The sequence below is a fragment of the Embleya sp. NPDC059237 genome, from assembly GCF_042754105.1.
Taxonomy (GTDB): domain Bacteria; phylum Actinomycetota; class Actinomycetes; order Streptomycetales; family Streptomycetaceae; genus Embleya.
Window position 1 is genome coordinate 1 of the sequence record NZ_JBHZAE010000011.1, and the last position, 57671, is coordinate 57671.

The following is a 57671-nucleotide window of genomic DNA, read 5'->3' on the forward strand; positions in this document are numbered from 1 at the left end:
CCGTCGTCGGGACCTGACCGGCAACCATGACGTCCTGCTCGGTCCGTCCGAGCTGTATGTGGACGAGACCAAGGAGGCACTGGTCTTTCGGCATGAGAACCAGGGGGCCGCTTCCTGGGGGGTCCTCCTCGACACGCTTATGGACGACGACCCCGCCGTCTCCATCAGGTCCGACCTGGCCGACAAGGCTGCCGAACGCTGGGAGCCCTGGTTGGAACGGCTGTCCCTGTGCTTCATCGAAATCGTACTGTCGGAATCCGTCCAGGCCGATGGCGAACTCTGCGACTTCCTGTGCGACTTCGACGACCACGGCGTCGAGGTGCTGGAAGAGAACTGCACTCGACTGCCCTTCCCGGCCTATCCGATGGGCGAGGAAGAGCACGGCACCCGCTGGTTCCTCGGGCGTGACGTGCTCCTGCGTGACGACGACGGCACGGATCTCCTGGTCCGCGGCCGCACCGAAGCAGCCCTCGACGCAATACGCGACCTGCTCCCGGGCGATTGGCTGAACGACTCCCGGTAGATCACGTTCCGACCTGCTGCCGGCCACCCGCGCCGGCTGAGAGGAATCCGCAGCCGTCCGGCCTTGTGGGCGCCCGGCGGGTCCTGGCAGGTTGGGGGCGTGATCCTGTCGTTCGAGCGCGAGGGGCGTGCTGGTTCGGTGGAGGCGACCGTCGAGCGGGTCGAGGATCCCGCCGCGGTCGGACAGACCGCCGAGGCCAGGGGCTTCCCGTGCCTGACCGCCCGCATCGCCTACCCCGGTCGGGGCTACGACGGCATGTTCGGCTGGGTCCAACTCGTGCGCTCTACCGACGACGCGTCGGGCGGCGCGGCGTTCGGGATGGACCCGTTCGTACTCTTCCCCGATTCCCGGTCGCCCTACTGCTACTTCGGCCTGGCCCCGACCCTGTTCGACTCCCCCGCCAGATTCGACCGTGCGCCGATGTCCTGGCTCGCCCACACCTTCCTGGCCTGGACCCCGATCGCAGAGACCATCCAACGCCACGCCGTCCCCCTCGTCGGCTTCGCCTGGGGCTTCGACATCGACACCAGCGGGAACATCACGATCCATGGGCCCACGCCGCTGCCCGACACCGCCTGGACCGGCCACCTCCCCCTCCTGCGCACACAACACCCCGCGTGGACCTTCGCCCCACAACCCACCGCGCGAGACCGGAACACATAGCGCGCGACAGCGTCCTGCTCCGGGTAGGGCCGGCACTCGGATTCCTCGGGCCACCGGACCGTCCCCACCGCAGCCAAGGACCGGGGCGGCACTTTCGTTGCCGCGCAGCCGGATTGTTCAGTTCAGGACCGCACACAGGTTCATGGGCGCCGCAGCAACCAAGCTCGCCCGTCACGACGATGGTCGCCGGCCGAAGGCGGTCTCCGTATCCGGTCGTGCCGTGGGCGTGCCGTAGCGTGCCCGGTGTGGCGAGGACTTTGAGGATCGCGGTGGCGCAGAGCACGGTGCCGCAGGACCCCACCGACCGGGACTCGCTGCGGGCGGCCGGCCGGGAGATCCGGGCCCTGATGGGCGAGGCCGCCGGGGCGGGTGCGCGGCTGGTGCAGTTCACCGAGGGGGCGCTCACCTACCCGGGCGCCACGACGACCGCCGGGCCGGACGGTCGCCGGGTGCCGGCGGACTGGAGCCGCGCCGCGTGGGGGGTGCTGCGCGAGGAGGCGGAAGCGATCGCCGGGTGCGCCGGCGCGCTCGGGCTGTGGACGGTGTTCGGGTCGATCCATCCGCTCACCGAGCCGAACCGGCCGCACAACAGCCTGTACGTCGTCTCGGACCACGGGTGCTTGGTCGCCAGGTACGACAAGCGGTTCCTGTCGCACACCGAGGTGTCCTTCCTGTACTCCCCGGGCCGTGATCCGCTGGTCGTCGACGTGGACGGCCTGCGATTCGGCTTCGCCCTGTGCATCGAGGCCAGGTTCCCGGAGCTGTTCGCCGAGTACGAGCGCCTGGACGTGGACTGCGTCCTGCTGTCGGTGATGGCCGACGACGCCTCGATGGCGCACCTGGCCCGGTCGTACGGGACGCTCTACAACTACTGGGTGGGCTACTGCCCTCCGGCACAGTTCGGCGCGACGGCTCCGGCCGGGATCGTGGCTCCGGGCGGACGGTGGTTGGCCCGCGCAGCCGACCACGGCCGCCCCGGCTTAGCGGTCGCGGACATCGACCTCGACGCGCGCGAGCCCGACATCGACGCGGCCCTGCGATACGCGCGCCCATGGCGCCGCTCGGCCCGATCAGGGCTCTACGAGGGCCGAATACCGGTGGGCGATCTCCGTAGCGATACCCGCACAACATTCTGAAACGATCGCCGTCAACCAACCACCGCCACGACATCGACCAAATACACGCACCGGCAACCGGCCTGGACACCCTCGATCGGCCCTCGCGGCCCGGTCCCGCCACAGCCCCCACCAAGGCCAGACCACCCGACACCGACAACCCCGGTGTACCGAAGCACGCTGCTTGTCACCAGCGGCCGGCAAGGCAGACGTGTTGTCACCGGCGGACCATCCGACCGCACCCTGACCAGCAAGTGCCGTGACATCTAAACCGAACCGGGCTTCTGAAGCCTGTCGTTAGAGCGTGTATATGGGCACTCCTGCTCCTGACCGCCGTCACCGTTACAGCGTTCACTGGTCTGTGGTGCGAGCCCACCACACGGTGACCCCTTCCCAACGCCCGAGCCTTCGAGCTCCCGCATAGACCGGGGCCCGCGCGGTGCGCTGGAGTCACGAACCGCTGATGAGGTGGCGGACCGGTCTGTTGACCGAGTCCGTGAATTGGGTCGCTGCGTGACCCCGCACGCGCTCGCAACCAGCGCGAACACACCCACACCCCCGGGGATGAAGACGTGATCTACTGCGGAATCGATTGGGCCGAACACACCCACGACGTCGCCCTGGTCGACAACACCGGCAAACTGCCGGCCGAGCGCCACACCACCGACTACACCGCGTGCTACACCGTTGTGCTGGACCTTCTCGCCGACCACGGCGACACCGCAGACCAGCCCATACCGGTCACCATCGAGACCTCCTGCGGACTGCTGGTCGCCGTCCTCCGGCAGGGCAAACGGCAGGTGTTCGCGATCAACCCGATGACCGCCAGCCGCTGCCGCGATCGCATTCGGTCTCCCGGAAGAAGTCCGACTCCGGCGACGCCCTGGTTCGGGCCAACATCCTGCGCACCGATATGCATGCCCAGCGGCCCCTGCCCGACGACAGCGAGCTGGCCGGCGCCATCGCGGTTCTGGCCCGCGCCCCGGTCGGCAGAACGGCCTCTGCCGCCCCGAGGCCCGCGAGCTCGTGCGTACGGCCACCACTGGGCTCCAACGCCGAGGCGAATGGCGCCCACGTGGTCCTGGGTCTGCGCGTCGAAGTCCTCGACCGGACGACCTCGTCCGTGGGTGCACTCAGCGGACGCACGAACATCGCAACCGGGGGGCACTTCTACGCGTACGGGACGGCCGTACAAGTCGGCCCGCGAAAGTAGCCGGTGGTCGGCCGACCGCGCCCGAGACCGGACGGTCGATAGGCTCGCGGTTCCGGGACGTCGACGTCCTGCCGCCTGATGCCGTGCGTGCGGGGCGCCTGCGAGGGATTCGGCTCAGACCCGCGAACGGAATGGCGCCCACAGGGGAGGTCGACCGTGCCCCGGTGTTCGACGCCCGGGCGGAGTCGACGAGATCGGGGATCGCCCTGTCCATCCCCGCCGTACGGGGCCGGAACGCTGTCCCGAACACGGCTCGGACGAGCCGCTGACCAGGCACGACGGCGTCTGCGGTGTTCGGAACGGCACAGCGGTGTTGACCTTCGTGTCGGCAGCGGAAAGCCTTGTTCCTCGTCGACCGTGTCACCCGTCGGGTGCCCGCTCGACAAGGCCCGAGTGGCGAAAGCCGCTTGGTGGCCGGTTCTTTTCATCGAACGCTTCGAACATCGACGGGGGTTCACATGCGAATTCGTCACGTGCTCGCCGCTGCCGTCATCGGCACCTCACTGGTGACCGGTGCCATGGCCGTGCCTGCGCAAGCCACACCCGACGGCAGGGTCGGCGCATCCGCCAACCCTGCGGAATACGACTGCCCTCGGATCCACACGACCGGCCAGTACGCGTACACCTGGTGCCGCGTGTACAAGGGCAAGGTCCGTCTGATCGCCGACTGCTACGGCCCCGACAAGTACTCGGGCTGGATCACCCCGAAGCCGGGTAACCCGACCCAGCGGCTGCAGGCGGGACCGTGCATCCTCGGCCCCAACAGTGGTGTGCAGGGGGCATCCTGATGGCCGGCGGCCGAGGCAGGAGCCGCGTCGCACGATCCGCAGCCGTCGCCACGGCGGCGTTGCTGTTCGGGTTCGGCCCCGTCGCGGCGGCAAACGCCGCAGGCGACAGCGCCGGGTCCGGCTCGTCGACCGTCGTCGTCGCGCGGTGGACCGTGAACGTGAAATGCCCGGTCGAGCGCATCTCCGACCTGCACATCGTGGACGTGGTCTACGGGACGGGCACGGGATCCACCCACGCCAGTGCCAAGTCGAACGCTCTGAGGGACGCCAACAACCAGATCCCGAGGGGGCACCGCGCCCACCATTGCCGGGAAATCTGAACCGGGTCCCGAGGGGTCCTCACTGCCGCAGGGGTTGCCTGCCGGATGCCGTCCGGCAGACGACCCCTGCCGCGTCCCTGCTCGCAGCCCGAGCAATCGCGCCGCCGCACAGACCAGTTGCTCCCGGTACGAGATGCCGCTCCCCTGTTCGTACCGGCACCGATGTCGCCGTGGCGGCCGAGTTGTTCCAGCAGCAGCGTCCGCAGTTGCCGGGCGTAAGCGATCAGTGCGCCGCCTGCCCGGGCGGCGACGACGGGCCCGTGACGGGTGACGGCTGTGGTGATCGCGGTCGGCTTGGTGATGTGCCGCCCACCATGAAGCATCGTCGTCGCGTCCGCGCGGACCACTTCCGCCGCGCAAGATCCGAATACCAGCCCCCGGAATCGACCAACGGCGCGGCAGTTTGCGGGACTTCGCGTACGACGACGTCGTGGGAACGGCCCCTCTCCGTCGCGGGCGAGGCCGTGCACCAGATCAAGGTGACGCTGCAGGATGTCGACCCGACCGTCTCCGTTCGGTTCCTCGGGGTCGTCGCCCGCCGGCGTGGTGACCGCACGATGATCTGGATGCCGACCGAGGCGAGCCGGTCGTTCATTCTCTTTGGTCACCCTCCTCTCGTGTCTCCCACACGGCGGGGCGGGCAATCATGGTGGTTCCTTTGGGGGGGAGAGTGATTTCGGCCGCGGGGCGTACCCGGGTCCCGGGCGGAAGGGTGAGCCGCCAGTGACCGGCGATCATCGCGAGGGCGATGGTGGCCTCGATGGTGGCGTAGTGGTCGCCGATGCATTTGCGGGCACCGCTGCCGAAGGGAATGAGGGCCGCCGGTGCACGTGATGTGTTCGACCCGTCCTTCCACCGGTCGGGATCGAAGCGTTCGGGGTCGGGATACAGGTCCGTGCGGCGGTGGAGGAGGCCCGGACTGTAGGCGACCGTGCTTCCCGGCGGTAGGCGATAGCCCCCGAGTTCGGTCTCGCGCGTGGTGGTGCGGGTGAGGAGGAAGACCGGCGGGAACAGCCGGAAAGTCTCGGTGAGCACGCGTCCGGTCAGGTCCAGACGAGGCAGGTCGTCGAGGGTGGGGGGGTCGGCCCGCGAGGACGCGGTCGCACTCGTGCTGTACGGCGTCGTTCACGTCCGGATGCCGGGCAGTCCCCGGCTCCGTCGGCCGTGGCGGAATGTCAGCCCCGGCACCTGTTCGGCGAACGTGGCCTTCGGGCACGCCTGTTCGCGACAGCGGAACCGGCGGACCCGTAACTCCAGCACCATGCGTCGGCCTGCGGCGGCTTCGTCGAGCCGACGCACGTATCGGCTGTGGAGCCGGGCCGAGACCGTGCCGCACGACGGACACGCGGCATAGCCGCTGGTCGTGGTGGCGTGGAGGGTCACGCGGCGGGGCTGGATGGTGACGGTGTCGAGCACGCCATGGTCGGCGTGATGGAACCAGGGATCCTGAAGGAGAGTGTCAGCCACGAGAGTTCATCATCGCGGTCCGGGTGACGCTCCGTGGCTCCAGCACCAAAAGTGATCCAGAACAAGCTCCCCGGAACATTGACACCGGGACCGAAGACACCGGCGGTGGAGACGACTTCACGCTCATCCCCGCAAGCACACCCCACCCTCGAGCCGGCCGACGCAGGAATGTGCATCCCCACGACAGCCAGGCCACGCATGGGCCGGCGCCCCTTGGGCAGGCCACGACAGCGGTTCGGTCTTCCCGTGACAACCAACAATCCCGCGAGCAGCCGGACGACAACACCCAACTCGACAAAGAAGAAGCCCGGAACCGGAAGCGCTGTCACCAACCCGCCGACACCACACCGCACATTGCCCCGGACTCCCGGTCTCGCTGCCGCGGACGGTCCTCAGTGGGCGGCCGTGGTCCGAGACGGCGTCGTGAAGCGGTCGGTGTGTTCGGCCACCCACGCGGCGAACGTGCGCGCGGGGCGGCCGGTCACGCGCTCGACGGTGTCGACCACGGTCCTGGAGCCGTCGCTCGACGTGGCGTACCAGTCGACGACGTATTCGGCGTCCGGGCGGGAGACGCCGTCGGCGATCAGCCGGTCGACGGCCTGTTCGTGGGTGATCGGGAGAAAGGTCACGTCGCGACCGATCGCCCGGGACAGGACGGCGAGCCGTTCGCGAGAGGTCAGGGATTGGGGTCCGGTGAGGTTGTACGCGCGTCCCGCGTGCCCGTCGTCGAGCAGCGCGGCCGCGGCCACCGCTCCGATGTCGGCCTCGTGGACGAGCGCGCTGGGAAAGTCGTAGGGTTCCCGTACCACGCCCTCGGTCCGGATCGACTCGATCCAGGTCAACGTGTTGGACATGAATTCCTGCGGTTCCAGGCGGGTCCACTCCACACCCGAATCGGCCACGGCCTGCTCGACCGGTCCCATCCAGCCGCCCCACACCACGGTAATGCGTCGTACGCCCGCGTCGACCGCTTGGCGGACCAACTCGGGCCCGACCTCGGCGAGTCCCGCCGTCACGGTGATGTGCAGCCGGCTTACGCCTTCGAGGGCGTCGGCCAACTCCTGTGGGGCCGTGTGGGTGCCGGTCACCACCTCGGTGCCGGGCGGAAACATCCCCTCGGCGGCGGCCGGGTTCCGGGTGAGTGCCCGAACGTGCTCGCCGCGTCGGGCCAGCTCTGTCACCACGTGGCGTCCGGTGTTCCCGGTGGCGCCTGTAACCAGTGTCGTCATGGTGGATCTCCTGATCCTGGAGGGTTGTCAGGTGCTCGACAGCGCGTTGTCGGAGGGTGTGACGTCGCGACTCTTGCGCAGCATGGCCAGGGCCAGGGCCGCGCTGGTCGCGGTGATGACCGCGCACGCGACGCCGATGGCGTTCAGGCCGTTCGTGTAGGCCTCCGCGGCGGCGGCCAGCAGGTTCTCGGCGTCGTCGGCGGGCAGGTCCCGGGCCGCGGTGACGGCGTCTTCCATGCTTGCCGTGGCAGTGGCGGCGGCGCCGGGCGGGGTGTCGGCGGGGAGGTCGAGCGAGTCGCGGAAGACGGCGGCGCCGAGGCTGCCGAGGGTGGCGACACCGAGCGCGTTGCCCAGGTCGCCGCAGATGGAGGACAGAGCCGCCGCGGAGCCGCCGCGCTCCGGCGGCACGGACCCGACGACCAGGCTGGTGCCCAGTGCCCCCAGGGTACCGACGCCGATGAAGATGATCACGAATGCGGCCATCAGCAGTGGCAGTCCGCCGACCGGATCGACGAGGACGAGCATCAGGTAGCCGATCGTGCCGACGAGCAGACCCACCCCGATGACGGTGCCGGGCGCATGCCGCTTGGCAAGGATCGGCGCCAACTGCGCGGCGAGGATCGACGCGACGGCCGACGGCACCATCCACAGCCCCGCCCGCATGGGCGAAAGTCGCTCGACCATCTGGAGGAAGCCGGAGATGAAGAGGTAACCGCCGCCGGTGGCCAACATCGAGACCATCAGGATCGACAGCGCCGCGGTAAACGCGCCGACCTTGAAGAGCCTCAGGTCGAGGAGCGGGTCGGCCAACGTGCGCTGCCGCGACACGAACAGGGCACCGACGGCGACGCCGACACCGACAGCGGCGAGCGGCGTCGTCGCGAAGCCGTAGCGCGCGAGTTCCTTCAGGCCGTAGATGATCGACAGGATCGATGCGAGCGACAGAACGACGCTGAGGGGGTCGATTCTGCCGGCGTCGGCGTTCTTGTACTCGGGCAGGACGAGGGGCGCGACGATCAGCAGCACCACCATGACGGGTACACCCAGCAGGAACACCGAGCCCCACCAGAAGAACTCGAGCATCACGCCGCCGAGCGCCGGGCCCAGGGCCGTGCCCCCCATGAAGCAACCGGCCCATACGGCGATGGCGCGGCCGCGCTCGTACGGGTCGTGGAACATGTTGCCGATGAGGGCGAGCGTCGAGGGCATCAGCGTCGCGGCGGCGATGCCGAGCAGCGCGCGGGTGACGATCAGTGCTTCCGCGCTGGTGGACCAGGCGGCCGCGACGGAGGTGACGCCCACGGCTGTGGCACCGATCATCAGCAGCTTGCGGCGGCCGATCCGGTCGCCCAGCGCGCCCATCGTAATGAGGAAGCCGGCGATCAGAAAGCCGTAGATGTCCATGATCCACAGCGTCTGGGTACCGGTCGGCCGGATGTCCGCGGCCAGATGCGGCAGGGCCAGGTACAGCACGCTCTGGTCGAGGGAGATCAGCAGTGTGGGCAGGGCCAGTACCGCGAGCCCGAGCCATTCCCGGGATCCGGCCTTCCGAGGCGGGGTTTCCGGGGTGGTGGTGGACATCGATGACCTTCCTTGCTGCTTGGTACCGCTTGGCGCTTGGTCGTTCGTGCTTGGTGCGTGCCGCGTTCGATCCGTCGTGATCGCCACACTGCGCGGCCGCGCTCTCGGTGATCTCTCGGTGATCTCTCGGTCCGCTCCCGACCCCGCCGGCGTCGCGGCGGAGGAGTCGGCGCTGTGGGTTAGCCTGGCCGCATGCGTTTCGGGGTGCTGGGCCCACTGGAGGTTTGGGCCGCTGACGGGTCGAAGGTCAGGGTTCCCGAGCAGAAGGTGCGTGTCCTGCTTGCGTGTCTGTTGGCGCACAGGGGGCGACCGGTCTCCGTTGACCGGCTCGTGGAGGATCTTTGGGGTTCCAAGCCCCCGAACAATCCCCCGGGTCTGCTCCAGACGAAGGTGTGGCAGTTGCGGCGGGCCCTGGAGGGTGCCGAGCCGGGTGGGCGGTCTCTGGTGGTGTCGCGCCCGCCGGGGTACGAGTTGCGCGTCGGCCCCGACGCGGTGGACGCCGACCGATTCCGGGAGGCTCTCGATCGTGTCCGGGGGGTTGCCGATCCCCATGCCCGGGCGGCCTTGTTGGCGGATGCGTTGGTGCTCTGGCGCGGTCCCGCGTTCGCCGATTTCGTCGACGAGGAGTTCGCGCACGGCGCGACGGCCCTGCTGGAAGGGTTGCGGTTGACCGCGATCGAGGAGCAGGCCCAGGCACTCCTGGAGCTCGGTGGATACGCCCAAGTCGCCGACGAGCTGGAACACTTGGTGGAGGTCCACCCGCTGCGGGAGCGGATGCGCGCCGCGCACATGCGGGCGCTGTATCTCGTCGGCCGCCAAGACGCGGCGCTCCGCAGCTACGCGGATCTGCGTACCCGGCTGGCCGAGGAGCTGGGCGTGGACCCGGGGCCCGAGCTGACGGCCCTGCACCAGGCGATCCTCACGCAGGACCCGGCGCTGGCCGCCCCGCGGATCCCCGCCCCGCCACCTTCCGCCCCCGTTGCCCCGGCCCGTGCGCCGGGCGGTCTCCCGGCCGCACTGACCGAGCTGATCGGCCGTGACGAAGCGGTGGCGAGACTGCGCCCGCTGTTGGGCGCGCACCGACTGGTGACCCTCACCGGGCCCGGTGGTGTCGGGAAGACGCAGCTCGCGCTGGCAACCGCCGCGCGGCTCCGTGCGGAGTTCCCCGGGGGCATCCACCTCGCGGAATTCTCCGCGCTCGACCCGGTGTCGGCTGCCCAGGGGGGTGGGCACCCCGAGGTGACCGAGGTCGTCGGCGCCGTACTCGGGGTGCGGGACGACACCGCGCGCCCGGGAGACGGGCCGCTGTCGCCGGTCACGCGGGTCGCGCACGCGCTGGGCGAGGAACCGGTCCTGCTGATCCTCGACAACTGCGAGCATCTCGTCGCGCCGGTGGCGGAGTTGGCCGAGCAGTTGCTGAAGCAGACCCCCGCGCTCCACATCCTGGCCACCAGCCGGGTACCGCTCGGTGTCACCGGCGAGTGGCTGGAGGAGGTCTCCCCGCTGCGGCGGCCGACATCGATCGCGGGACTCGGTACCGCGGACGTGCGGGGGTTCAGCGCGATCGAGTTGTTCGTGGCGCGTGCCACCGCTGCCGCACCGGGTTTCGTTCTCGACGACGACACCCTGGACGCGGTGGTGTCGATCTGTCGGCGCCTGGACGGCCTTCCCCTGGCCTTGGAGATGGCCGCGCGGCGCGTGCGCGCGTTGGGCGTGCACGAACTGGCCGCCCGGCTGGACGACCGTTTCCACGTGTTGGCGGTCGGATCACGGGGCGCTCCGGCACGGCAGCGCACGCTCAGGGCCGTCATCGACTGGAGTTGGGAACTGCTCGGAAACCGGGAACAGGCGGTACTGCGCCGCCTGTCCGTACACGCCGACGGCTGCACGCTCGCCGCGGCCGAAGAGCTCTGCGCGGGCAACGGCGTGGCCCGCGCGGACGTTCTCGACCTCGTGTCCCGGCTCGTGGACTGCTCGCTGCTGGTCGTGACCGACGGCGCGGGCGTCTCGGCGGGCCCCCGCTACCGCACGACGGAGTCGGTGGCCGCGTACGCCGCGGAACGGCTGGCGGAATCCGGTGAGTCGGCCGAGTTCCGGCGCCGGTTCCGCGCCTACTACATGTCATTGGCCGAACAGGCCGAGTCCTTCCTGCGAGGTGACGGGCAGCGCGAGTGGCTGCGGCGGTTGGACGTCGAACACGCGAACCTGCGCTCCGCGTTGGACGGCGCCGTACGGGTCGGGGATGCCGAGTGCGCGCTTCGCCTGGTGAACGCCCTGGCGTGGTACTGGTGCCTGCGGGGGCGCAATGGCGAGGCCCGGCGCTCCCTGGCCTCGGCCCTGTCCGTCGCCGCGGGCTCCCCCGCGGTGCTGGTCGCGCCGGCGACGGCCTGGCTGGGGGGCGTCGAGTTGCGGCTCGGGGGCAGCGCGGACCCGGTCGGCGCGTATCGGGCGGCATTGCGACCGTACGACGGGATCGACGACCCGCTGGGGAAGGCGCGGTCGCAGTGGTTCGTGGCGTCCAACATGTACGGCATCGGTGATCCGGCGCCGAGCCGGAGCCTGGTCGAATCCGCACTCGTGGCGTTCCGGTCACTCGGCGACCGTTGGGGTACGGCGGCAGCGCTGGCCGGCCAGGCGTTCCACGCGAAACTGCACGGCGACTTCGATACGGTGCGCCTTCGCGGCGAGGAGAGCCTGCGGCTGTTTCGGGAACTGGGCGACCGGTGGGGGCAGTTGCAGGCCATGGTGCCATTGCAGACGTTTGCCGAGATCATGGGCGACTACGAACGCGCCGGGCGGCTGCACCGCGAGGGGTTGCGGATGGCCGAGGAATTGGAACTGTGGCCCGAGGTGTCCTTCCAGCTCTCCGGCTTGGGACGCATCGCCCTGCTCACGCGGGACTATCCGCGTGCCCGGGAGTTCCACGAGCGGGCCCGCCGAGTGGCGATCGCACAGTCCGACAGGTTCGGCGAACAGTACGCCGAGATCGGCCTCGGCATGGGCGCACGCCGCGAGGGAGACCTGGACGCCGCCGAAGCCCACTTGGAGAACGTGCTGGAACTGCACCGAAGGATGGGGTACGAGCCGGGCATGCCCGCGCTGATTCTGGCCGAGCTCGGCTTCATCGCCGAGTTGCGGGGCGACCCGAAGACCGCACTCGCAACGCAGGTCGACGGTCTGACCGCCGCCCGCGCCGTCGGGGACGTGCGATCGGTGGCGCTCGCGTTGGAGGGCCTGGCCGGTGCTCGGGTCCTGGCGGGCCACGCCGATCACGCAGCGCGCCTGCTGGCCTCCGCCGCGGCGGCCCGTCGCTCGGTCGGTACACCGCTGCCGGAGGGCGAACGGGACGACGTCGCCCGCATCGAGGCGCGGGCTCGCAACATCCTGGGCGATGCGCGGTTCGATGACGCGTACGGCGCGGAGGTGTCCTGGGACGACGCGCCGAGCGTGGAGGCTCTTTTCACGGACCCGTCGCCGACGCGCGGACCCCGGCCCGGCCCCGGCGCAGCCTAGCTGTATGGACCCGTGAGGTTGGTGACGCGGCCGGCGGGTGGGTGTCCCTTGCGCGCGGTGTGTCCGCGGTGGTGATTGTAGGAGTGCAGCCGGAGCCCGGGAACGCCTCGCGCCGCTCGGTCTCGGTGCGGTAGGGCTTCGCGTAGGCCCGTTCGTCGAGCAGGGTGCGGTTGAACCGCTCGACCCTGCCGTTGGTCGGCGGCCGATACGGACGAGTCCGCTTGTGCGATATCCCCTGCCCCACAAGGGGGTTGCGCCGGCCGTACGACTTTTAACCGGATCCGTTGTCGGTCAGGACCCGTTGGACGACGATGCCGCACGAGGCGAAGTAGGCGTGCGCGATTCCGGAACGCGACGGCGGCCTCCTTCTTCTCGTCTGTGAGGATTTCGCCGTAGGCGAGGCGGGAGTGGTCGTCGACGGCGTTGTGGCAGGCCGCCGGGCGCGGTGTACCCGACCATCGCCGCGGCGTGACCAGTCCGTGCCACAGCAGGCGTCCGGGGTCCCGCCAGGCCGGGAAACCCGGCCGGCCGTGTTGGAGCCGGTGGACCACCTCCAAGCGGTGGCCCAGGTTGAGCAGCCATCCGACAACCGGTACCAACAGCCATGCCGCGCCGATCAACACGTCGGTCCGCGCGGCGCGATCCGCGATCGGGAACCGAAACGAGGTACGCGGCCGCAGCGGCGCGTTCAGGCTGACCGGGTTGTTCGGCATCAGGGCCGTAGGCTACCTGCCGGCCGGGTGGTTCAGGCGGAAATGTCGGTTGGTACGCCGTCACGCCGGACGCACCATGACGTCGACGACGGCCACCCCGCCCGGGCGATCCCCCGCCGCACCGCGGGCCCGACTCGGCCGGTTGCTCGCGGTGGCGGCACCGGCGCGATCAGCCGAGCAGTCGTGCCGTACGGGCGGCGGCGAGCCAGTGGGGGAACTCGCCGAGCAGGCGGTCGTACAGGTCGTCGTCGGTGACCGAGTCGAAGTCGTCGAGGGCGAAGAAGTTGCAGTTGTCGACGATGCGCCCGGGCAGGGTGTCGAGGCGTTCGAGGACGCCGTACCGGCTGTTCCCCAGTCCGATGAACTGCCAGAACACCGGGTGTTCGGCGGCGGAGGTGAGGATGCGGGCCATCTCGTCGTCGGCCCACACGTCGCCGTCGGACACGAACAGGACGAGGGTGAGCAGTCCGTCGGCGGAGCGGCGATAGGCGGACACCAACTCGCGCATCACCACGGGTTCGTCGTTGCCGACGCCGACGTTGTCCGGCCACTTGCGGAACTGTTTCGTCCAGCGCCCGAGTTCGGGTATGCGCAAGGGGTCGCGTAGCCGGCGGGCGCGGTCGGCGTACAACCACACGTCCAGGGTGCCGTCGTCGTCGAGGCGGGCCGCGACCGGCGCCAGGCGCTCCAGCATGCGCGCGACGGTGCCGCTTCCGTACACGTCGTACATGGACCCGGAGGCGTCCAGGACGAGCACCACGTGTGCCTGGGTGCCGGCGAGTCCCTTCTTCTCCAGACACCCCGCGACCCGTTCCTTGCGCAGGTCGATCCGCCGGGCGAGGTCGGCGGGCAGGGTCGCGGTGTCCCGGGTGGGATTCGCGCCCGTCGCGGCGGGTGGTGACACGGGCGTCGGCGCGGGACGGCCCGCGGTCGGCGTCGCGGTACGGCCCACCGTGTGGGCGGTTGCCGGCCGCGCCGATTCGTCGGCGACGTCCACTCCGTAGTCGGTGGCCAGTCCCGCCAGGCCGGTGGCGTAGCCCTGACCGACGGACCGTAGCTTCCAGCCGCCTTGACGGCGGTAGAACTCGACCACGACCAGAAGCGTCTCCGTGCCGCCGCCGGAGCCCGGGCAGTGCGCCGCGAACGCGCCCGAACCACGTGGGTCCTGGGCATCGACCCGCGCGACGTGCGTGGCCAGGTCGGTGACATCGGCGAAACGTCCGCCGTCGACCGACGCCGCGACCAGCACACGTTCGACGTCGGGCGGTAGGTCGCCGAGCGAAACCCGGACCGCCACCCGTGTACCGCCCTCTCCCGAGACGTCGACGCAGCGCACCGCGCCGCCGGCGCCCGATGGCTGGTTGTAGAAGACGAAGTCGGCATCCGAGCGCACGCGTCCGTCGGTACCGAGCAGCAGCGCGCACAGGTCCGGGGCGGGCGTACCCGGTCGGGGCGCAAACGCCAAGGTGACGTCCAGAACTCCGGTGGACACCGCCGTATCGGCACCCGCCGGCAGCGCCTGCGGCTGGTTGGGCATCGAACGCATCGGCCTCTTCTGGCTCACCCGTCCCCGCGCGCCGCACACGGGTGCGGTTGTCACATCGCGGCCCGTGAACGGTTCCCGACGCGGATGCGGATGCGCGGTGGCGTGGCACGAGACGAGGTGTGACATGGCCCGAGTTGGAGGAGAGCGCGACCGGCTTCCGGGTCGCTCACCCGCGCCGGGCGTCCGCGCCCTGCCCGGCGTGCGTGGCCAGGCCCAGGAGCGTGGTGCCCACGGCCATGGTGACGACCGCCGCGAGCAGGAGCATCCAGGTTGAGCCCAACGACCGGAGTTTGGTCCACTCGGCGGCCACGGCTCCCGGCAGACCGCCGCCCCGAACCCGGCGAAGGGCGCGACGGCACGCTCGCCGCCGGCGAGCGTGCCGTCGCGCGTGGGCGCTGTCATGATGCGGCCACCTCGTGCCGCTCGCCGGATCCGCCGCGCCGGCCCGAGAACTCGACCCTGCCGCCGACGAGTTCCACGTACGCCTCCTCCAGTGATGTCTCGACCGCGCGCAGTTCGTGCAGTGCGACACGCAACTCGTGGGAGACGTCGCCGACACGCTCGGCGGTGTGGCCGGTGACGACCATCGCCGTCGGCGCCGACCACCGCACGGAGGCACCTCGACGGCCAACCGCCGTGCGAGCGGGCGCAATCGGTCCGGTTCGGGTCCCCGGACCCGCACGATCGGGCGGGACGCGTGCGCGAGGAGGTCCGCGATCGGGCGGTGGGCGATGAGCCGGCCCCGCCCGAGGAGCACCAGCCGATCGGCGACCGTCTCCATCTCGCTCATCAAGTGGCTCGACACGAACACCGTGCGTCCCTCGGCCGCCGACCCGCGCGGGAAGGCGCGCATCCACACCACGCCGTCGTGGTCGAGACCGTTGACCGGCTCGTCGAGCAAAAGCACCTTCGGATCGCCCGGAATCGCGCCCGCGATACCCAGCCGCTGCCGCATGCCCAAGGAGAACGAGCCGGCGGGCCACCCGGCCGCATCGGCGCGGCACGCGCGCCGGCGGGCGCGCAGCATGGCGGACGCGCGCGCCGAGCACCTTGATCAGGCACACGCCTACTGGCAGCGCGCCTGCTACGCCGTGCGCGACCTCGTCCACCCCGGCCACCCGCTCAACCCCGAAGGCGCGTTCGCGGGACTGGACGATGAACTGGGCCAATGGCTCAACACCCAGTGCGTGAACTACCGCGGCCTCGCCGAGGAACAACGTCGTCAACTCGCCGCCATCGGCCTGACCGATGAGGCCGCCGCAACCGCCAGACCCAACCCCGCCACCCGAAAACCCAGCCTGGAAACGGGTCTTCACTACGCCCGCTCCCACGTCGCACTCCACGGCAACCTCGACGTGGCACCCTCCGCCCGACACCAGGGCTTCCCACTGGGCGCCTGGCTGGCGCGCCAACGACACCAAGCGGCCCTGCACGCCGCCAAATTCGGACAACGCCGACGAGCCGCCGCCCGACGACTCCCCCGCGAACGCGTCAAAGGCGGTGTCGACGGCGGCGGCGACGTGTTCGGCGAGGGCCTGTCCGTTGGAGGCCCGGCGTTCCTGCTCCGCACGGGTCTCGGCCAGGATCAGGCCGGCGGCGGCGGACGCGTCGTCGTCCCGGTCGTCGACGTCGAATGTTCGCCCGGTCGCACGCGGGCTCGTCGTCTCGTTCGGGTGAACCGCCCGCGCCCGAGGCGGATGGGTGCGATTGTTGGCGGGTGCCTTTCGCGGGGTCCACACATTCGCTTCCGGCGTGTCGTGCGGGCTGTGCCCCGCGGAGGATGACAGGGAACGGCTCCGGTCGCGACAACACGCGGCCGGAGCTGGCCAAGCTACGGGAGAGGGCGGGCGAACGGGACGGCGCCGAACGCCTGGCCCACGAAACCGCCGACGCCGGAAACACCATCGAACTGGCACAGGTGGCCGCCCTGCGGGAGGAGGCGGGCGACCGCGATGGCGCCGAACGCCTACGCGCGTTGCTCCGTCGTGGTCTCGACGCCGACGACGAATCTCCTGTTGACAGGTAAGCCGGCGTCAGGTCGGAAGCGCCTACGGCCCGACTCCGGTGGCCGGGGCCCGCCCCTTTGGGCAGTCTCTGTCAATGATCACCCATATGACACCACACCCACACGACGCGACGCGCTGGGCCCGCGCCGTCGGAACGGTCGGGCCCGGCGCGACTGCGGATCGACGCCGGCCCGTCCCTGTGATCTCGCCGTCGAAGGCGAGCCAACTCGGTGGCGAGGTCTTGGGGCCCCGGGTGATCGTGGTCGTCTCGGTGTTCTCGCCGAGGCAGACCTGCGGGAACGTCATCGCGGTGGGCAGGTACCGCGGTTGCTCCGCCGTGGTGGGCGTGTCCGCGATGCGGTGCCGCAGGACGGCCTCCTCGATCACCAGGACGAACCGGTGCCCGGCCCGGTGAACGATCCGGAATCTCGCAACCGGGGCGTCCGCGGCCTGTGGGGTGTCGTCGGGGGTGTCGCAGAAGCGGGTAATCGAGCAGGGCAACGCGCTCGCGTACGCGTGGGTCTGCAGGAATCCGGGGATGACGTCCGCGCTGTAGGGGCGAAACGTCGACGTGTCCTCGTACAGCCCGTGGTACGACTCCTTTGGGATCGACGCTGTGGCGTAGCACGACCGCCAAGCGGGACCTCGGGCCGGAGTCCGCCGGCCCGAGGGCGCCAGGCGAAGCGCGACGTTGCCCACGAGCGACGGCCTTGGCCACCTCGCCGTGCCGTGCAGGGCCGTGCAGGGCGGGGCGAACATACCCGCGCGTGGGCGGCCCCTGGCTTTGGCCATCCCCGGGCACACGGACCGACCGCCCAAGTCCACCCAGCGCGCGTGCGGCCCCTGCTGCGGCAGCTGTTCCCGTGAGCCGGCCCATCCGATGGCGCCACCCTGGATCGCCACTACTACGTCGGCTACGCGAGGTCCCCTGCGGCCGTCGATCAACTGCGCGTTGTGCAACACCCCCAGGCTCAGCAGCGTGCGCCCCCAAAATCTCCCCGCCGTGCCCCCGGCGCCCATCTGCGCCTCCCGCGCGCCCTGGCGTGTGTACGTCGAGCGAGGCGCACTGGAGCCAGTGTCCTTCCGCTCGGATCCTGGGAGGTGGCCGTGCCTGCGCTCCCTGCCGGTCTGCCATCTCCGGGCGCTCGTCGGATGGCACGAGGCTTACGACAACGCTGGAGCGCGACCGGTTGTTAACGGCCGGTTCGTTCCGGCCATTCGCCGGAGCCAGGGCACCGCGATCGTCGACAGGACGGACCCCCGATGTCCGCATCAGAGCGTGAACCGATCGCGATCATCGGCATCGGTTGCCGGTTCCCCGGCCGTGTGGAGAGCGCGGCAGGGCTGTGGAATCTGGCGGCCGAGGGCCGACGGACGACGCGCCCGGTGCCGATGGATCGGTGGGATGCCGGGAAACTGGCGGCCCTGCACGACCCGGAGTTGGCCGCGCGAGCGGGGCACGGCTGCTTCCTGGAGGGGGAGGTGTGGGCTTGGGACCCGGGAGCGTTCTCCGTCGCGCCGATGGAACAACGTTGGGTGGACCCGCAGTTCCGTGTGCTGATGGAGGTCGCCTGGCAAGCCGTCGAGCATGCCGGGGTACCGATGGACACGATGCGTGGATCACGCACCGGCGTGTACATGGGCACCTACGCGCCGGACAACCTCTTCCGAGAGGCCCGACCGGTCCAGGACGCTCCCAACAGTCCCTATCTCTTCGGGAACTTCACCGCCGACGCGGCGGGCCGGGTGGCGTTCTCGATGGATCTGCGCGGCCCGGTGATGGTGGTCAGCACACACTGCTCCTCCGGTCTCGTCGCCCTGGACAGCGCGTGCGGCGCACTCACGTTGGGCAAGTGCGACACCGCGCTGGCCGGGGCGGTGCTGCTGATGCTCTCGCCCGAGACGCACTACTACGAAGCCCCCTTGTTGCTGTCCGAGGCCGGTGGGTGTTTCGCCTTCGATTCGCGGGCCGACGGCTACGTACGGGGCGAGGGCGCGGGCGTGCTCGTCCTGAAACGGTTGGCCGACGCCCGACGCGGCGGGGACCGGGTGCTGGCCCTCATTCGGGGCAGCGCGGTCAACAACGACGGCCAGGCCGGTCGCCTCACCGCGCCCTCCGCTCTGATGCAGCGGCAATTGTTCCGCGAGGCGGTCGCCAAGGCGGGGATCGACCCGGGCGAGGTCGGGCTGGTGGAGGCCCACGGTCCCGGAACCACGGTCGGCGATCCGATCGAGTACATCTCCGTCAACGCCGTCTACGGACGCGGCAGGGGCCGGTGTGCCCTGGGTTCGATCAAGACGAACATCGGACACTCGGAACCCGTGTCGGGTATCGCGGGGGCCATCAAAGCCGTGGAATCCCTGCGCCGCGCGGCCATCCCGCCCAACGCCACCTTCAAGGAATGGAATCCCGCCGTCTCGCGGGACGAGGGCTCTCGGCTCTTCGTGCCGACCGAGCTCACCCGCTGGCCGGTGGACGGTGCGGTGCGGCCGGCGACCGTGTGTTCATGAGGTTGATCGACGTGGAGGTCGCTTCGCATTCCTCGCAGGTCGATCCCATTCTCGCCGCACTGCACACGGCACTTGCCGATGTGCCCGAGGCCCGCCCTCGGATCCCCTTCTACTCCACCGTGTCGCGCGACCCGCTGGAACCGGGCGTCGTGGACAGGGCGTACTGGGTGCGCAACCAGCGTGATCCGGTGCGCTTCCACACGGCCGTCTCCGCCGCGCTCGCCGCCGGGCACCGACTGTTCATCGAGTGCAGCGCCCACCCCCTCGCGGTACGCCCGATCCTGGACGTCGCCGGCGCGGACGGTGCTTTCGATACCGTCGCTGTCGACAGCCTGCGGCAGGGCACGGACGACCAGGACGCTTTTCTGGGCCACCTCGGCGCCCTGCACGCGGCCGGCTACGACGGCATCGACTTCGGCACCCACTACCGCGACGGCAACCTCGTCGACGTGCCCGTCACCGACTGGCATCGCACCCGCCACCGCGGCGACGAGCCCGCCTACCGGCTGGTCGCCCCCGCACTGCCGGGAGCAACCCAGCACCCCTTGCTGGGCGGTCACGTCCGCGACCCGGACACCCCCCGCACGCCACCTGTGGCAGACCCCGGTCGGCCCGCGACTGCTGCCCTGGCTCGCGGACCACGCCGTGGCCGACGTGCCGGTGCTGCCCGGCACCGGCATGGTGGAGATGATGCCGGCCGCCGGCGCCCGCACGTTCGGCACCGATCGGATCGCGGCCTCGGACGTGCACATGCTGAGCCCGCTCGTTCTCGATCCCGAGCCGCAGGTCACCACCCGACTGATCCACCACGCCGACAACGGCACCGCGTTCGTCGAGATCCTGACCACCGGCGACGACGGCATGACCGTGCACGCCCGCGGCACCGTGCGGCCACTGCCCGAACACGATCACCCCGCGCTGCTGACCGCGGCCGAGTCGAATCCCCAACGGTGGCGCGACAGCGACGTCGCCGCCCTCCACCGCACCTTCCGAGACCGGCACGACGTCTTCCACGGCCCGGCTTTCTCGGCGATCGACCACATCCGAGTGCACCCCACCAAAGACCTGGCCCTGTCCACACTGCACACCCACGACAGCGCCCGAGTCTCCGCCTGGACCATGTCCCTGTACCCGGCCCTCGCCGACCAGGTGATACAGACCGCCGTCTCCGCGTGGCTCGCCCATTACACCCTCGCCCCGGGCCCGGTGGTGGTCGCGCGATTCGACGAGGTACGGGTCTACCGACCGACGGCCCACACCCGCACCGCCGCGATACGGGTACACACCGCGGACGATCTGGGGTGCACGGCCTCCGCCCGGCCGGCCACCGCCGACGGCACTGTCGTCGCCGTGATCAGCGGCCTGCGCGTCGCCAACGTCACCCCACCCGAAGAACGATTCACCGGCAGACTCCTCCACCAGGCACAGATCCTTGCCCCCGCACCTGCGGAGCGATCCCGCGCCACCGACGGCACCTGGATCGTACTCACCACGGACGAGAGCGCCTGGCCCGTCGAACTCGCCCGCGAACTGGGGAAGCAGACGGCGGAATGCCGTCTGCTTCCCCTCGCCGACCCGGCCGCACCGGCCCCCTGCACGGGAATCGCCCTGGCCATGGGCGACGAGCAAACGGGCCGGACGCCCGCCGAGGCCGCCCGCATCCTGGTCACCCGAACCGTGGCTCTCGTACGCCGGCTCACCTCATGGGACCCCCGCCCCGGCTGTGGATCCTGAACGAAGCAGGCCGGGCACCGACGGCTACCGCCGCCATCCGCGGCCTGCTCCGCTCCGTGGCCTACGAACAACCCGAACTCCGCGCCGGCACCGTGGACTTCACGGCGGACCGGGCCTCGTACACCGGCGTCGCCGACGAACTGCTCGACATGCGGCAAGCGCTCACGGAGATCACACTGTCACCCGCCGGACGCCACATCACGCAGGTACGCGCCGGCCCCGACCGCGTCACCACCGCTCCGAGGACGACCCAAACGCTGACCCGGCCCGGCGCGGCCTACCTCGTCACCGGGGGATTGGGCGGCGTCGGCCTGCTCACTGTCGAATGGCTCGCAAGGAGCGGAGCGGGCCGGATCGTCATCAGCGGACGTTCCGCACCCTCCACCGACACCGAAGCCCGTCTGCGCGCCCTGCGCGCGGCGGGCACCCACGTCACGATCGTCCGCGGTGACATCGGCGATTCGACCGTGGCCGCACGGGCACTCGCGGCAGCCGGCGACACGGGCCAGGCGCTGCGCGGCGTCTTCCACGCCGCCGGAGTCGTGGCGGACGCCACCCTCATCAACCTCGACGACGAAACCCTCGCACGAGTCTGGCGCGGCAAGGCCGAGGGCGCCTGGATTCTTCACCGGGCCACCGCGGAGACGGAACTCGACCACTTGGTCCTCTACTCCTCCGTCGCCTCCTTGATCGGCGCCCCCGGACAGTCCGCCTACGCCGCGGCCAACGCCTTCCTCGACGGCCTGGTGACCCTGCGCCTCGACCACGGCCTACCCGCCACCGGCATCCACTGGGGTGCGTGGAGCGAGGTCGGCCGCGGACGGCACCTGGCGGACCGAGGCTTCCTCACCATCAGCCCCGCCGACGGCATCGACGCCCTGGAGCGCATCCTGGTGGCCGGCCATCAACACGTGGCCTACTCCCCGCTGGACATCGCCCGGTGGATCGCGCCCTACCCGGCCCTGCGCTCCTCCACCCTCCTCGCGCCCCTCCTGGCCGGCGAGGAAAGCGACGACGACACCACCGCGGTACGCGACCGACTCCTGAACGCCGACGGCATCGTGGAACGTCGGGAAATCCTGGAGTCGTTCATCACCGAGACCGTCCGCGAACTACTCGGCGGCACCAGTCGCCACACGGTCCGCATACCAGCATGGTCATCCTCGGCCTGGACTCCCTCGGCGCCGTCCAGTTGCAGCAGCGCCTTCAACAGGCCCTGGGCTTCCCACTCAAACCCGGCGTCATCTGGGTCAAACCCAGCGCCGCCGCCCTCACCGACACGCTCCTCGACGCCATGGGGCTCCGCGTCGCTCGGGAGGACCACTGACATGACACACAGGGCGACCCCCGCCGACGCCGAACGCACTCCCCCGAGGGCCGCAACCGGTCGCCGACCGTCGCGGCCGATTCCGCTCACGCGGCTTCGCCGCCGGTCCCCCCGAACTCGCAGGAAAGGCCCGAATGCAGGCGAAGGCTTCGGCGTGGTCATCCGTTCGGCGGTCGACCGCATAGGCCTCACCACCCACGTAGGGCCACCGGTACCGGCTGCCGCCCGACCCATCCGTCGACACCACCACCGCATCCGCCCACACGGTGGTACCGATCCCAACCGGAGGTTCCCGTGCCCACCAGATGCCCCGACGCGACAGCGCGCACCACCGGACCGCGCACCCGACGTTGGCGCAGCCCCATCGCCCTGTGGGCCGGATGCGGGATCATCGCGGTGCTCGTCCAAACCGCGATCTTCACCCGGTGGCTCGCCGCCGGCAACATCCACAGCGCCCCGAAGGACTTCACCATCCCCACGTACCGCGCGGCTCTCATCTGGGCCGAGCAGGCCGTGGCGATACTCATCGTCGTCTTCTGCTTCGTCGTCGCCTGGCGGCAGAGCCGCAGGGAACACAACGTCTCCTGGAACGCGGCCCTCATCATCGGAGGTACCTTCACCTTCTGGCTCGGCTTCCTCAGCTGCTGGGACCGCCAGTACGCGGCCGCCAACCGGTACGCCCTGAACATCACCAGTTGGGCACCGTACGTCCCGGGCTGGCACGGCCCCTACCCCGAGCGGCAGATCGAATCCATCGTCGGGGCGCAGATGTTGATGTATACCGCCATCATCGCCTGGCCCTGGTTGCAGCTGTTCCTGCTGCATCCCATCCTGCGCAGGAAGCCCCACTGGGGCTTGGCCCGCCTGATCCCGGCCCTGCTGATCACGGGACTGGTCGCCGATCTGCTGATCGAGGGCACCCTGATCGTCTTGTTCGGGGCCTATTCCTGGCCTGTCGCCAACCGGGACCTGGCACTGTTCGGCGGCCACTGGTACCAACTACCACTGGTCAGCGTCGCCGTCGGCGCCGTCACCATGGCCTGCATGCCCACGTTCATGCAACTGCGTGCCGAACGCAGCGGCCGTCCCGTGCACATCTTCCGCGGCGGCGAACTCTTCGCCCGACCCGCACACGCCTGGCTGCGGGTCCTGGCGGGAGTGGGCTTCATGAACGCGGTCATGGGCCTGTACTGGGTGCTGCTGCCGCTCTTCGCCACCGCGTCCGGCCCCGACCCCCTCCCCGCCGACATGCCCGGCTGGCTCTGGCACTCCTGACGTCCCCGCCCCCGGAGGAAACCGTGTCCCGAAAACCGCCCCCGCGACGGCCCCTCCGCAACCCCCACGACCGTGCCCGCACGAGCGTCTCGTCGACGCTTCCGAGTCGACGGCGCCCGTGTACGCGACTATGGATGTCCCACGTATCCCCGCCGGGCGCCGACCCGCCATCGAGCGACACCCCAGGCCGGATCCGGTGACCCGACACCACCGCGCAGGCTCCCCGACGACGCGCGGCGAACGCGCCGTGGTCATCGGTGCCGGCATCGCCGGCCTGCTCGCGGCCCACGTACTCGCCGACCACTACGCGCAAGTGGTCCTCCTCGACCGGGACGCGATCCCCACCGCAGCGGCCAACCGCAAGGGAACCCCCCAGGACAGGCATGTGCACGCCCTCTTCACCGAAGGCATACGCGCCATCGACGCCCTGCTCCCCGGCCTCACGGACGAACTCGGCGACCGCCGAGGCCATCGCATCGACATCGGCCGGGACCTCGCCATCGCCACCCGGTACGGCTGGGGCACCCGTTTCGATTCCGGGCTCCATGCCATCGGCGCCGGCCGCCCACTGATCGAAGCGACCCTCCGACAGCGCGTCCTGGCATCGCACGGCATCCACCTGCTCCAGCGCCACCAGGCCGACGGCCTCACCGGCACCTTTCGCCGCGTCAGTGCGGTCCACGTCCGCGACCTCACCACAGGCACTGCCACCACCCTCCCCGCCCACCTCGTGGTGGATGCCGGCGGACGCGGCTCCCACCTGGGGCGATGGCTGGCAGACCTCGGCTGCCCACCCGTACCGGAGAGCGTCGTCAACGCTCACGTCGGCTACGCCACCCGCATCTTCCGGATCCCCGGACCGAACACACCCACCCACTGGCGCAGCTGCTACATCCTGGCCATCGGTCCCCACACTCCCCGCGGCGGCGTGATCGCCCCCATCGAGAACGACCGGTGGATCGTCACCCTCACCGGCATCGGCCCGGAGCGTCCCACTCCCATGGAGGAAGACTTCCTGCCCTTCGCCCGATCACTGACCGCTCCGACCATCGCCCACGCCCTCCGAGGCGCCGAACCCCTCACCCCCGTGAGATGCACCAATGCCACACCAATCGCCGCCGACACCTGGAACGGGCCGACGGCCTGCCGGACAACCTCATCGCCGTCGGCGACTCGGGCTGCTGCTTCAATCCCGTCTACGCACAGGGCATGACGGTCGCCGTCCTCACCGCGCACCTGTTGGCGGACATCCTCGACCGGCACCGGGCCCGGTCGGGCCTCGCTCGCCACTACCACCGTCGTCTCAGCCGCCTCCACGACACCCCCTGGAACCTCGCGACCACCGCCGACCTCGCCTTCCCCACCACCGAAGGACCACCCCCGACCGCGAGCCAGCGCATCCTCGCCCGCCACCTCGACCACGTCCTCGCGGCCGGAACCCGCCACCGACACACACAAGCCGCGTTTTTGGGTGTGCTGACCATGACCAGCCACCCCGTCGCGCTCCTGACACCCCGAGTGGCCCTGAGCGCCACGACGACCCGACACCGGGCACTCGCGCCCGCGGACACGCCACCCCCTCCCACGCCGGACCCACAAGCAGTCCGCGGCAGGCGCCGGAAACGCCTCACCTGACACACACGCGGTGTCGATCACGGCGCCCGTGGCGAACCCGCGACCTCGGCCATCCTTCGTTGGATCCGCCGCGTCCCGGACGCGGCGGCCTCGGTCGGCCGGGCCGCCGCCCCGAGGCCGAGTACGAGAAACGCGGCCTCTTCCGCCGTGCCGGACCTGGGAGTTCGCTCGCTCTCGGTGTGCCGGTGCGGGTAGTGCTCGTCGCTGACCTGCGGATTGCCCGGAGTCGAGCGCGGATGGCGGGCGACCTCTGCCGGCCCGTGCTCCCCGACTGCGGTCACGATCGGCTCGTCGCCGTGGAGTCGGGCCCAGACTCGCGAGTCGCCTAGCTGGTGCGGGACCGAATAGCGCACCCCGTCAACGGAGATCGTCGAGTCCCAGCAGACCCTTCGGGTCTCGCCGAACGCGACCGCGAACGGCTCCTGCGGCAGCGGGCACAGCCGGGTTCGCTCCTCGCGAGCATGTCCGCGGGGCGACGACGGGTCGCGCGGTGCGGGCGGACGTTGACCTCGTCGCGGAACGCCCGGCAGGTCGCCTCCAGTTCGCCGAAGGTCTTGTAGTGCTCGCGCAGGTTCGCGTCGGTGGGCACCAGATCCGTCATCGCGATCCGCACCGTCGCCTCGGATCCGCCCTTGGACTACGGATCCGCTGGGACGCACGTGCAAACGGCCGATCGCGACGATCTCGAACACCCCATCGCGGTGATGCGCGTGTGCACCACGTCGGCGCGGACCCGGCCGAAGGAGCGGACCACCAGTTCCTCGATCTGGGCATGAAGGCGTCGATGGGACGCGCGCGATGCTCACGCTCGACCGGGTTCCCGCCGGCCCGGCGCAACTTCACATACCTGGCCACAGTGTAGTGGTCACAGCCCGCCAGTACGGCTGCGGCCCGGTAACCGCCCGTGAGATCCGATGCCGCAGGATGTCCATCGACACCGGTCCGGCATCACTGCACCAGGACCCACCGACCTGCTGGAGGCCCAGGAGTCGGCTGCGCGGGCCCGCGGTGGCTTCTGCGGCGTCCGGGGCTGCCGGGTCAGACGAGATCGGGAAGGGCCAGCCACTCCTGCCAGGAGAGGTCGCGTCCGACGTACCGCGGGCGTTCGAAAGGCCATGCCTGCGCGATCCACTGCGGGACGAGCGCATCCAGTGCCTGCTCGAGTTCGGTGCCCGCCCGGTCGTCCACCACCCACCAGGAGATCTCGGCGTCGGCGCCGGTCTTCTCCGGCGGGTCGATGTAGACGCAGCCGAGCAGGGCCGTGCCCGCGTCGTCGAACAGCGCGTAGTTGAACGACTTGTGGGCCGCGATCTCGTCCGCGTGCCGGATCAGGTCCTCCCGGTCCTGCTCGAACGTCATCGTGGCCACCGGCCAACCCCAGGCCTCGCCGTAGATGGACCACAGGCGTTCCCGCGAGCCCATCACGGCCGGGTAGTCGAGCTCGGTGTCGGCACCGCTGATCGGGCGCAGGTGGTAGTGGCCGGGCAGCGCCACGCGAACCGGATGGACGAAGTCGGCAGGCAGCCAGGTCATGGGCCGGAGGCTAGCAGCCGGCGGGCCGCCGCCCCGCACCCGGCTACATCCCGGGCTCAGGAAAATCGGGCAGGCAAACCGGCCGGAACTACGAGTTGCAGCGCCAACCTCCCCACCGGCACAACAGCCGGCGATCCACACGGCACCACCGCCCGGACGGCTTCACCCAGCGCGTGATTCCTCACCGCATGGCCCGCGGGAAACATTCCTCATATGCCGGGGTTCTCGCGCTCCGGGCGCGCGTACCAGGGACCTGGTGGACCTCTCCCGCCGGTGGTCACGGTCAAGCCGAAGTCGAATACCTCCGGGCGACCCGCCCGGTCCCACCACCGCCAGGCCGCCTCGACCTCGCTCCACAACGAACGCGGCCCCGCCTGAAGGACGTTCGGACGACGACCATCGGCAAAGCCCGCCGCGGCCACCGAGGCAACCGTGCCGCCGGCACTCGCCACGCCGGGCCACCCCTCGGGAAGGTCGATCGTCGGCGGCGCGGCACGTTGCGCGCACAGCTTCGTGAACGACAGCGCCATCGTGAACGGACCACTCGCCCGCGTCGACGACTCCACGACCAGGCGCAGGGCCGCGTCGTGGGGGCCGTAGTCGGTGCCCCAGGGCAGGAGGAAAATTGTGTCGGGGGCGGCTTGTTCGAGCCAGGTCGCGGGGATGTGGCGGACTCCGGCGGTGACGTGGATGCGGTCATAGGCGGCGCCGGTGGGGTGGCCGTGGGGGCCGTCGCCGGTGATCACGGTGACGTTCGGGTATCCGGCGCGGGTGAGGTTCTTGCGGCCTGGTCGGCGAGGTGTTCGTCGACCTCGACGGTGGTCACCGTGCAGCCGCGGGCGGCCAGGAGGGCGGCGGTCCAGCCGGTTCCGGTGCCGCTGTCGAGGACGCGTTCGCCGCCGTGGATGTCGAGGTACAGGAGCATGTCGGCGACGGCGGAGGGCATCGATGCCGACGACGCCACCGGGCCCGGGGTGGGCCCGGTGTGGCGGCCGTTGGCCGGCGTAGGTGAACGGCGACACGCGGTCCGGGGCGAACAGCGCGCGGTCGACGGTACGGAACGCCCGCTCCCAGCCCGGCGGCATGCGGTCCATCGACACCAACAGGTCCGCGATCGAGGCCGGTTCCACCGCTCGGTCGTCCTTCCGGCGGCGCGCAGGACCCGAGCGACGTTCGAGCGCGGTACGTCGACACGGCCCCGGCGACCCACCCGCCCGGTACGACGACGAGCAGCGGGCACGTGCGCCCGGTCCTCGTTGTCGTCCCGACCACTGAGGCGCTGCGGCTGCCAGACGGCGCTTTCCACGGGGCGGTGACGCCGGCTACCCGACCCACCCGACCCACCGGTACGCGCCGTGACTCCGGCCGGCGTCCGGCACGCGGAACCCGGGGCCGTCGTCGCCGAACCGCCGGTGTCGGGTCATCGTGCGATGAGGACGTGCGCCCACGGCTCGTCGATGTCGGCCAGGCCCAGCACGGCGACCACGTTGTCGAGCATTCCGGCGCCGAACCAGTGCCGCACGGCGTCGTCGTCGCCCAGGAGCTGCCGAACGGTGGCGACCTGTTTGGCGTAGCACCGGCGTACGGCCTGCCCCACGAGCGGCTCGCCGGCGGCGCAGTTCGCGTGCATGAGGAAACGCAGGATGCTCCGGTCCGCGACGAGCGCGGCGTAGGCGTCACGCGCCGCGCCCAGCGCCTCCTCCGGCTCCGGCCCGGCCCCCCCTGATGCCGGGGCGTGGGCGACCAGCGTGTCGGTCATGACGACCGACACGTGGTCGACCACCGCCGCGAACAGGGCTTCCTTGTTGGGGTACAGGCGGTACAGGTACGGCTGGGAGACGCCGGCCCATTCGGCGATCTCGTGCGTCGTCGTCCCGTAGAACCCCTTTTGCGCGAAGCAGTCGACCGCGGCGGCCATGATGGCCCGGCGTCGTTCGTCGCTCTTGGTGCTGGTACCGGCGGCAGGCATGGGCGTCAGTCCAACATGGCTTGGGGTCAGGTGCCAAACGTGACGCTGCGGTCGGAGGCGGCCGGCACCTCGGAGGGTGTGAGGGCCTCGATCGCGACCAGGGGGTTCCAGTAGTCCAGGTAGTGGGTGATGCGTGCGTCGTCGTCGGTGCGGACGACCGAGATGCAGGTCTGCTCGTACGGCTTGCCGGTGGGCAGCGCCGTGCCCGTCGAGCGGAATTCCGCGACCACGAGACTCGGATCGACCGTGTCGTGGAACACAAGGTCGACGAACCTGACGTCGAAGGTCTCGGGGAAGCCGCGCATGTGGGCGAGCAGGGCGTCTCGCCCGATGACCTGCTTCGGCACGCCGTCCGGGGCGTACGGGAACTCGAGTACCGCGTCCGGGGCGAACAGCTTCACCCACTCCTCGGTGTCTCCCGCGGCGGTGAGGCGCAGGTGCTCGGCCACGGCGTGCTGGGCAGCGGCGCGGCGGGCGTCGTCTTCCGTGCGTGTCATGCTCGCTCCTATGTTAGTGGTCGACCGATAACCTACTACGGCCGCGATCGGTGTGGGTAGTTGGTGTGGTGAACGGTCAGCCTGCCCGCACCGGTCTCACGCCTCGTTCATCACCCTGCGGCAGCCGACTGGTCACCCCACGTCGGCCGGCGACGCAGGGATCCGAACCACCGCTACAGGCACTCCGTCGGCTCCCGTCGCCGACGACCGACCACTGCCATGACTCCGACCATTCACAGTGCGTTCCGGTCCGTCGGGCAGGGCATGCTCACCATGCGGCCGGCCGATCCCGGGGTGTCGTCCCACCCACCCGGCCGAGACGAGATCACCGGCTCCCCTACGGACGAAGTCAGATCCCGATTTCGCACCCACGCGCCCCATGGACAGTCCGACGAGAATCCACCGGACGACAACACGAGACCACCACCGGGTCCGCTCCGCGGCCCCACCGCCGCACCCAAGGGGCCGACCCGACACCGAGACCTCCAGGCGCAGCGACCACGCCCTCCACCGTCGTCGCGAAGCCCCGCCTCGAACCACCAGAACAGCCCCGGCAAGGAGCGCCGGATGCCCCCTGCGACCCTCACGCTCACAGACTCGGCGTCCACCGAAGGCACGAACCTGGTACCGGCGGGGCCACCGCCCGTCGTCCTCGTCGGCGGGAAGGGCTCGGGGCGCATCTCGCGCGCCGGCCTGGTGTGTTGCGCGCCCGGCCGGCGCACCCGGCTATGTTCCGGATCCGGCTGCACCGCGGCCGCAAGGGCGACCCGAAGGGCGTCCGCAAGAAGGACTTCGCCGAGCTGTTGGACTCCGCGCACCGGGAGCTCGGCGGTCCGACCGCGTTGGTATGGGACAACTACACCCGTCGAGCGGATGCGGATGCTGGAGTGGGAACTCACGGGTGCCCACCCGAGCAACACCGAGCCAGACACCGAGTGACTCTCACAAACGGTCCTTCCGAGTGCCCGACGGGGGCCGCTATACGACCGCCTCACGTCGGTTTTCACTCAATGGTGTCGGGAGGCCATCCCGGTGGACCGTGCCGTGCCCGGGCCCGCTACGCGATGGCGTCGGTGCGGGTGGAGACGGCGCGTCTTGCGGGGTCGGGTGCCATGGCGGTTTCGATCGGGGCCTCCAGTTCCGCGTCGGCCCAGGGGCGGACGTCGGCCGGCGGGACGCGCCGTCGGCCGGTGGCGATGTCCTCCAGGACGTCGCCGGGCGTGGCATCGGGGCCGGCCATGTGGTCGGTGGCCGGGGTGGTGCCGGTCCAGGCCCACCGGATCGCCGCGCCGAGGCTGTGGATCTCGGCGGCCTCGTTCACCTCCAGGTCGACGTCCGCGGGGGTGTCCAGGAGTCGGCGGGCGATCTCGGGCGCGGTGGTCTGGTCCCCGCCGCCCCGGTACGGGCCGGGCAGGGGCAACAGGCGCGCATGGTGCGCGAGATCGTGGTCGATCGGATCGACGTGTGTCTCGCCGGGGGAGATCAGGATGGTGTCCGGGTGGATGTCGCCGTGGCGCCATCCGGCGGCGTGCCGTCGTGCCGGCGTGGTGAACGCGGCCGACGCGATGGCGCGCAGGCGCCCCGCGGAGTCCGGCGGTGCCGCTTCGTCCCGGGCGACCCGGCACCATTGCCACAAGGTGGTACCGGGCAACCGGCCGAACGCGGCCCAGGTACCGGCGTCGCTCTCGCCGTGGGCGGCGGCCATGGTGGTCGGGCCGGCCTCGCGCAGAAGTGCGACGGCGCGGGCCTCGTGTTCCAGGGAAGCTGCGGCAGCGGCTGCACGGCGGTCTTGATCTTCCGCTCAGTGGTGCGCCAGGCGTTGGTGTGGTGGGCGGTCAGGGGTTGTGGGGGCTCGGTGACGTCGAGGGCGGCGAGGGCGGCGGCGAGGAGCGAATCCATGCTTCACATCCTGGCGCGTGTGGGTCGTGTCGTGGGGCCTTGGACGAGAAGGCGGGCGATCTCGGCCGAGATCGGCAGCCCGGTCCACGCCTCGATCGCGCCGAACTCGCCCACGACGTTCGTCTCCAGCTGGTGCCACAGGCCGCGGCGGTCCACCACGAAGTCCAGTGCGCTGTAGAGGCGGCCGAGATCGCGGACGTGTTCCACGCAGGCCCGTGTGATCTCGTCCGGTGGGGTGATCGACTCGTGGCGGTCCACGGGCGCGTCGCGGCAGTCGAGTTCGTCGTGGGCGATCGCGGCGGCGAAGACCCGATCGCCGACCACGGTCACCCGCGCGACGAACGCGCGGACCGCGTCCGGGTCGCACGTGAGCACGTGTCGGGCACGGTGAACCCCACCCGGGTTGCGGACAGCAACTGTGTCGGCTTCAATCTCGCGGCCGCCGGAGGGCCGCGACGCGGAGCCCGGCGCGTGCGTGTTGGACGCGCAGAGCGTCAAGACCTCCGCCAACGTCCCCACCGCAGGTCAGGGCATCGACGCCGGCAAGAAAATCGTGGGCAGGAAGCGCCACGTCGGGGTCGACACCGTCGGCCTCCTGCTCGCCGTATGGGTCACCGCGGCGAGCGTCTCCGACAACACCGGCGGCATCCACCTGCTCTCCGCGATCGCCGCCGCCCACCCCACCGTCACCAAGGCCTGGGCCGACGCCGGCTACCGCACCAAGACGATCGAGCACGGCGCGACCCTCGGCATCGACGTCGAGGTCGAGGTCGTCCAACGCGACCCCACCGTCAAGGGATTCAGGATCCTCCTATCAGTTACGTGGAATCTAACCCCAGCGGAGATCATCTCCCTGCGGTACGACCACGAACTGAGGAGATGCGTTGGGCACGGTGGTGCTGGAGAAGAAGTGGCCGGTGCTCGGGCGGCACGAGCAAGCAGCCGGGTGGTTGCAGGTGTGGACCGATCTGGGGCGGGCGCCCCGGACCATCGACGCCTACGCCCGGGGACTGGCCGAGTACCTGGAGATGTGTGAGCGGGAGAACGTCGACCCACTGACGGCAAATCGGGCCCATATCGCTGTGTATGTACGGGAGTTGACTTCACGGCCGAGCCGTCGAGGCGCGAACGTGCTCTCGATCGATTCAGGCTCGGGTCTGTCCAACGCCACCATTCAGCAGCGCCTGGTGCCAGTCCGGTTGTTCTACGACTTCCTCATGGAAGACGGACAGCGCGACTCCAACCCGGTCGGCCGAGGCCGCTACACACCGGGCCGACGGCGTGGTGGGCACGAGCGTGGTCTTGTGCCCAGACTGACGAAGCTGCCGTGGATACCCACCGAACAGCAGTGGATGGATGTCCTCACGGTCGCGGCCAAGGAGCCGATACGCAACCGGGTGATGCTCGCCCTCGCCTACGACTCCGCACTGCGCCGTGAGGAGTTGAGCTCACTGCGTACGGACGATTTGGACCCGGCTCACCGCACCCTTCGGGTGCGGGCTGAGACGACCAAGAACCGGCTCGAACGCATCGTTCCGTATTCCGCACCGACCGGCGTCCTGCTGTCGGGCTACCTCGCCCACCGGGCCACGATCAGTCGGGCCCGCGGGCCGCTGTTCCTGTCGGAATCCCGACGCAACCACGCCGAGCCACTGAGCTTGTGGACCTGGTCGAAGGTGGTCCGCCGCGTCGCGCTGGCCGCTGACGTCCCACGGTTCTCCACTCACACGACAAGACACCTGTGCTTGACCGACCTGGCCCGGATGGGCTGGGAACTGCACGCGATCGCTACGTTCGCCGGCCACCGCCACACCGACTCCACGCTCACCTACATCCACCTCTCGGGCAGGGACCTGGCCGACAAGCTCAACCGTGGCATGGAACAGATCCACGGCTGGCGGGTGCAGATGCTGGCCCGCCTGGGTGAGCCCGTGATGGAGGCGGTCTCGCGGTGACCGGGCCGACCGAGGCGTCTGTCTTGGCGACGGACCCAGCGCCGTCCTGGCCGTGGCCGGTCAATCCGGACCGCTACGACCGGTACCCCGAGCTCACCGGCGACGAACGCGAAGCGATCGCGTCCCTGGGGATGGACCTGCGCCGTTACCCCGGCCGCTACGACCCGGCGGCCCCACAGTGGAAGACCATTCGGTGCCTGCTTCGCCCGCTCGACGACGTGCGCTCATCGCTGTGGTGCCCCGATGAGGGGAGCTATCGCCGGGGCGTCGACGACGCCATCGCCCTCATTCTCCTGCGCTGTGCCGAACACGACCGGACGGTCTGGGTCTGGTCGGCCGAGGACTGGCTCGCCCTGATCGGCACCAGCGCGCGGCAGTTCACCGCGACCGTTCCAGGATGGGCTGAGGGGACCGCGCGTTCGTATCTGGTCGCATACGCCTACCTGATCAGCGGTTTCACCGAGTTCGACCAGCTGGGAGGCTTTCAGCGGCTGCCACTGGCCTGGCGCCTGTTCGGCAAGGGCAAGGTCGACGATGTGCAGCATCAGGTCGCGCAGGTGCTGCGCGGCTGGGGCTACCAGGTCGAGGCCGGCATCGACCCGCGGATCTCCCCGGTCCTTTGTCAGACACTCCTGCTGAACCGCAGCCCGATGCTCGAAGACCTGACGACCGTCGCCTTCGACCGGATCCGCAAGCACCCTGACCTGCCGGACCGCTACATCGGAGCCCTCTACGGGATCCAGCGAGCCGTGTCCGCGCTCGGACACTGTTCCCTGCCGCCGGCTCCGTATCGCGGGCGGATGCCCGCGATCGAGGGAACCGCGCGTTCGTGGGTCGAGTGGATCGAGCGCTGGCACAACACGTCCACGCTGTCGCGCAAGGTCCGAGACAACAACCGCTCCCTGCTGTCGAAGATCGGACGGTGGCTCGCCGCCGAACATCCGGAGATCACGGAACCGGGCCAGTGGACCCGTCAGACCTGCGCGGCCTGGGTCGCCGCAGTGGACAGGCTCCATGTCGGTGACTACGCCCAGCGGTTCGCCAGTCACGGGAATCGCACAGGTCAGCCGGTCACACCGCACACCAAGTCGGGCTATCTCACCACGACCCGGGCGTTCTTCCGCGACCTACAGGAATGGGAGTGGATCCCGCGGCGGTTCGACCCCGTACGTGCTCTGGCCACACCCAGAACAGTCGGGGCGATGCTCGGACCCGACCCGCGGGTCATTACCGACGACATCTGGGCCAAGCTGCTGTGGTCCGGGCTCAACATCGAGCCCGAAGATCTGCCAACCAACCTCAACAGCCTGCGCTACCCCCTCGAACTCCTGCGAGCACTATCCCTGACCTGGCTGTTCAGTGGACTACGCAGCGACGAGATGGCCCGCCTGCGCGTCGGCTGCATCCGCTGGCAACACGACGGCTTCCCGATCCCCGGCGATTCCGACGAGGTACTGGCACGGGACGCCGTCTGTCTGCTGGACGTCCCCACCCACAAGACCGGCATCGCGTTCACCAAGCCTGTCGACCCGCTGTTGGGCAAGGCGATCGAAGCATGGCAGGAACTCCGGCCGCAGCAGCCGAAGATGCTGGACCGCAAGACCAGTGAGCACGTCGACCTCCTCTTCGCGATGAGGGCCCACCGGGTCGCCAAGACCTACGTCAACAAGACGATCATCCCAACGCTCTGCCGGAAGGCGGGCGTCCCGACCGCGGACGTCCGCGGGAACACCACCAGCCATCGGGCCCGGTCCACCATCGCCAGCCAGCTCTACAACGCGAAGGAACCCATGACGCTGTTCGAGTTGCAGGCATGGCTCGGCCACCGGAGCCCGGAGTCCACGCAGCACTACGCCAAGATCACCCCGAACACGCTGGCCAGGGCCTACAACGACGCCGGCTACTTCGCCCGGAACGTCCGCACCATCGAAGTCCTCGTCGACCGCGACGCGGTCACCTCCGGCGCTGCGGCCAATGGCGAGCCCTGGCAGTATTTCGACCTCGGCCACGGCTGGTGCACCTACACCTTCTTCGAGCAGTGCCGGCACCGCATGGCCTGCGCCCGCTGTGACTTCTACACGCCGAAGGCCTCCAGCTGGAGGCGAAGGACAACCTGCAGAAGATGCTGGCCGACATCCCGCTCACCGACGATGAACGGGCCGCCGTCGATGACGGGCAGAGCGCTCTTGACCTGCTCCTGGAACGCCTCGCCGACGTTCCCACCCCGGCAGGACCGACACCGAACCAGATCGGTGTCCCCGCCACCGCGACTTTGCTCCCGGTGGTCGGAACCGGCGACGGGTCGAAGGCGGCCGGTCCTGGCTGCGGTGGGTGTTCCTCAGGTCCATGATCCGGTCAGATCCGTCGGGCCCACCAGGGCGCGTCCGTCTGATCCAGCGGGTTCGGCAAGGTCCGAAGGAGAAAGCCGTCGTCCAGCGGCGCGATCAGACGTTCAAGGGCCCGAGCTGACGGAGCCGAGAGCATCGCGAGGACTTCGTCCAGCAGCTCACGGCTACTTCGGCCGCAGCATCCGCAGGGGTGAAAGTGCCGTTCGGAAGGGGCGCGGGAGGTGCTCGACCATCCGGACAGGGCTTCCGCCACGGCTCCCGGCCACAGACCAGTCTTCGCCCAGTTCATGGCTGTTCGTATCTCTATCTGGCAGATTTCCTGCTGCACGGCTGCCGGAAGTCCAGGGATGTGGGGCACGATCCGCCAGCGGGGCCGGTGGCTCAGAGACTGGCGGAGTTCATGGGGCCGCTTGTGCGGCATTGGTGTCTTCTTTTGCAGGTCAGGCGGGTTGAGTGCTGGTCAGGTTAGCAGGGCGCTCTCCCGGCGCACGGCCCTCTCGACTTGACTTTCTTGATTCCACATAACCCGCCGTTGGGTGGTCGAACGGTCCCTCGCCTGGGTCATGCACGCCCGCCGACACGCCCGCGACTACGAACGGCTCGTCCAACACTCGGAATCACTGATCACCTGGGCCGCGATCACCCTGATGACCAGGCGCATCACCCGCAGGCAGTCACGGCGGACGAGTCAGCCGACATCCCGCGAGAACGACCGGGACTGACGGGCGGGCATCCGGACCACCGCCACCCGCTCCCACCCGTTCCGGGTCGCCGTCCTACCAGTACTGGAGCTGAAGCGTTGCGTGACCGTCGATCGGCAACTCGTCGAGGAGCGACAGATCGGAGGCCGGGGCAATCACGGTGAACGCTAGCAACTTGGCCTGGAGACCGGGTGTTTGGCTTGGACCGTTGGGGGTGTTCGCGTCGTTGGACGCGGCGGCGATGAGTTCGGGGAGTTCGGCGGCGAGGTCCGCAGCCAGGTCACCGGACGTCCTGCCCAAGGCGTCGGCGGCCTCGGCGAGCCGATCCTCGCCGACGAGCGCAACGATCTGATCGGCGGTGATCGGCTCGTTGGGGCCCTCACCGACCCACGACCGGACCTGTGACTCCAGCCCGGCACCGACCAGGCTCTCCGCCGAGATCGTCAAGATCGTCGGCTCCACGCTCGGACTGCCTTCGCCGGTCACAGACTCACTCATTCGGAACATCCCTCCGATGAATCCACGCGACACGAGACCTTCGCCCTCGGGACGAGTCCCACCGAGCATCACGAGCGGCAACTGCTGCTGCCACCAAGGGAGATCATCGTCGATCAACGTATCCGAACGCCACAACGCGGCGGTTCTCGGGCTTAACGACACCTCGATCCGCCACCAGATGCGACGGCGCGCCAAATGGCGAATCCAGCGCCGGGGGTCAGGAACAGGTACTTATCTTGTTCTTTAACCCATTCTTCGGGGTTTGGTGCCTTTGTTGTGGTGGCTGGGTCGGGTGTATGGCTCGCCTGTTTTGACGATGCGTCCGACGTCGTGGCGGGGTGCCCGTGTGTGATTCCTCGAGCCTGGCGGTCGCCCCGGACCGGGGGTCGAGGGTTTGGGTGCGCCGGCCGGACGTGCGGTCTTCGAGCGGAGGTTCCTGAACCCTCGGCGGACTCGGGCCGGGGTCAGTCGGTTGGGTTCGGCGGGTTTCTCCCAGGGACGTCGCAGGTCGTCGGCGAGCGGCCGGGCGAGGAACAGTTGCGCGTAGGCGGCGATCACGATCCAGGTCCAGCGATCGGCGGATTCGGGGTCGCGGAGCCTGGGCGTGGTCCAGCCGAGGGTCTGCTTGAACAGACGGAACGTGTGCTCGATGTCGAACCTTCGCAGGAACGACTGCCAACAGCGGTCCACGTCGGCTTCGGTGGCGTCGGTCTTGGACCACCACAACCAGACCGGCTTGGGATCTCCGCCGGTGGGCAGGTGGTCGACGCCGAGCCGGACGATCGTTCCGGAGATCATCGGCAGTTCCCCGTCGAACCCTGCCCACGCGCTGCGTCGGGTCAAGCGCGGATGCAGCCGATCCCATGCGGTCGCGGTCGCGGTGCCGTAGCGGGTGGTCTCGGTGGTCGTCGCGGCCCCGGGTTCGCCCCAGGTGTCGGGTTGCCCGAAGACGAACTCGCCGCCGTGCTTGGGCGGTCGGCCGCCCTGCGGGTCGTAGACCCTCGCAGGCGTCGGCTGGCGCATGACGCGGTCCGAACGCATCCGACCGAGCACCTCGACCGGCAGGCCCGCCAGGAGGAAGGCGATGCGGGGGACGTCGTAGCCGGCGTCGAGCACGACGAGCATGTCCGGGTCCCCGGACTCGTACTGCCCGGCGGCGATCAGGCGTTCGACCACCGCGCGGACCTGGACGGCGGTGGTGGCCGCGACGTCCTCGCCCGGCCCGAGCCGCACCGCGTCCAGGACCACGGTCCACGAACTGCGGCCCGGCTCCAGCGCCGCGACGATCGAGTACGGCCACCCGGGCACCATCTGATGCTTGCCCTCGCCGCGGCCGAAGGTGTGGCAGAACGAGCGGTCCGGACTGGTGTCCGCGTCCGGCCGCAGCCATGGCGAGACGTCGACCGCGAGAATGATCCGCCCGTCCGCGGCCCTGGGCAGAGGCAACCGCGCCAGGGCGTCCCGCAATCGGTCGGTGGCGATCCGGCCGCGATTGACCGCGTCGTAGAGCGCTCCGTGACCACGGCGGTGTTCCGGTGCGAGCGACAGTCCGACGAGCGACTTCACCGGCCCGTCCGCGCACAGCAGCGCATCCGCCAACTCGAACAGCGCATCGCCGCGGCGGGTCGGGCAGGCATGGAACTCGACCCGGAAGCGTGACAGTTCCGCGAACGCCTCGTCCCGTCCCGGACCGAACGGCAGAGTCGTCACCACGGTCTTCGCCCCGATCGTTCCGTGCCTCCTGGTCGAAGCACAGAATCGGGCGAAGGCCGCCGACATCACCGGTGATCAGGGAAAGCCCGGACACATGGGCGTCAGGCTGCTACCGAAGCCAAGCCCAAGCTTGAAGGACAAGCTCAGGCCACCCGGTACTTGACCAATGCCTTGCCGCATTCGCGGCTGCGGTGCCCGAGAGTCGCCACCGGAAGAAAGGCTCTGCCTCACTTCCGGTGGTGACGGAGTGTAAGTCCGTGATCATGTGCGGGTGTTGAGTGCGAACGAGCTTGTGAGCGTGGTGTTTTCGGGGCTGGCGCCGCTGGTTGTCGAGGAGGTCGCGGACGAGGGCGAGGTCATCCGGGTGCGGGCACGGACGCCCGGCGGTCCGGTAGATTGCCCGGATTGCGGTAGTCGGACCGGTCGGGTGCACGCCTTCCATCAACGCACCGTGGCAGACGTGCCAGTCGACGCCCGCCGGGTGGTCGTGCCAGCGAGGCTTCGCCGCCTTGTCTGCCCTACCGCGGCCTGCCCTCGGGTCACGTTTCGTGAGCAGGTCCCCGGTGTGGTGAAGCGTTACCAGCGCCGGACGGTGCGCCTGCTCGCCCAGGTCCGAACCGTGGTGCGGGAACTCGCGGGCCGCGCGGGCGCCCGGACGCTGGTGGCGCTCGGTGCCCGACTGTCGCGGTGCGCCGCCTTGCGTGTTCTGACCGGAATCTCGCTGCCGGCCCTCCGAATTCCGCGGGTCCTGGGCGTGGACGACTTCGCGCTCAAGCGCCGCCACCGCTACGCGACCGTGCTGACCGACGCCGAGACCGGCGAACGCATCGACGTCCTGCCTGGCCGCGGCACCTACGCTCTCGAAGCGTGGCTCCGCCGGCACCCGGGCGTCGAAATCGTCTGCCGGGACGGCTCGGGCGCCTACGCCGAAGCAATACGCCGCGCACTACCCGACGCAGTCCAGGTGACCGACAGATGGCATTTATGGGCGAACCTGTGCGACAAAACGCTGGCCGAGGTCCGCTCCCACGCCTCGTGCTGGGCCACGGTCAACCCGCCCCGGCCCGGCGGAACACATGAGCAGACCACCCGCGAACGCTGGAACCGAGTCCACGAACTCCTCGGCAAAGGCGTCGGCCTGCTCGAATGCGCCCGCCGGCTGGACGTGTCCCTGAACACCGTTAAACGGTACGCACGCATCCGCGAACCCGACGCCCTGCGACGCGCCCCGCGCTACCGGCCCACCCTCGTCGACCCCTACCGCGACCACCTCCGCACACGCCGCGCTGCCGACCCCGCCGTTCCCGTGACCCAACTCTTCCGCGAGATCAAGGAACTCGGCTACACCGGCAGCTTCAACCTCCTCCACCGCTACCTCACCCAAGGTCGTGCCGAGGGCGACCGGCCCGTCACCACCCCGAGACGCTTCGCCCGCATCCTCCTCACCCGCCCGGACAACCGCCGCGAGAAGGACACCGAACTCATCCGAGACCTCACCGCCGCATGCCCTGAGATGGCGCAACTCCACACCCACATAGCCGAGTTCGCCTCGTTACTGACCCCCGCACCCGGGAACGACACCGGGCTCACCGCATGGATCGCAGCCGTCCGCGCCTCTGACCTTCCCCACCTGCATGCCTTCGCCAACGGCCTCGAACTCGACCGCGCGGCAGTCGACGCCGCCCTTACCACGCTCCACCACAACGGACGCACCGAAGGCGTGAACACCCGAACCAAACGCATCATGAGGCAGATGCACGGGAGAGCCGGATTCGACCTCCTCCGCCACCGCATCCTCCTCCCGTGACGCTCACGCAGAGCTACCACCGGAAGTGAGGCAGAGCCGTTAGTTTTCCCGGACACGGGCCTGCGTGAGACACCGACCCACCTGAGACACCTGAACTGTTCCTAAGCGCGGTGCGGTAGCCCTCGCGCAACGCTTCGCGTTCGGCGAGCATCTGGCCGCGAACGATGCGGGCGGCGATAATCGGGTGTTCGATCAGGAGCCGACGATGGTTTCGGTAATGGGCGAGGCCCGCGAGATCAAGGCTCGCGAGGATCGCGCGCTCGACAGCCTCATCGGGGCCGGCCGCGGTCCGCGCGCGCGTGGCCGCGACACGTTCGCCGAGGCTCGGGCGGCCGCCAGCGAAGGTGGCGTCCAATGCCGCGGGATCGACACCCGTATCCGAATCACCCATGTTGATCACGTTAGACCATTTCTCGAACATATATTCGAGCACGGTTGGGCGGTGTCCCGTCTCAAGTGATCTGGTCTGAGTGCGTGGCCGTGACCTGCGGCGACCAGATCGATTGAGACGCCGGGTTGCCGGAAATCTCAGTCGATCCGGTCCCGGGCGCGCGGATGGCAGCTGGTGTCTCAATTGATCTGGCTCCGCCCGGCCTCGAACTGATGGCCCTGGGAGTCTGAGCCACGAGGTCGAGCTTCACGTTCTGCAACGACTCGGCAGGTGATCCTCCCGGAGCCGTCCGGCGATCCGTCGGCCCCGGGTGCCGTCGAACGGTCCGATCACCTCCATGTCCACTCCCGCATGGGTGAAAAGGTGGCGGGGATACGTTCGTTGTCTTGCACTCCGATTTCGATCACGGCTACGAGCCGCGGTGATCCGTTGTGGACGGGTGTCGCGGACGGGGCAAAGAACTGAGGCGTTCAGCAATGGCCGGCGAATCTTTGCGAACTCCGCTTCGGCGTGTCGATCGACGACGCGGTCCCGACTTCGTCGATCACGGTGTCGGCGCCGGCTGTCGTTGTGTCCGCGACGATGTCGCCCGATGTCTCGATGACGTCGAGGAAGTGTCGGAAGACCGGCCATGGCAGCGTCCATGCCCCGTGGGCCGTGAACGTCGCCTGATCGGCCGTCGCGGCAACGAACGAACCCTCCGCCGGCTGGCATCGGGGATTTGTACCTCGATGTAGTTGTTCTCGGACGTCCCGGGAGCGACCTCATACAGCTCGTAACACCAGGAACCCCGGTCGCCGATGTGGAACGAGTTCACCTCGAATCGCCGGTCGGCGAACTGCCATTCGTTGTTGGACGAGGCCAGGGTGCCGATGTCCGAGGTTGCCTCGTGCCCGTGGGTAACGTCGCCGGAGCCCTCGATCAGATCCACGAAGCGGAGGAGGACCGGCCATGGGGTCCGTCCATCGTGGATCACCGTCCGGACGTGCTCGACCTGCTTCGGGCTGAAGGGACCGTCTTCCGGCGTGGCGTCGGGAATGATCACGACGAGGTACGGTCCTGACCCGGGCGCGCCGGAGATGCCTGCCAACTCGTACCGCCAGGCGTCGTCCGGCAGGCTGTAGCCCGAATCCACCTCATAGAGCAGGCCGTCGTGAGCCCAGACGTTCATGAGGGCATGATGCCAGGAGGCCGCGGCTGTCCGGGCACTTCGGCGGCCCCGCGTTCGCCCGGGGCCGGCGCCGTGCGGAGTTCCCGGGTCTCCGCCTCCGAGCGGCGGATGCGCGAGGTGGCGGTTCCCAGGTGCGCAACGGCGAGATGTCGGAGGCGCGTTGCCGGTCGGGCGGGATCGCTGCCGACGGCGGGCCGGGGTGACGTCGACGGAGCCGTTAGATCTCGGTGCGCAGATCCTGCCGTGGATAGAGCCAGGACCGGGCCTGGTCCGTACATACGAGCGTGGAACACCCGCGCCACCGCGTCATCCAGAAACCAGGTGTCACCCAAAAGACACGAAGCCTCGCCTCGAACGATCTGGCGAACCAGATCAACCGAGACGACGGGCGAATCGGACCAGATCAACTGAGACTGGGACCAGATCATCACGGACGGGACACTCGGCCCATGCTGTGACTGAGCGCGCTACAAGGCGGATGTGCGCGATGGATGGCGGAATCCGTCCAGTCGATTCGCGAAGGGGGAGTCTTCTCGGCCTTGCGGTGTGGCGCCTGCGGTCCGGCTCCAAGCGCAACGTCACCTACACGGCCTTCCGTGAGGTCGGCAAGGTCGTTCGCACCGTCGGACTCCTGCGCTACATCTCGGACGCGCTTGCTCAGGGCCCGGGTGACGGCGGGGACCAACAACGTCGAGGCGTTCAACGGCTTCTCCGACCGGGTGCGCTTCGGCCGCCACGGGACCGTGGCGGCAAACGACCCGGTCGAGCAGGAGAAGGACGTGAGGTTCACCTTGCATGGCCACGCCATGCTCGGACTCGGAGGAAGGTTTCGCTGCCGATCGCGCGTGGGTGAACGCTCCGGTCACCGTGCTAGGTGGTTGCCTGCCCAAGCGGCGTTGCGGTGGTTTGAGGCATGGCCGGGGTGGCGGTGAACAGCGCGTGCACGGTGGTGCGGACGTGGTCCGCGACGACGTCCGGGGTGGACGCGTCGAGTTTGCCGTCGAGGTGCAGGAACGCCAGGCCGTGGACCAGGGCCCAGACCATGGTCGAGAGCGCGTCGGGGTCGCCGTGGGGGAAGGCGGCGCGGGCGATGCCGCGCACGTAGTCCTTGATGGCGGCGGTCGCGTCGACCCGGTCCTGGTTGGTGGGGTCGCAGGGTTCGGCGAACATCACCCGGAAGACTGCGGGGCGGTCGAGCGCGAAGCGCACGTAGGCGACGGCGACGTCGGCGAGTTCGTCGGGGGTGGCCGGTGACGGGTGTGCGGCGGCGAGGTGTTCGGCGAGTTCGCGGTAGCCCTCGGCGGCCACCGCGGACAGCAGAGCCTCGCGGTCGGCGTAGTGGCGGTAGGGGGCGCCGGTCGATACGCCGGCCCGCCGGGCCACCGCTCGCAGGGACAGCGCGGCGCTGCCGTTCTCCTCCAGCAGTTCCCGCGCGGCACGCAGGCATGCCGTGCGCAGATCGCCGTGATGGTACGAGCCGCCGTCCTGCGACATGGGTCACACTCCTTCGTGTATGCACCGCTTACATCGATGCTCTAATGTGAGCAGTGCACACATTGTAGGGGATTCCGAGATCGGAAGATTGAGAGGAGAACGCGGATGACCAGCGAGTTGTTCTCGCCGCTGGCCCTGCGATCCGGGCAGGTGCTGGGCAATCGGATCGCGAAGGCGGCCATGGAGGAGAACATGGCCGGCCCCGGCCAGGTTCCCGGCGCCGGGCTGATCGCGTTGTACCGGCGCTGGGCGACCGGCGGAGCCGGGCTGCTGATCACCGGCAACGTGATGGTCCACGCCGAGGCGCTCACCGGCCCCGGCGGCGTGGTGCTCGACGAGGCGGCGCCGTTGGAGCCGTTCGCCGCATGGGCCGAAGCGGCCAAGTCCGGCGGCGGGGCGGTCTGGATGCAGATCAACCACCCCGGCCGCCAGGTCCGGGCCGACATGCCGGGCGTCGTGTGGGGCCCCTCCGACGTGGGCGTCGACCTCGGCCGGCACAGCAACCGCTTCGGTCGCCCCTCCGCGATGACGCCGGAGCAGATCGAGGCCACCGTCGCCCGGTTCGCCGCCACCGCCCGGCGCGCCGAGGAGGCGGGGTTCGACGGCGTGGAGGTCCACGCGGCGCACGGATACCTGCTGTCGCAGTTCCTGTCGCCCCTGGTCAACCGGCGCACCGACGCGTGGGGCGGTCCGCTGGAGAACCGGGCCCGGATGTTGCTGGACGTCGTCGCCGCGGTGCGCGCGGTGGTGTCGCCGTCGTTCGCGGTCGCGGTGAAGCTCAACTCCGCGGACTTCCAGCGCGGCGGTTTCGGCGTCGACGACGCCCGCCGGGTGATCGCGATGCTCGAACCGCTCGACGTCGACCTGGTCGAACTGTCCGGCGGCAGCTACGAGAGCCCGGCCATGACCGGCCGCCCCGCGGATGCGCGGACCCGGGCCCGCGAGGCGTACTTCCTCGACCTGGCCACGGACCTGGTCACGACGAGCCCGCTCCCGCTGATGCTCACCGGCGGCATCACCCGACGCGACACCGCCGACCGGGTCCTCGCCGGCGGCGTCGCCCTGATCGGCATGGGTACCGCCCTGGCCGTCACCCCGGGCCTGCCCGAACGCTGGCGCGACGGCCGCGAGGCCGACCGGCAACTGCGCCCGGTGACCTGGACCGACAAGTCCCTCGCGTCGGCCGCGAGCATGGCGCAGGTCCGCCACCAGATGCGCCGCATCGCCCAAGGCAACGACCCCAGGCCAAGGACCCATCCCGTGCGAGCTCTGCTCTCCGAGCTTCTCCTGCAGCGGCAGGCGCTGCGCCGTTACCGCGCCTGGCTGCCCGCGGCCCGGCCCGGCGCCGGAGCCTCGCGGCCTGTGACGGAGTCGTGATGACGCCGGGTAGTGATCCGATCGCCCTCGACCACACGTTGGCCGATGATGGTCGAGGGCGCCCGTGCCCCGTCCGGACGGGCGGCGGCACCTGCCCATCCCGAACGCGAGGGAGAACGCCATGACCAAGGTCCTTTTCGTGGTGTCCGCCGCGGACCGCTGGACGCTGCGGGACGGAGTGGTGCACCCCTCCGGCTTCTGGGGCGAAGAGCTGGCGATGCCGCACAAGATCTTCACCGAGGCAGGGTGGGGGACCACGATCGCCACCCCGGGCGGGAAGGCGCCGACGCTGGACCGGCTCAGCATGTCGTGGACCGCAGGCCGTCCCGCCAAGCTGCGCGAGGTCCGCCGATACCTGGACACGATCAAGACCGAGCTGGACAACCCCCGGTCGCTCGGCGATGTCGACGCGGACGCCTTCGACGTGGTCTTCTACCCCGGCGGGCACGGACCGATGGAAGACCTCGCGGTCGACCCGGTCTCCGGCGCGCTGCTCACCCGCGTGCTGGCCTCCGGCAAGCCCCTCGCACTGCTGTGCCACGCGCCCGCCGCGGCATTCGCGGCGCAGAACGCCGACGGGTCGTGGCCGTTCACCGGATACCGGATGACCGGCCTGTCCAACGTCGAGGAGAAGTTCAACAGCTTCGGCCGCAAGGCCAAATGGCTGTTGGAGGACCGCCTGCGCGACAGCGGCGCCCGATACACCAAGTCCCGCCTGCCGCTGCGTCCCTTCGTCGTCGTCGACCGCAACCTCTACACCGGCCAGAACCCGGCCTCGTCCGAACAGCTCGCGAAGCGGCTCGTCGCCGACGTCGGCTGATCCGCCCGCGCACGGGACGCCGCGGTCGGCGTTCCGTTCGGTGCGGCGACACGGTCCCGACGCGCCGTGATCGGCGCCGATTGCCGGCATCCAGCGTGCGCGGCCGCTACCGGGCGCGGTGCGACGGAGTCCGCACGAACGAACTGCACCAGTACACAGAGCGCTCCTGTCACCGGCGCTCGGCCGTGCCCGCAGGCCGAATCCCTTCAGGGGCAGCACCGAGAACCCGCGGAGACGCTGTTGCCGCCAGGCGCCGGGGCGATGCGGACCTCCGACACGTCCTGCTGACGTTGTGGCACCCGATGCGCCCGGCGCGCGGATTCGGGTGTCCGGTTCGGGACCGGGTGCGAAGCCGAGGCTGTGCCCGGGCCCCGGGTTCGCTCGTCGGAACGCTGATCGTCAGACCTGCGGGGGGCCGGTGGTGGGACCGCCGCCGCGGTGTCCGCACGGGTGGCTTCACGATCGAGAACTGGCCCCGGTCGCCCTGCCAGTCGCGTGAAAGCCAGTACGATCCCGGTCGGGTACTACGTGGCGGCGATACGCCGGACCATGGCGCCTCCTTCGGTGGATGTCCCGTTGAGCGGGCGCCAACATCGCGGATACAAGCTGTTCCGGGCAGCGATGAAGGACGTGCTGTCCGCGGTCCCCGACTCCTACGAGCAATTGGCGGCCCGCGCCCCGAAGTTGGCCGAGGCGCGGAACACCCTCCTGGAAGCCGACATCGTCGACGGTGAACATCTGCATCGTTCCATCGCCCAGAAACCGGACGGCCCCGACAACGCCGTCGCCGAACTACGGCACATGCGCCATCGCCGCGCGGGCCGGTACGCCTCCCTGATCCGATTCGGGGACCACTACATCGCCGACGCGGTGGCCGGCCTGCGCCACCCGTGAGTCCGCGTGCCCGCCGCCCACACTCCGGCAGGAGACCCCGATGCCCGAGACGCCACCCGGCACCACCCGAACCTCCGCCGTCACCGGCGACCGGGCACTTGAGCCGGCCGATGCCGGCGCGTGCGAACGGCTCGCCCACACCCTGTGCACCGGCGAGCAAGACCACGTCGACGACCCCGAGTGGGTGTCCGGGCCCGGGACGCCTGGGAGGACCTTCCGTCCCCGCCGCGGCGTGGGGCGCACCGCTTTCGAAGGCGCTCCGGCCCGCACGGCACATTGGTGATCGGCGGCCTGCCCGTCGATCAGGCGGCCCTGCCCACGACACCGTGCGTACCCGGCTCGGTCCAGCGCCGGGTCACCGTCTCGGCCGCGGTGCTCACCATGGTGGCCTGCGGGCTCGGCGAACCGCTCGCCTACCGGGCCGAGAAATCCGGTGCCCTTGTGCAGGACGTCGTGCCCGTGCCCGGACAGGAGAGCTTCCACGGCAACGCCGGATCGGCGCCGCTGTCCTTCCACACCGAGAACGGCTTCCACCCCCACCCACCCGACTACGTGATCTTCCTGTGTCTGCGCGCCGACCACGACCGGATCGCCGGCATGCGCGTCGCCGGCATCCGCCGGGCGCTGCCGCTTCTCATCCCGGCCGGCCGCCGGGCCCTGTTCGCACCGGAGTTCATCACCACACCACACCCTCCTTCGGCCCCGACGCCGCCGCGAGCGAGCCCGACGTCAAGCCCCGACCGGTGCTGTCGGGAGCGGTCGAGGATCCCGACATACGGATGACCCAACTCGTCACCACCCCGCTCACCCCTCGGGCCACCGCGGCGCCGGCCGATTCGGCCGCGCCTGCGAGACCACCGCCCGCACCCCGCACCTGACCCCCGGCGACCTGGTCATCATCGACAACCGCGTCACCGTCCACGGCCGCACCGCCTTCCACCCCCGGTACGACGGAGCGGACCGCCGGCTGCAACGCACCTACGTCACCACCGACCTGCGCCGCTCCCGCGACCACCGCCCCCACGACGGCCACGTACTCGCCCGCTGACCGGCGTCCGGTCCCGGTCCCCGTCCCATGGAACGACCCCCGGGCTCGCGCGGACGGGACGGGCGGGCCGTCAGGCGCCGGGCGGCCCGTCGAGCAGATCCACGTCGAGCAGGCGTGACAGGTCCGCGTACCCGATCCCGAACGTCTCCCGGACCACCACGCCGGCCGGTGTGAGGTGGAAGACGGCCAGGTCCGTGTAAAGGCGGCCGACGCAGCCGACCCCGGTCAACGGGTAGCCGCACTCGCGCACGAGTTTGGGGCGTCCGTCACGGGTGAGCAGGGTCATCATCACGAACGTCTGCTTCGCGCCGATGGCCAGGTCCATGGCACCGCCGACGGCCGGGATCGCGTCGGGTTCGCCGGTGTGCCAATTGGCCAGGTCGCCGCCCGCCGAGACCTGATAGGCGCCCAGTACGCAGTAGTCGAGATGTCCGCCGCGCATCATCGCGAACGAGTCGGCGTGGTGGAAGTACGACGCTCCCGGCAGTTCGGTCACCGGGATCTTGCCCGCGTTGATCAGGTCGGGGTCGATCCGCTCGCCGCGGGCTTCCGGGCCCATGCCGAGCATCCCGTTCTCGGTGTGCAGCACCACGCCGGCATCGGGGCGCAGGTGGTTGGCCACCTTCGTCGGCTGCCCGATGCCGAGGTTGACGAACGACCCGTCCGGGATGTCCGCCGCCACGACGGCGGCGAGTTCGTCGAGGCTCAGCGCCCGTCCGGAGGTGGTCATCGTTGCTCCTCGGCTCGTGGGAGTACGTTCCCGCCAGGCCCGGGGACGGGCCCGGCGGCCACCCGCACGACACGATCGACGTGGATCGATGGCGTCACCACGTGTTCGGGGTCGATCCCGCCCACGGGGCGGAGTTCGCGCACCTGGACCACGGTCGTCCGCGCGGCGGCGGCCATGATCGGGCCGAAGTTGCGGGCGGTCTTGCGGTAGACGAGGTTGCCGACCGCATCCGCGGCATGGGCCGAGATCAGCGCGAGGTCGGCGTGGATGGGGTATTCGAGTACGTGGTGTCGGCCGCCGATGTCCCGGACCTCCTTGCCCGCGGCCAGCGGGGTGCCGTAGCCGGTGGGGGTGTAGAAGGCGCCGATGCCCGCGCCGGCGGCCCGGATGCGTTCGGCCAGGTTGCCCTGGGGCACCAGTTCCAACTCGATCCGGCCGGCGCGGTATTCGGTGTCGAAACAGTGCGAGTCGGCCTGCCTCGGGAAGGAGCAGACGATCCGGCGGACCCGACGCTCCCGGATCAGGGCCGCCAGGCCCCGGTCGCCATTGCCGGCGTTGTTGTTGACGACGGTCAACTCGCGGGCGCCGGAGTCGATGAGGGCATCGATCAGCTCCATGGGCTGACCGGCCGTACCGAAACCGCCGATCATCACGACGGCGCCGTCGGGAACCGCAGCGACGGCCTCGGCCGGGGTGGCGACGAAAGCGACCATCACGCACCCACGTTCTCGAGCACGACCGCGATCCCCTGGCCCACTCCGATGCACATCGCCGCGATCCCCCACCGCTCGCCGCGGGCGCGCAGGGTGTGGGCCAAGGTGGCGATGATCCGGGTGCCGGACGCGCCGAGCGGGTGGCCGATCGCGATCGCGCCGCCGTGCCGGTTGACGATGTCCGGGTCGACGTCCCAGGCCCGGACGCAGGCCAGGGACTGTGCGGCGAACGCCTCGTTGAGCTCGACGGCGGCGATGTCGGACCAGCCGATGCCGGCCCGCTTCAGCGCCCGGTTCGCGGCCTCGACGGGAGCGATGCCGAAGAACTGCGGCTCGTTGGCGGCCACTCCCCAGGCCGCCACCCGTGCCAGCGGCGGCCGGCCGAGCAGGTCCCGGGCGGACGCCGAGCCGAGCAGGGCGGAGGAGGCACCGTCGTTGAGGGGAGAGGCGTTGCCCGCGGTCACGGTGCCGTCGGGGCGGAAGACCGGGGCCAGCCCGGCCAGGGCCTGCGGCGTGGTGGCGCGGATCGACTCGTCGCGGATCGGTCCGACCCCGGGGACCTCGATCACCTGGTTCGCGTAGAAGCCGCAGTCCCAGGCGCTAGCCGCGGCCCGATGCGAACGCAGCGCGTAGGCGTCCTGGTCGCCGCGGGAGATGCCCTCGCGCTCGGCGAGTTGCTCGGTGGCCTCGCCCAGCGACACGGTCCAGGCGGCCGGCATCGCGGGGTTGACCAGTCGCCATCCCAGCGTCGTCGAGACCAGCTCCGCGCCGGCCGCCGGGAAGGCGCGCTCCGGTTTGGGCAGCACCCACGGCGCCCTGGACATCGATTCCACCCCGCCGACCAGCACGAGATCACTCTCCCCGAGGGCGATCCGCCGCGCGCCCGCGATGGCGGCCTCCAGGCCGGAGCCGCACAGTCGGTTCACGGTGACCGCGGGTACCGAGACCGGGAGCCCGGCGAGCAGCACCGCCATGCGGGCGACGTTGCGGTTGTCCTCCCCCGCGCCGTTGGCGTTGCCGAACACCACCTCGTCGATCCGCGCCGGATCGAGCGCCGGGGTGCGCGCGAGCAGCGCGCGCACCACCAGCGCCGCCAGATCGTCCGGGCGGCAGCCGGCGAGCGCGCCGCCGTACCTGCCGAACGGCGTGCGAACCGCGTCGTAGAGGAACACTTCGCCGCTCGAGCGCGGTCCTCCCGTGACGAACACTTCGCCGCTCATGCGCGGCCCTCCCATGCGGCGTGCAGAAGCCCATCCAACTCCGGCCGAGTGACCGGCCTCGGATTGGCGTAGGGGTTGGCCCACACCTCGTCGGCGACCCGGCGCAGGTCGGCCCGGTCGACGCCCAGGTCGCGCAGGCCGGCCGGGACGCCGAGCCGCGCGCCGAGGTCGGCCAGCGCCGCGGCGGCGTCATCGGCGCCGAGCGCGCGGCGCAGCGCGGCGTCGGCGGCCGGCGCCGCGGGAAGGTTGTACGCCGCCACATGCGGCAGCACGATGGCGTGGGTGTCGGCGTGAGGCAGGTCGAGCATGCCGCCGAGCACATGGCACAGCTTGTGATGCAGGCCCATCGTGGTCGCGCCGAGGCACGCGCCGCACAGCCAGGCGCCCCGCAGGCAGTCGGCGCGCGCGGCCCCGTCGCCGGGATGCTCGGCGATCATCGGCAGGGCGGCGGCGAGGTCGCGCACACCCCGCTCGGCCATGGCGGCGATCACCGGGGAGGTGTCGGGTGCGTACAGGGCCTCGACCGCGTGGGCGATGGCGTTGAGGCCGCTGGTCGCCGATGCCGATACCGGCAGGGTGAGGGTCAGGTCCGGGTCGTAGACCACGCTCCGCGGCAGCACCGCCCGATCGCGCCCGGTCTGTTTGCGACCCGCCTCGGTGAGCCCCCAGATCGGCGTCATCTCGGAACCGGCGTAGGTCGTGGGGACGGCGACGAACGGCAGCCCCGTGCGCAGCGCCAGCACCTTGCCCAGGCCGATGGTCGACCCTCCGCCGACGGCCACCCAGCCGTCGGCGCGCAGCTCCGCGGCCATGTTCCCGGCCGCGTCGGCGGTGCCGGCCGGTACGTGCATGCGCGCTCGGTCGAAGACGCCGACACAGCGCTCACCCAGCAGGTCGGCGACCCGATCGGCCAGGTCGCGTTGTGGTGGGGTCGACAGCACGTGCACGCGCCGCAGACTCTGCCGGTCGACCTCGTCGACGACGCGGGCCAGGCTGCCGGGGCCGAAGACGACCCGCATCGGCAGGGCGTCGTACACGAATTCACTCATCGGGGTCTCCCTGCTCGGGCGAGGCGGATCGGGAAGTGGGCGCGCCGGAACGGCACCGGTACGCCGTATCGCGCGGCCTCGGCGGCGTCGGCGGATTCGGCGAAGTCCCGCACCAGGCTGTGCTTGACCGCGAACACGGCGTCGCTGTCGAGGTAGGGGCTGTCGGCCACGAACATGTGCGTGGTCACCGTGGTGAAGCCCGGGGCGCTCGCGATGACGTGGACGTGCGCGGGCCGGTAGGGGTGGCGTCGGCTCGCCCCCAGCAGCCGGCCGACCGGGCCGTCGGTCGGGATCGGGTAGTACGTCGGCACGACGCCGCGGAACCAGAAGGCGCCCCGGTCGTCGGCGTGGAACAGGCCCCGACCGTTGCCGGGCGGCTGGGTGTCCGGTCGTTGCACGTCGTAGAAGCCGTTCTCGTCGCACTGCCACACGTCGACGACGGCGCCCGGGATGGCCTCCCCGTCGGGGTCGGTGACCGTGCCGGTGACGACGCAGGGCACGCCGGTGCCAACCTCGTCGATGCGGTCGCCGAGTTCTCGACGGGGCGATTCGCTCATGTGGAAGGGACCCAGGACCGTGCCCTCGGTGCCCCGCGCGTCGCCGTTCATGGTCTCGACCAGCATCGACACCCCGAGGACGTCGGACAGCAGCACGAACTCCTGCCGGGTGTCGTCACACATGTGGCCGACGGCGGTGAGGAAGGCGATGGCGCTCTCCCACTCGGCCGTGGTCGGGCGCAGTTCGTGCACCAGCGCGTGCAGGTGCCGGGTGACCGCGCCCAGAATCTGTCGCAGGCGCGCGTCGGGGGTGTCGGCGAAGCTTGCCAACACGGCGTCGAGCGCGGTGTGTTCGGTGAAGTCCACGGTCTATTCCGCCCCGCTCGCGAGTTGGTCGACGAACCAGTCGGCGACGTGGGCCGTGCGCTCGTCGGCGTGGTTGTAGATGGTGTGCTCGCCGTCGTCCCACACGCGCAGGCTCGCTTCGCCGAGCGCCGCGTCGAGGAACGGCTGCTGTTCGTCGAGCGTGACGATCGGGTCCCGGCCTCCGTGCAGCACCAGCACCGAGCCGTGGATGCGGTCGTCGGGGCGCAGCGCGAGGCGCGCGAAGTTGGCCGTGACGGCGGCGAGGTCGGCGGTGCCGAGCATGGCCGCGGCCTGGTCGTCGAAGGTGCGAAAGCCCAGCAGGCGGGGGCGCGCGGGGGCGCCGTTGACGCAGACCGCGCGCACCCGCCGGTCCGCGGCGGCGGTCGTGGCGGCGTACAGCCCGCCCATGCTGTTGCCCCACAGACCGACCCGGCCGCCCAGCGACGGGTCCGCCAGTACGTGGTCCACGAAGGCCGAGTAGGCCGCGCGGACGTCCACGTCGAGCAGCAGCCCGCCGCTCATCCGACTCTCCCCCTGGCCCGGCCCCTCCACGAGGAAGGCGGCCAGGCCCCGGGCGACCAGGGCGTCGGCCGCCCTGAGATAGGCGGCGCCCCATCCGCTCTGCCCGCCCAGGACGATCACGGTGCCCGCGGCGGGACCGGTCGGGCGCACGAGGCAGCCGAACAGACGCCCGGTACCGAAGGGCAGCGACACCCGCTCCCAGGCCGGGTCCGCCAGGGCGCCCGCCGCGTCGACCGCGTCGGTGAACCGGCGGTAGAGCTCGACCTTGCGCGGTTCGTCGTGGTTGAAGGCCATCTGCGCGATGAGCAGGTCGGCGGCGGCCGATCGGTATTCGCGGTGTGCGGTCACTCGTCGGCCGGCCGCGCCGGCCGCCCGGCCGCGGGCACACCCGGCCGCGGCCAGGTCCTCGGCCGCCTCGTCCCAGGCGATGCCGGCCTCGGTCCGGGACTTCAGGTCCAGGATGTCGGCGTAGTCCATCCCGCAGTCGAGCATCCGGGTGACGGACATCGCCCGCCACAGCACCTCGGCGGGCGGCAGCGAACGTCGGGATGTGCTCATGCCAGGGCTCCGACGGGTGCGGGCGAGCCGGTCCAGGCCAGCCGGGCCCGAAGCTGGTCGAGAGCCTCGGGCAGGTCGGCCAGGGTGCCGGCCCAGAACAGGTGGTGGTCGGGGCGCCCGATCAGCGCCTCGGCGCCGCGTTCGGCCAGCCATGCGGTATACGTGCCGGCCACGTCCTCGACCGAGTCCTCGGCACCGGGTGCCAGGGTCGCGGTGCGCACGCCGAGCGCGTCGAGGAAGGAGCGCCGGCCGGTGTCGAGGACCGCGCTCCGGTCGAGGGTGCTCACCAGGGAGAAGCCGCGGCCGACGACGTCGTCGAACAGCCCCTCCCCCGCCGCCGTCCGCACCGGGCCGTGCGGGGTGAGCGTGCCCGCCGCCGGACCGACCGTGCCGTCCGCCGCATGGTGCACGACGCCGGCCACCAGGGTCGGGAACGGCGGGAGGTCGGGTACGTCGCCGGTGCGAAACGCCGCGTCGCGTACGGCCGCCGCGACCGGATCGTGGGTGTTGGCCACTCGGCCCAGGGCGGTGGAGATCTCCGTGATGGCCGTCGCGTGCGGACGGCGCTCGGCCTCGTAGGTGTCCAACAACCGGTCGCCGGCAAGACCGCGCAGCACCAGGTCGAGCTTCCACCCGAGGGTGATGCCGTCCCGCATGCCCGAGCAGGCGCCCTGTCCGATGTACGGCGGGGTCGTGTGCGCGGCGTCGCCGATCAGGAAGACCCGGCCCCGACGCCACGTCTCGGCGATCCGCCCCTGGAAGGTATAGACCACTTGCCGCAGGATCCGCACGTCCTCCGGGCCGAGGCCGTGCGTCGTCCGCAACCAGGTCCACGCGAACTCCGGCTCCTCGAACCGCGCCTGGTCCTCGCCGTCGAGCACCGCCAGCTCGAATCGTTGCCGGCTTCGTCCGATCGGCATGTACATGTGGCCGCGCCCGGGGTCGCAGAACTGGGTGACCCCGGCGAACCGGTCCGGCAGCTCGCGCACCTGCTCGGTGTCGATGTTGAGCCACCTGTCGTCGACGCCGTTGTCGCTGCGCTCGATGCCCGATGTCGCCCGCACGAAGCTGTTGGCACCGTCCGCGCCGACGAGGTACTTCGCCGTGATCGTGCGTTCCTCGTCGCTGTGCGACCACTGACCGGTGCGCGACTGGCTCCACGGTCTGGCGGTGACTTCGACGTGGTCGTCGAACGGCAGCAGGTGTACCACCGACCAGCCCTGGTGGACGTCGACGTTGCCCGAGGCACGGACGTGCCGGTCGATGGCGTCCTCGATGTCGGGCTGGTACATGGAGATGTGGGCCGGGTAGCCGCACGACTCGCCGCGCCAGTCCAGTTCGATGAGTTCCTCGCCCGCGCCGTCGAGGTAGCGGTAGTTCGTCACCGGACGGGCGTCGCGCAGGGCGTGCTCGACGTCGCCGACGGAGGCGATGACGCGCGCGGTCTCGCCGTCGATGTGGGTCAGTCGGGGCAACCCGTACAGGCTCGGCCAGCGCTCGAAGACCACCACCTTGTGGCCGGCCTTGCCGAGTGCCGAGGCCAGTACCAGTCCGCTGGGGCCGTAGCCCACGATCGCGACGTCGTACTCGATGTCCATCCGTATCGCTCCCCTCGGCCCGGAGCGCACGCTCGTGCAGCGGCGGCTCCCGGAAACGGGCACGACATTACGAAGGCTCGATCGGCCTGACGATCCGTTGCGCGACGGGGTGATCCGGTATGCGACACCGGACGCGACCGGGCGCCTTCAGGTGCGGTCGCGCAGGGTCGCCGACGGGGGGACGCCGTAGCGCTTGCGGTAGGCGCCCGCGAAGCGCGCCACGTGGCCGAACCCCCACCGCAGGGCCACGTCGGCGACGGTGACGCCGGGCCCCGCCTGCCGCATGTCGTGATGGGCGCGGGAGAGCCGGACGGCCAGGACGTACTCCCGGGGCGAGATCCCGACGTGCTCCTTGAAACAGCGCTGGAGAGAGCGCGGCGTGACCCCCGCGACCGCCGCGAGCCGCTCCGAGGTGAGCTCCGCCGCGGGGTCCGACTCGATGAGGTCGATGGCACGCCGAACGGGCGCCGGCCGATGTGCCCCGAGGCGATGCCGCTCCAGGTGCTCCGAGTAGGTGTGCGGCTGGGCCAGCAGCAGACCTGTCATCAGGAAACGCGGCCACGGGTTGTGTTCGGCCACCATCGCCAGGCCCTCGGGGGTGTCGAGGTCCTGCACCAGCAGCCGGACCATCCGCGCCCAGGACGCGGCGGCGGGTCGGGTCAGATCCATGCCCGCGCCGAATCGGATCGGCTCCGGCACCTCCCGGCCCAGCATCTCCCCCAGGTGATGCTCGAGCGCCTGTCGCTCGATCCTCACGTGCAGCTGGCTGTAGCCGTCGCTCAGTTCCATCCGGGCCGACATCCGGGGCGAGATGATCCCGGCCGTGTGCTCACCGACGACGACCTCCTCGTCGCCGGCGGACAGGAGGTTGGTGCCGAGCAGGGCGAGGTTGACGTCGTAGTAGGAGACCTCCTCGGTGAGCCGAACCCGCAGTTCCGTCCCCGCGGTGCGCCCGTGGACCAGGCGCACCGGTCCGAGGTCGACCATGGACAGGTCGGTACGCACCACGCCGGTGGTGCCCGTGGGGGTCAGCTGGTGCGGCGTGAGGAATCGGGCGCAGTTCGCCCGGAACTCATCGATGTCCGACGTCGTCGAGACGAGAAAGCGCTCCAGCGTGGCCATCCCGCTCACCGCCTCTCACCTGCCGCGTCGGCCGTCACCGGGCCATGGTCCGACGGGGTTGCCACTCGATGCAACGATATGCCCGGGCCGCCCGAGGCGGGCGGAGCGGTCCCGGGCCGGATGGCCGGGTACCGCGTGGTGCTCCGGCCCGGGCCCGGCGTCCGACCGGCCTCCTACGCTGATCGCTGCCGCGCTCCGCTCGGGGAGGTGCGGCCGTCCCGGCGAGGAGTGGCAGCCCAGTGATCACGTACGAGAGTGTGACGGTCCAGCGCGCGGCGTTTTATGCCGCGTACCACCTCGCGCCCGCCGCGGCGACCCGGCCGTGGGCCATGCGCCGCTCACCTGCCGCGACCGCGGTGAGCGGGTGCGTGCGGCGGTCTGGGCGGACGCGGACCCCGCGTCGGCGGACTGGCACACCGACGTCGTGACACCCCTCTTGGAGCGCACGTCGCCCTGGTTGTTGCGGTCGGCGTTGTACGCGCCGTTCCCCGAACCGGTCCGGCACGCGGTCCGCCATCTCGCCCCGTACCTGCCCCCGTGGGCCGTCGTGGACTGCGTCCTGAGCATCTGCGTCGCGCCCCCGCCCGTGGACGCGCGCGCCGAAATTGTTGGCGTGTCGGGTCGTGGTGGGTTTGCGTGCTCGGCGCGTTTGAGGGCCCGGTTGGACATCTTGCGCTTGACGACGCGGGGTTTGGATCTCAACCGCCGGGCGGGCAGCAGGCGTTCGGTGATCTCACGCAGGCTCCGGGCGGTGGCGCGGGCGAGTCGGGAGGGGGGAAGCGCCGCCTGCCCGGTGACGTGGCGGCGGACGATGCGAGGGTGCGGATGAAGGAGATCCGATCCGGGTCGTGCCCGCCCTTCAGGGCTGCCCTCGGCAGGTGCCCGGGCCGGGTCGAGGACGGTGGTGATCAGCCGGCCGCCGACCATCGGCGCAAGGCCGCACCGCCCGAGACCAGACCCCGCCTCGCCCCGGTAGGGCGCGGAGATGCGCGCGTCGGGCGTCGAGGCCCGAAGTGCCGCGCGCGAGGCGCGGAAGGCCGCCGCCGCGACGGCCCACGAGGCGGAGCGGTCCGCCCGGCACGAGTGTGGGAGCGTCACCCGCTCGAGCGCACGGCGGCGGACATTCCGGATGCCGAAATGTGGAGCGAGATGGCGCGCCGGCGGCGATGCCGGCCGTGCGGGGCGAACGCGCCCGCGGAGGGGCTCGACCACGCACGGCTCATCCGGGACCTGACGCTGTCGCCGACGCCGGTTGTCGACCTCGGCTCCCACGCCCGGCTCGTAGGCCGGCAGAGGGTGGCGGCCCGGTATCCCTGCCCATGCGGTGTGCCGAGGCTCTCCGGGTTGTCCGGCGCCTGCAGTGGCGCGAACCGGTACACGGTGTAGGCGACGTCCCAGACGCGTGGCCCCGGGTGCGCGGCGTCGAAGTCGATGAAACCGACTGCAAGGGAGCCGGCCCGGGCCTGTCCATCGTCCGCTCCATTTGCGTGGCGCATGGTGGCTCGGTCGACGCCGAACCCCGCGCGGGCGGCGGCCTGATCGTAGGTGGATCAGCGGTTCGTCGGCCGTCGGGACGGCTCGGTCGAACCGGTGTCGATCCCTTCCGGCAACACCGGCGTCACCCGTACGCGCGTACGCGCGTACGCGCGTACGCGACAACCGCAACTCGTGCCGCAGCACCACCTCGGTGAATCCCTGGACGGCGTACTTCGAGGCGCCATAGGCGCTCATCGCCGGACTCACCGAGCAGGTTCGGGCCGTCGCGCGGGCTGGGCTGCGGTCGCGTGGGCCGGTTTCGCGGGGGTGTCACGGGTACACGCACTCGACTTCCGGAGGCGCCTGTGCAGACGTTTTTGCCCGAATCCGGTTTCGAGGCGACGGCGCGGATCCTCGACGACCGCAGGCTCGGCAAGCAGCGTGTGGAGACGTTCCAGGTCCTGCGGGCGCTGGTATGGCCGACCTACGGTTGGAAGCATCATCTGGCGGTGGCGATGACACGATCGGACTCGGACCGATCACCGA

Annotated in this window: 43 protein-coding genes and 13 pseudogenes; 27 read left to right on the forward strand and 29 right to left on the reverse strand. The window is 70.5% G+C overall.

Annotated features, from left to right (window positions below; all coding sequences use genetic code 11):
- The 6 genes and pseudogenes from ACFXKZ_RS30510 to ACFXKZ_RS30535 form a co-directional block, all read left to right on the forward strand.
- The coding region (locus ACFXKZ_RS30510; RefSeq protein ID WP_380004423.1) for an SMI1/KNR4 family protein at positions 1-523 on the forward strand (523 nt) is incomplete at its 5' end.
- Between the two features lie 99 nt (positions 524-622).
- Positions 623-1186: a hypothetical protein gene (locus ACFXKZ_RS30515; RefSeq protein WP_380004426.1), complete on the forward strand. Its 564-nt coding sequence runs from the start codon at positions 623-625 to the stop codon at positions 1184-1186.
- 245 nt (positions 1187-1431) lie between these two features.
- The gene (locus tag ACFXKZ_RS30520) at positions 1432-2322 is read left to right on the forward strand and encodes a carbon-nitrogen hydrolase family protein (RefSeq protein ID WP_380004428.1); all 891 of its coding nucleotides are present in this window, start codon (positions 1432-1434) and stop codon (positions 2320-2322) included.
- A 551-nt stretch (positions 2323-2873) separates the two neighbouring features.
- A pseudogene (locus ACFXKZ_RS30525) lies at positions 2874-3283 on the forward strand (transposase); the annotation flags it as partial.
- A gap of 689 nt (positions 3284-3972) precedes the next feature.
- Entirely contained in the window at positions 3973-4302 is a 330-nt protein-coding gene (locus ACFXKZ_RS30530) for a hypothetical protein (RefSeq protein ID WP_380004430.1), read from the forward strand.
- Complete coding sequence (locus ACFXKZ_RS30535; RefSeq protein ID WP_380004432.1) at positions 4302-4622, forward strand: hypothetical protein; 321 nt, start codon at positions 4302-4304, stop codon at positions 4620-4622. The genes ACFXKZ_RS30530 and ACFXKZ_RS30535 overlap by 1 nt, the downstream gene beginning before the upstream one ends.
- Positions 4623-5213: 591 nt before the next feature.
- Here ACFXKZ_RS30535 and ACFXKZ_RS30540 read toward each other — a convergent pair.
- The 4 genes and pseudogenes from ACFXKZ_RS30540 to ACFXKZ_RS30555 form a co-directional block, all read right to left on the reverse strand.
- Positions 5214-5699 (reverse strand): annotated as a pseudogene (locus ACFXKZ_RS30540) (cytochrome P450); the annotation flags it as partial.
- Between the two features lie 48 nt (positions 5700-5747).
- On the reverse strand, positions 5748-6089 hold the full coding sequence (locus ACFXKZ_RS30545) for a transposase family protein (protein WP_380004434.1): 342 nt from the start codon (positions 6087-6089) through the stop codon (positions 5748-5750).
- Positions 6090-6481: 392 nt separating this feature from the next.
- Positions 6482-7318, reverse strand: coding sequence for an NmrA family NAD(P)-binding protein (locus ACFXKZ_RS30550; protein ID WP_380004437.1), 837 nt, complete (start codon positions 7316-7318; stop codon positions 6482-6484).
- A gap of 27 nt (positions 7319-7345) precedes the next feature.
- Positions 7346-8899 carry an MFS transporter gene (locus tag ACFXKZ_RS30555; RefSeq protein ID WP_380004439.1) on the reverse strand — a complete coding sequence of 518 codons (1554 nt, stop codon included), beginning with the start codon at positions 8897-8899 and terminating at the stop codon, positions 7346-7348.
- A 192-nt stretch (positions 8900-9091) separates the two neighbouring features.
- Between ACFXKZ_RS30555 and ACFXKZ_RS30560 the strand changes: the two genes are divergently transcribed.
- Positions 9092-12412, forward strand: coding sequence for a BTAD domain-containing putative transcriptional regulator (locus tag ACFXKZ_RS30560; RefSeq protein WP_380004441.1), 3321 nt, complete (start codon positions 9092-9094; stop codon positions 12410-12412).
- On the opposite strand, the pseudogene ACFXKZ_RS30565 reads toward ACFXKZ_RS30560, so the two are convergent.
- The 3 genes and pseudogenes from ACFXKZ_RS30565 to ACFXKZ_RS30575 all read right to left on the reverse strand — a co-directional run.
- A pseudogene (locus ACFXKZ_RS30565) lies at positions 12409-12840 on the reverse strand (integrase core domain-containing protein); the annotation flags it as partial. The gene ACFXKZ_RS30560 and the pseudogene ACFXKZ_RS30565 overlap by 4 nt on opposite strands.
- A gap of 454 nt (positions 12841-13294) precedes the next feature.
- A complete protein-coding gene (locus ACFXKZ_RS30570) occupies positions 13295-14671 on the reverse strand; it encodes a VWA domain-containing protein (protein WP_380004443.1) in 1377 nt (458 codons plus the stop codon).
- A 398-nt stretch (positions 14672-15069) separates the two neighbouring features.
- The gene (locus ACFXKZ_RS30575) at positions 15070-15282 is read right to left on the reverse strand and encodes a hypothetical protein (RefSeq protein WP_380005039.1); all 213 of its coding nucleotides are present in this window, start codon (positions 15280-15282) and stop codon (positions 15070-15072) included.
- Positions 15283-15624: 342 nt separating this feature from the next.
- On the opposite strand from ACFXKZ_RS30575, the gene ACFXKZ_RS30580 reads away from it, so the two are divergent.
- Together ACFXKZ_RS30580 and ACFXKZ_RS30585 are read left to right on the forward strand one after the other, a co-directional pair.
- Positions 15625-16455: a helicase associated domain-containing protein gene (locus ACFXKZ_RS30580; RefSeq protein ID WP_380004445.1), complete on the forward strand. Its 831-nt coding sequence runs from the start codon at positions 15625-15627 to the stop codon at positions 16453-16455.
- Positions 16452-16697 (forward strand): hypothetical protein, encoded by a 246-nt coding sequence (locus tag ACFXKZ_RS30585; protein ID WP_380004448.1) that lies wholly within the window; start codon positions 16452-16454, stop codon positions 16695-16697. The genes ACFXKZ_RS30580 and ACFXKZ_RS30585 overlap by 4 nt, the downstream gene beginning before the upstream one ends.
- Before the next feature lie 22 nt (positions 16698-16719).
- Here ACFXKZ_RS30585 and ACFXKZ_RS30590 read toward each other — a convergent pair whose 3' ends face one another.
- Entirely contained in the window at positions 16720-17376 is a 657-nt protein-coding gene (locus ACFXKZ_RS30590; protein WP_380004450.1) for a Scr1 family TA system antitoxin-like transcriptional regulator, read from the reverse strand.
- A 564-nt stretch (positions 17377-17940) separates the two neighbouring features.
- Here ACFXKZ_RS30590 and ACFXKZ_RS30595 point away from each other — a divergent pair.
- The 8 genes and pseudogenes from ACFXKZ_RS30595 to ACFXKZ_RS30630 all read left to right on the forward strand — a co-directional run bounded on the left by ACFXKZ_RS30595 (position 17941) and on the right by ACFXKZ_RS30630 (position 25159).
- A complete protein-coding gene (locus ACFXKZ_RS30595; protein WP_380004452.1) occupies positions 17941-19188 on the forward strand; it encodes a polyketide synthase in 1248 nt (415 codons plus the stop codon).
- Positions 19185-19529 (forward strand): annotated as a pseudogene (locus tag ACFXKZ_RS30600) (acyltransferase domain-containing protein); the annotation flags it as partial. The gene ACFXKZ_RS30595 and the pseudogene ACFXKZ_RS30600, both read left to right, overlap by 4 nt.
- On the forward strand, positions 19492-20922 hold the full coding sequence (locus tag ACFXKZ_RS30605) for a polyketide synthase dehydratase domain-containing protein (RefSeq protein ID WP_380004454.1): 1431 nt from the start codon (positions 19492-19494) through the stop codon (positions 20920-20922). The pseudogene ACFXKZ_RS30600 and the gene ACFXKZ_RS30605, both read left to right, overlap by 38 nt.
- Before the next feature lie 284 nt (positions 20923-21206).
- A pseudogene (locus ACFXKZ_RS30610) lies at positions 21207-21719 on the forward strand (beta-ketoacyl reductase); the annotation flags it as partial.
- Between the two features lie 143 nt (positions 21720-21862).
- Positions 21863-22249 carry a phosphopantetheine-binding protein gene (locus ACFXKZ_RS30615; protein WP_380004456.1) on the forward strand — a complete coding sequence of 129 codons (387 nt, stop codon included), beginning with the start codon at positions 21863-21865 and terminating at the stop codon, positions 22247-22249.
- Positions 22250-22543: 294 nt separating this feature from the next.
- Complete coding sequence (locus ACFXKZ_RS30620; RefSeq protein WP_380004458.1) at positions 22544-23524, forward strand: spirocyclase AveC family protein; 981 nt, start codon at positions 22544-22546, stop codon at positions 23522-23524.
- Positions 23525-23720: 196 nt separating this feature from the next.
- Positions 23721-24737 carry an NAD(P)/FAD-dependent oxidoreductase gene (locus ACFXKZ_RS30625; RefSeq protein WP_380004460.1) on the forward strand — a complete coding sequence of 339 codons (1017 nt, stop codon included), beginning with the start codon at positions 23721-23723 and terminating at the stop codon, positions 24735-24737.
- On the forward strand, positions 24734-25159 hold the full coding sequence (locus tag ACFXKZ_RS30630) for a hypothetical protein (protein ID WP_380004462.1): 426 nt from the start codon (positions 24734-24736) through the stop codon (positions 25157-25159). Before ACFXKZ_RS30625 ends, ACFXKZ_RS30630 begins: the two co-directional genes overlap by 4 nt.
- Before the next feature lie 44 nt (positions 25160-25203).
- On the opposite strand, the pseudogene ACFXKZ_RS30635 reads toward ACFXKZ_RS30630, so the two are convergent.
- From ACFXKZ_RS30635 to ACFXKZ_RS30670, 8 genes and pseudogenes are all read right to left on the reverse strand, one after another.
- Positions 25204-25820, reverse strand: a pseudogene (locus tag ACFXKZ_RS30635) (IS21 family transposase); the annotation flags it as partial.
- Between the two features lie 51 nt (positions 25821-25871).
- Positions 25872-26077, reverse strand: a pseudogene (locus ACFXKZ_RS30640) (IS21 family transposase); the annotation flags it as partial.
- Between the two features lie 120 nt (positions 26078-26197).
- A complete protein-coding gene (locus ACFXKZ_RS30645) occupies positions 26198-26692 on the reverse strand; it encodes an N-acetyltransferase (RefSeq protein ID WP_380004464.1) in 495 nt (164 codons plus the stop codon).
- A gap of 209 nt (positions 26693-26901) precedes the next feature.
- Positions 26902-27638 (reverse strand): annotated as a pseudogene (locus ACFXKZ_RS30650) (protein-L-isoaspartate O-methyltransferase).
- 474 nt (positions 27639-28112) lie between these two features.
- The gene (locus ACFXKZ_RS30655) at positions 28113-28661 is read right to left on the reverse strand and encodes a TetR/AcrR family transcriptional regulator (protein WP_380004466.1); all 549 of its coding nucleotides are present in this window, start codon (positions 28659-28661) and stop codon (positions 28113-28115) included.
- 26 nt (positions 28662-28687) lie between these two features.
- Positions 28688-29158: a nuclear transport factor 2 family protein gene (locus tag ACFXKZ_RS30660; RefSeq protein WP_380004468.1), complete on the reverse strand. Its 471-nt coding sequence runs from the start codon at positions 29156-29158 to the stop codon at positions 28688-28690.
- A 1057-nt stretch (positions 29159-30215) separates the two neighbouring features.
- Positions 30216-30863: a hypothetical protein gene (locus tag ACFXKZ_RS30665; protein ID WP_380004470.1), complete on the reverse strand. Its 648-nt coding sequence runs from the start codon at positions 30861-30863 to the stop codon at positions 30216-30218.
- A gap of 197 nt (positions 30864-31060) precedes the next feature.
- Positions 31061-31432 (reverse strand): hypothetical protein, encoded by a 372-nt coding sequence (locus ACFXKZ_RS30670; protein ID WP_380004472.1) that lies wholly within the window; start codon positions 31430-31432, stop codon positions 31061-31063.
- 61 nt (positions 31433-31493) lie between these two features.
- On the opposite strand from ACFXKZ_RS30670, the pseudogene ACFXKZ_RS30675 reads away from it, so the two are divergent.
- From ACFXKZ_RS30675 to ACFXKZ_RS30690, 4 genes and pseudogenes are all read left to right on the forward strand, one after another.
- Positions 31494-31868: pseudogene (locus ACFXKZ_RS30675) on the forward strand (transposase); the annotation flags it as partial.
- A gap of 82 nt (positions 31869-31950) precedes the next feature.
- Positions 31951-33012, forward strand: coding sequence for a tyrosine-type recombinase/integrase (locus tag ACFXKZ_RS30680; protein WP_380004995.1), 1062 nt, complete (start codon positions 31951-31953; stop codon positions 33010-33012).
- Positions 33009-35813: a tyrosine-type recombinase/integrase gene (locus ACFXKZ_RS30685; protein WP_380004475.1), complete on the forward strand. Its 2805-nt coding sequence runs from the start codon at positions 33009-33011 to the stop codon at positions 35811-35813. Before ACFXKZ_RS30680 ends, ACFXKZ_RS30685 begins: the two co-directional genes overlap by 4 nt.
- Before the next feature lie 68 nt (positions 35814-35881).
- Positions 35882-36028, forward strand: a pseudogene (locus ACFXKZ_RS30690) (IS5/IS1182 family transposase); the annotation flags it as partial.
- 108 nt (positions 36029-36136) lie between these two features.
- Here ACFXKZ_RS30690 and ACFXKZ_RS30695 read toward each other — a convergent pair.
- Together ACFXKZ_RS30695 and ACFXKZ_RS30700 are read right to left on the reverse strand one after the other, a co-directional pair.
- Positions 36137-36754 carry a YidB family protein gene (locus ACFXKZ_RS30695; RefSeq protein WP_380004477.1) on the reverse strand — a complete coding sequence of 206 codons (618 nt, stop codon included), beginning with the start codon at positions 36752-36754 and terminating at the stop codon, positions 36137-36139.
- Between the two features lie 48 nt (positions 36755-36802).
- Entirely contained in the window at positions 36803-38269 is a 1467-nt protein-coding gene (locus tag ACFXKZ_RS30700) for an NF041680 family putative transposase (RefSeq protein WP_380004997.1), read from the reverse strand.
- Between the two features lie 304 nt (positions 38270-38573).
- On the opposite strand from ACFXKZ_RS30700, the gene ACFXKZ_RS30705 reads away from it, so the two are divergent.
- Positions 38574-40079, forward strand: coding sequence for an ISL3 family transposase (locus tag ACFXKZ_RS30705; RefSeq protein ID WP_380004999.1), 1506 nt, complete (start codon positions 38574-38576; stop codon positions 40077-40079).
- A 13-nt stretch (positions 40080-40092) separates the two neighbouring features.
- On the opposite strand, the gene ACFXKZ_RS30710 is transcribed toward ACFXKZ_RS30705, so the two are convergent.
- From ACFXKZ_RS30710 to ACFXKZ_RS30720, 3 genes are all read right to left on the reverse strand, one after another.
- Complete coding sequence (locus ACFXKZ_RS30710; protein WP_380004479.1) at positions 40093-40512, reverse strand: hypothetical protein; 420 nt, start codon at positions 40510-40512, stop codon at positions 40093-40095.
- Between the two features lie 502 nt (positions 40513-41014).
- On the reverse strand, positions 41015-41641 hold the full coding sequence (locus ACFXKZ_RS30715; RefSeq protein ID WP_380004481.1) for a hypothetical protein: 627 nt from the start codon (positions 41639-41641) through the stop codon (positions 41015-41017).
- Positions 41642-42511: 870 nt separating this feature from the next.
- Positions 42512-43135 (reverse strand): TetR/AcrR family transcriptional regulator, encoded by a 624-nt coding sequence (locus ACFXKZ_RS30720; RefSeq protein WP_380004483.1) that lies wholly within the window; start codon positions 43133-43135, stop codon positions 42512-42514.
- Between the two features lie 105 nt (positions 43136-43240).
- On the opposite strand from ACFXKZ_RS30720, the gene ACFXKZ_RS30725 reads away from it, so the two are divergent.
- The 4 genes and pseudogenes from ACFXKZ_RS30725 (at position 43241) to ACFXKZ_RS30740 (ending at position 47274) form a co-directional block, all read left to right on the forward strand.
- A complete protein-coding gene (locus ACFXKZ_RS30725) occupies positions 43241-44512 on the forward strand; it encodes a 2,4-dienoyl-CoA reductase (protein ID WP_380004485.1) in 1272 nt (423 codons plus the stop codon).
- A 121-nt stretch (positions 44513-44633) separates the two neighbouring features.
- Positions 44634-45332 carry a type 1 glutamine amidotransferase domain-containing protein gene (locus tag ACFXKZ_RS30730; protein WP_380004487.1) on the forward strand — a complete coding sequence of 233 codons (699 nt, stop codon included), beginning with the start codon at positions 44634-44636 and terminating at the stop codon, positions 45330-45332.
- Between the two features lie 576 nt (positions 45333-45908).
- Positions 45909-46226 carry a hypothetical protein gene (locus tag ACFXKZ_RS30735; RefSeq protein WP_380004489.1) on the forward strand — a complete coding sequence of 106 codons (318 nt, stop codon included), beginning with the start codon at positions 45909-45911 and terminating at the stop codon, positions 46224-46226.
- Between the two features lie 40 nt (positions 46227-46266).
- Positions 46267-47274: pseudogene (locus tag ACFXKZ_RS30740) on the forward strand (TauD/TfdA family dioxygenase).
- 70 nt (positions 47275-47344) lie between these two features.
- On the opposite strand, the gene ACFXKZ_RS30745 reads toward ACFXKZ_RS30740, so the two are convergent.
- The 8 genes and pseudogenes from ACFXKZ_RS30745 to ACFXKZ_RS30780 form a co-directional block, all read right to left on the reverse strand.
- Positions 47345-48004, reverse strand: a complete 660-nt coding sequence (locus tag ACFXKZ_RS30745; RefSeq protein WP_380004491.1) for a 3-oxoacid CoA-transferase subunit B — start codon at positions 48002-48004, stop codon at positions 47345-47347.
- Complete coding sequence (locus ACFXKZ_RS30750; RefSeq protein ID WP_380005001.1) at positions 48001-48717, reverse strand: 3-oxoacid CoA-transferase subunit A; 717 nt, start codon at positions 48715-48717, stop codon at positions 48001-48003. The genes ACFXKZ_RS30745 and ACFXKZ_RS30750 overlap by 4 nt, the downstream gene beginning before the upstream one ends.
- A complete protein-coding gene (locus tag ACFXKZ_RS30755; protein ID WP_380004493.1) occupies positions 48717-49937 on the reverse strand; it encodes a thiolase family protein in 1221 nt (406 codons plus the stop codon). The genes ACFXKZ_RS30750 and ACFXKZ_RS30755 overlap by 1 nt, the downstream gene beginning before the upstream one ends.
- Complete coding sequence (locus ACFXKZ_RS30760) at positions 49934-50986, reverse strand: maleylacetate reductase (RefSeq protein WP_380004495.1); 1053 nt, start codon at positions 50984-50986, stop codon at positions 49934-49936. The genes ACFXKZ_RS30755 and ACFXKZ_RS30760 overlap by 4 nt, the downstream gene beginning before the upstream one ends.
- The gene (locus ACFXKZ_RS30765; RefSeq protein ID WP_380004497.1) at positions 50983-51849 is read right to left on the reverse strand and encodes a dioxygenase; all 867 of its coding nucleotides are present in this window, start codon (positions 51847-51849) and stop codon (positions 50983-50985) included. Before ACFXKZ_RS30765 ends, ACFXKZ_RS30760 begins: the two co-directional genes overlap by 4 nt.
- Positions 51850-51852: 3 nt before the next feature.
- Entirely contained in the window at positions 51853-52929 is a 1077-nt protein-coding gene (locus ACFXKZ_RS30770; protein ID WP_380004499.1) for an alpha/beta hydrolase, read from the reverse strand.
- Positions 52926-54527 (reverse strand): bifunctional 3-(3-hydroxy-phenyl)propionate/3-hydroxycinnamic acid hydroxylase, encoded by a 1602-nt coding sequence (locus ACFXKZ_RS30775; RefSeq protein WP_380004501.1) that lies wholly within the window; start codon positions 54525-54527, stop codon positions 52926-52928. Before ACFXKZ_RS30775 ends, ACFXKZ_RS30770 begins: the two co-directional genes overlap by 4 nt.
- 219 nt (positions 54528-54746) lie before the next feature.
- Positions 54747-55649, reverse strand: a pseudogene (locus ACFXKZ_RS30780) (AraC family transcriptional regulator); the annotation flags it as partial.
- A 1841-nt stretch (positions 55650-57490) separates the two neighbouring features.
- Here ACFXKZ_RS30780 and ACFXKZ_RS30785 point away from each other — a divergent pair.
- A pseudogene (locus tag ACFXKZ_RS30785) lies at positions 57491-57643 on the forward strand (pyrimidine dimer DNA glycosylase/endonuclease V); the annotation flags it as partial.
- Positions 57644-57671: the final 28 nt, after the last annotated feature.

Excerpts from the sequence above, each read along its gene's own strand:
- ACFXKZ_RS30530 (WP_380004430.1), top strand. The coding sequence starts at position 3,973 with ATGCGAATTCGTCACGTGCTCGCCGCTGCCGTCATCGGCACCTCACTG.
- ACFXKZ_RS30535 (WP_380004432.1), top strand. The coding sequence starts at position 4,302 with ATGGCCGGCGGCCGAGGCAGGAGCCGCGTCGCACGATCCGCAGCCGTC.
- ACFXKZ_RS30550 (WP_380004437.1), bottom strand. The coding sequence starts at position 7,318 with ATGACGACACTGGTTACAGGCGCCACCGGGAACACCGGACGCCACGTG.
- ACFXKZ_RS30555 (WP_380004439.1), bottom strand. The coding sequence starts at position 8,899 with ATGTCCACCACCACCCCGGAAACCCCGCCTCGGAAGGCCGGATCCCGG.
- ACFXKZ_RS30560 (WP_380004441.1), top strand. The coding sequence starts at position 9,092 with ATGCGTTTCGGGGTGCTGGGCCCACTGGAGGTTTGGGCCGCTGACGGG.
- ACFXKZ_RS30570 (WP_380004443.1), bottom strand. The coding sequence starts at position 14,671 with ATGCGTTCGATGCCCAACCAGCCGCAGGCGCTGCCGGCGGGTGCCGAT.
- ACFXKZ_RS30580 (WP_380004445.1), top strand. The coding sequence starts at position 15,625 with ATGCCCAAGGAGAACGAGCCGGCGGGCCACCCGGCCGCATCGGCGCGG.
- ACFXKZ_RS30585 (WP_380004448.1), top strand. The coding sequence starts at position 16,452 with ATGACAGGGAACGGCTCCGGTCGCGACAACACGCGGCCGGAGCTGGCC.
- ACFXKZ_RS30595 (WP_380004452.1), top strand. The coding sequence starts at position 17,941 with ATGTCCGCATCAGAGCGTGAACCGATCGCGATCATCGGCATCGGTTGC.
- ACFXKZ_RS30630 (WP_380004462.1), top strand. The coding sequence starts at position 24,734 with ATGACGGTCGCCGTCCTCACCGCGCACCTGTTGGCGGACATCCTCGAC.
- ACFXKZ_RS30645 (WP_380004464.1), bottom strand. The coding sequence starts at position 26,692 with ATGACCTGGCTGCCTGCCGACTTCGTCCATCCGGTTCGCGTGGCGCTG.
- ACFXKZ_RS30655 (WP_380004466.1), bottom strand. The coding sequence starts at position 28,661 with ATGCCTGCCGCCGGTACCAGCACCAAGAGCGACGAACGACGCCGGGCC.
- ACFXKZ_RS30660 (WP_380004468.1), bottom strand. The coding sequence starts at position 29,158 with ATGACACGCACGGAAGACGACGCCCGCCGCGCCGCTGCCCAGCACGCC.
- ACFXKZ_RS30665 (WP_380004470.1), bottom strand. The coding sequence starts at position 30,863 with ATGGCCGCCGCCCACGGCGAGAGCGACGCCGGTACCTGGGCCGCGTTC.
- ACFXKZ_RS30715 (WP_380004481.1), bottom strand. The coding sequence starts at position 41,641 with ATGAACGTCTGGGCTCACGACGGCCTGCTCTATGAGGTGGATTCGGGC.
- ACFXKZ_RS30720 (WP_380004483.1), bottom strand. The coding sequence starts at position 43,135 with ATGTCGCAGGACGGCGGCTCGTACCATCACGGCGATCTGCGCACGGCA.
- ACFXKZ_RS30725 (WP_380004485.1), top strand. The coding sequence starts at position 43,241 with ATGACCAGCGAGTTGTTCTCGCCGCTGGCCCTGCGATCCGGGCAGGTG.
- ACFXKZ_RS30730 (WP_380004487.1), top strand. The coding sequence starts at position 44,634 with ATGACCAAGGTCCTTTTCGTGGTGTCCGCCGCGGACCGCTGGACGCTG.
- ACFXKZ_RS30745 (WP_380004491.1), bottom strand. The coding sequence starts at position 48,004 with ATGACCACCTCCGGACGGGCGCTGAGCCTCGACGAACTCGCCGCCGTC.
- ACFXKZ_RS30750 (WP_380005001.1), bottom strand. The coding sequence starts at position 48,717 with ATGGTCGCTTTCGTCGCCACCCCGGCCGAGGCCGTCGCTGCGGTTCCC.
- ACFXKZ_RS30755 (WP_380004493.1), bottom strand. The coding sequence starts at position 49,937 with ATGAGCGGCGAAGTGTTCGTCACGGGAGGACCGCGCTCGAGCGGCGAA.
- ACFXKZ_RS30760 (WP_380004495.1), bottom strand. The coding sequence starts at position 50,986 with ATGAGTGAATTCGTGTACGACGCCCTGCCGATGCGGGTCGTCTTCGGC.
- ACFXKZ_RS30770 (WP_380004499.1), bottom strand. The coding sequence starts at position 52,929 with ATGAGCACATCCCGACGTTCGCTGCCGCCCGCCGAGGTGCTGTGGCGG.
- ACFXKZ_RS30775 (WP_380004501.1), bottom strand. The coding sequence starts at position 54,527 with ATGGACATCGAGTACGACGTCGCGATCGTGGGCTACGGCCCCAGCGGA.